This is a genomic window from Pseudomonas muyukensis, assembly GCF_019139535.1.
GTDB classification, from domain to species: domain Bacteria; phylum Pseudomonadota; class Gammaproteobacteria; order Pseudomonadales; family Pseudomonadaceae; genus Aquipseudomonas; species Aquipseudomonas muyukensis.
Window position 1 is genome coordinate 55,939 of the sequence record NZ_CP077073.1, and the last position, 53,314, is coordinate 109,252.

Here is a 53,314-nt window from a genome sequence, read left to right on the forward strand (position 1 = left end):
TTCGAGGACGATCTCGGTCATCGATGGCGCCAGGCTGATCACCCGCGGGCCCGCCTCGGCCAGCGCCGCGAAGCCCAGCAGGATGGCGCCGAGAAACGCCCGCATCAGCCGAGCTGGCGCGGCAGGCGATAGAGGTACAGCAGCACCAGGGTGGACAGTGCCAGGAGTATCTGTGGCACTGCCTCCAGCCCGACCAGCACCGACAGCGCGGCGACCCAGGCCGGGAAGCAGGCGAACAGCATGGCCAGGCGCCGCACCCGTGCCAGCTCGATCCAGGCCGCAGGCTCCTCGGCGCTACCCAGGGCCTTGTCGGTGGCGATCAGCGCCCGCTTGTAGGCACTGAAGCGCGGCAAGCTGAGGAACATGCTGGCGGCGCCGGCGATGAACAGCGGCATGGCCAGCACCGGAATCAACGCGGCACTGGCGCCGAAGGCCCAGGCCATCACCGGCAGCGGCACCAGGCCCACCGCCAGGTATTGCCACCAGGCCAGGGCCAGCCGGCGTTTCACCTCGCCGCGGGTCACGCCTGGGGGACCTCGCCCTGGTGCTTGTTGCCCATCATGTGGCCGAGCTTGTCGGCCTTGGTGGCCAGGTACAGGCGGTTGTGCGGGTTATGCCCGGTGTGCAGCGGCACGCGTTCGGCGACCTGGATGTGCATGTCGGTCAGCGCCTTGACCTTGCGCGGGTTGTTGGTCATCAGCCGCAGCGAGGTGACCCCCAGGTGTTCGAGCATCGGCAGGCACATGGCGTAGTCGCGCTGGTCGGCGGCGAAGCCCAGGCGCTCGTTGGCCTCGACGGTATCGGCACCGCCGTCCTGCAGTTCATAGGCGCGGATCTTGTTCAACAAGCCGATGCCGCGGCCTTCCTGGCGCAGGTACAGCAGCACGCCGCGGCCTTCGCGGGCGATGGCCTGCAGCGCGGCCTCCAGTTGCGAGCCGCAGTCGCAGCGCTGGCTGAACAGGGCGTCACCGGTCAGGCACTCGGAATGCAGGCGCCCCAGCACCGGTTCGCCGTCGGCGATATCACCCAGGCTGAGCACCACGTGCTCGCGGCCAGTGGCTTCGTCGAGGAAGCCATGCATGGTGAAGGTCGCAAAGGGGGTAGGGAGTTTGGAGGCGGCAACAAAGACGACGGGCACGTTGTGCTCCTGGAAGTAGGAATATTCAGATCGGCCGATTGTATCAGCAGCCCGGCACAGGTGCGCAGGCTGAATATCGCGGCTTAAGATCGAAAAGTTCGATGCTTATGGAGCTGCGACCAAACTCTGTGGGAGCGGCCTTGTGTCGCGATGGGCCGCAAAGCGGCCCCGAAACTCAGAGAGAAGTCAGCCATGGCTGGGGCCGCTACGCGGCCCATCGCGACACAAGGCCGCTCCTAAAAGGCCAGCGACAAGCCTCAATGCGGCTGGCTATCCACCGTGAACGGATAGGGCTGCTTCCAACGCTCGAAGATCGGCTTCAGCTCACCGCTGCGCACCAGTTGCGTCATGCGCCGGTCGAACAGGTCGCGCAGGGCCTGGCCCTGCTCGCTGCGGGTGAACGCCAGGTACAACGGCAGCTCGGCGACGTGGGTCCGGCGCAAGCGCTTGGGGTCGGGCGCCTGGCCCAGGACATAGTCGACCTCGGCGAGCGCGTCGATATAGAAATCGACCCGGTCATGCTCGAGCATCGCCAGGATTCCCTCGCGGCGCTGGATCTCGCGAAAGTTATGGATATTGGGCAGGTAGCTGGCGTAGTCGTAGCCGCGCACCCAGGCCAGGCGGTATTGGCCGAGGGTCTCGAGCGTGGGCAGCGGCTTGTCGACCAAGCCCAGGGCATAGATATGGTCCTGGTCGAAGTGCCATTGCGGATACAGGTTGTCGGCGTTCTCCTGCATGTAAGAACCAACCCAGGCATCCGCCTCGCCACGCTTCACCAGCCCGACTGCGCGGCTGTAGGGCGCGCTCTGCGCCACGACCTTGACCCCGGCCGGCTCGAACACCTTGCGCAACACATCCCAGGCCAGCCCGGTGCCGTCGGCGTTGGTGTAGTCGATCCAGGCCTCGCTGACCAGGCGCACCTGCGTCGGCGCCTCCTGGGCCATCACGCCCGGGCCTGCAAGCAACAGCACCCCTGCCAGTAGTACAGCCCTCAGGCCCATGGCAACGCTCCCTGTGTCAGGCCACCGCCCACACCAGCACCTGCATGCCCAGCCAGGCGAACACGCCGGCCAGGATATCGTCGAGCATGATGCCGAAGCCACCATGCACATGGCGGTCGACCCAGCGGATCGGCCAGGGCTTGAGGATGTCGAAGAAGCGGAACATCAGGAACCCCGCCAACAGCCACTGCCAACCCTCCGGCACCAGCCACAGGGTGATCCACATGCCGACGATCTCGTCCCAGACGATGCCCTCATGATCGTGCACGCGCAGGTCGTTCGCCACCTTGCCGCACAGCCAGACGCCGAACAGCATGCTGATGCCCAGCAGCAGCCAATAGCCCCAGTCGGGCAGCATCTGCCACAGCGGGATGAACGGCAGCGCCACCAGCGAGCCCCAGGTGCCCGGGGCCTTGGGCAAGGTGCCGGAGCCGAAGCCGAAGGCGATGAAGTGCCACGGGTTGCGCCAGACCGAAGGCGGAACGAACTCCGCAGGCACCTGGTTGGGGTGGTCGGTCACGGTGTCTCCCTAAAATGTTGATAGCCCCGTTGGCGGGGAGTGATGTCCTGGCCCTGGCTGTCGCGCAAGGTTACGCCCTGGCCTTCGAGGACGCGGCCGATGACGTGCACGGTCATGGCGCTGCGCACCAGGTCCGGTATCGCGGCCAAGGTGTCGGCGGCGATGGTGAAGGCCAGCACGTAGTCGTCACCGCCACTGAGCGCCGCCTGCCGCGCGCCCTCCAGGCCGAGGAAGGCCTGTAGTTCAGATGACACTGGCACCTGCTCCAGGTTCACCTCGAGGGCGACGCCGGAAGCCTTGGCGATATGCCCGCAGTCGGCCAGCAGGCCGTCGGAGATGTCCAGCGCCGCACTGGCGCGACCACGCAGGCTCTGACCCAGGTTCAACTGGGGCAGCGGCGACCAGTAGTGCGCCAGCAGTGGCCCGGCGACCGGCTCCGGCGCCGCGCGCTCACCCAGCACCAGCGGCAGCGCCCCGGCGGCATTGCCCAGGCAGCCGCCGACGCACAGCAGCTCGCCCGGTTGCGCCCCGCTGCGGCGCAGGGCCTGGCCAACAGGCACCCGGCCGAACACTGTCACGGTGATGCTCAAAGGACCGCGCGTGGTGTCGCCACCGATCAGCGTCATGCGGCATCGGTGGGCCATGCGGCCAAGGCCGTCGGCAAAGGCGGCGAGCCAGTGCGGGCCAACCTCGGGCAGGGTCAGCGCCAAGGTGAAGCCGATAGCGCTAGCGCCCATCGCCGCCAGGTCGCTGGCCGCCACGGCCAGCGAGCGCTGGCCCAGCAGCAGCGGGTCACAGACGGCGGGAAAATGCACACCGGCCACGAGGGTGTCGGTGGAAATCGCCAGCTGCTCGCCGGCGGCAAGGTCCAGCAGCGCGCAGTCGTCACCGATGCCCAGGGCCACGCCCTCGCCGCCCTGCGCACAGGGCGCGGCGGCGAAGTAATGACGGATCAGCTCGAACTCACCCATGGCTGGTCAGCGCTGGGATCAGCGCTTGTTCGCCTTGACTTCCGCTTCACGCAGGCGCGGCGCCAGCTTGTCCAGCACGCCGTTGACGAACTTGTGCCCGTCGGTGGCGCCGAAGACCTTCGCCAGTTCCACACCTTCGTTGATGACGACGCGGTACGGCACGTCGGCGCGCATCATGAATTCCCAGGCCGACAGGCGCAGCACGGACAGCTCGACCGGGTCGAGTTCTTCCAGCGGGGTGTCCAGGCAGGGCTTGAGCGCTTCGTCGATCTCGACCTTCTTCGCCGGGACCCCGTGCAGGATCTCGCGGAAGTAGGCACCGTCCACGTCGGAGAAATCGTTATCGACCCGGAACTGCGCTTCCACTTCGTTCAGCGAGTGCTTGGCCATGTGCCACTGATACAGCGCCTGCGTGGCGAGCTTGCGGGCTTCGCGACGCTTGGCGCTCTTCGACGGCTTGCCGGCATCCGCAGGTTTTGGATCGCGCGGGTTGAAACGATCGCTTTCGTCGCTAATCACTTGGCCTCCAACTGCGCCAGCAGGCTGACCATTTCCAGGGCGGACAGGGCAGCTTCACCGCCTTTGTTGCCAGCCTTGGTGCCGGAACGCTCGATGGCTTGCTCGATGGAGTCGACGGTCAGCACGCCGAAGGCCACCGGTACACCGAACTCCATGGACACCTGGGCCAGGCCCTTGGTGCATTCGCCCGCGACGTATTCGAAGTGCGGGGTACCGCCACGGATCACGGCGCCCAGGGCGATGATCGCGTTGTACTCGCCTTGCTGGGCGACCTTCTGTGCCACCAGCGGGATTTCGAACGCGCCCGGGGCACGGATGATGGTGATGTCGCTTTCGCTGACACCGTGGCGTACCAGGGTATCAACGGCGCCGCTTACCAGGCTTTCGACGACGAAGCTGTTGAAGCGGCCAACCACCAAAGCATAGCGACCTTTGGGGGCGATGAAGGTACCTTCGATGGTCTTCAGGGTCATTCCGATGTTCTCATCTTCAAGAGCGAGGCCGCGCTGCGGCGGCCTCGGGAGGGTTTGGACTCGAGCGGGAGGGCGATCAGGCCGCCTCAAGTCACTCGGAGGGCACGTATTCTACAACTTCCAGATCGAATCCGGATATCGCATTGAACTTCATTGGCGAACTCATCAGGCGCATCTTGCGCACACCGAGGTCGCGCAGGATCTGCGAACCGGCGCCGACCGTGCTGTAGGTGGTCGGTGCCTTGGTCGGCGCATCGCCCGCGCTTTCGCGGATGTGCGCCAGCAGCACGTCGCCGTCCAGCGGGTGGCCCAGCAGCAGCACCACGCCGCTGCCGGCCTCGGCCACGGCGCTCATCGCCGCACGCAGGCTCCAGCGGCCCGGCTGCTTGACCATCAGCAGGTCGCGCAGCGGATCCATGTTGTGCACACGCACCAGGGTCGGCTCCTCGGCGCAGATCTTGCCCAGGGTCAGGGCCATGTGCACGTCGCCTTCCACCGCGTCGCGGTAGGTGACCAGGTTGAACTGGCCCAGCTCGCTGTCCAGCGGTTGCTCGGAGACGCGCTGCACGGTGCGCTCGTGGATCATGCGGTAGTGAATAAGGTCGGCGATGGTGCCGATCTTCAGGTTGTGCTCGGCGGCGAACACTTCCAGCTCGGCACGGCGCGACATGGTGCCGTCGTCGTTCATCACCTCGCAGATCACCCCGCTCGGCTCGAAGCCGGCCATGCGCGCCAGGTCGCAGGCCGCCTCGGTGTGGCCAGCGCGGGCCAGGGTGCCGCCGGGCTGGGCCATCAGCGGGAAGATATGGCCAGGGCTGACGATATCGTCGGCCTTGGCGTCCTTGGCCGCGGCGGCCTGCACGGTGCGTGCGCGGTCAGCGGCGGAGATGCCGGTGGTGACGCCTTCGGCAGCTTCGATCGACACGGTGAACTTGGTGCCGAAGCCCGAGCCGTTGCGCGGGGCCATCAGCGGCAGCTTGAGGGTTTCGCAGCGCTCGCGGGTCATCGGCATGCAGATCAGGCCACGGCCATGCTTGGCCATGAAGTTGATGTGCTCGGCCTGGCAACACTCGGCGGCCATGATGATGTCGCCTTCATTCTCACGGTCCTCGTCGTCCATGAGGATGACCATTTTGCCCTGGCGGATATCTTCGACCAGTTCTTCGATGCTGTTGAGCGCCACGCGGCACCCCCTTCTCAATCAGGATTTCAAGAAGCCGTTGGCGGCCAGGAAGCTTTCGGTGATGCCACTGCCCTTGCTCGGTTCGGCGGCCTTGTCGCCCAGCAGCAGGCGCTCCAGGTAACGGGCCAGCAGGTCGACCTCAAGGTTTACCCGACGCCCGGGGCGGTAGTCGGCCATGATGGTTTCGGACAGGGTGTGCGGGACGATGGTCAGCTCGAACTCGGCGCCGTCGACCTCGTTGACCGTCAGGCTGGTGCCGTCGACGGTGATCGAACCCTTGTGGGCGATGTACTTGGCCAGCTCTTTCGGCGCACGCACCCGGAACTGGATGGCGCGGGCGTTATCGGCACGCGAGACGATCTCGCCGACACCGTCGACGTGGCCGCTGACCAGGTGGCCGCCCAGGCGGGTAGTCGGGGTCAGGGCCTTTTCCAGGTTGACCCGGCTGCCGCTCTTGAGGTCGACCATCGCGGTGCGCTTGAGGGTCTCGACGCTGACATCGGCCCAGAAGCCATTGCCAGGCAGCTCGACGGCGGTCAGGCACACGCCGTTGACGGCGATGCTGTCGCCGAGCTTGACGTCGCCCAGGTCGAGCTTGCCGGTTTCGACGTAGACGCGCACGTCACCGCCCTTGGGGGTGAGGCTGCGGATGGTGCCGATGGATTCGATGATGCCGGTGAACATGGTGTTCTCCTCAAGTACGGGCTGCGCCGCGGTCTGTACGGCGCAAGCCAGGCATTATACGCCGCTGGCCGGCAGGGGGATGGCAGTGACCCGCCAGTCATCGCCGACCGCGCGCATTTCGGTGATTTTCAGCCGCGGCGCCTCGCTCATCTTCGCCAGCGGCCAGTCCAGCAGCGGGCGTGCCGCGGAGCCGAGGAAGGTGCCGGCGACGAACAGCTGGTACTCGTCGACCAGGCCCAGGCGGGCGAACGCGCCCACCAGGCCGGCACCGGCCTCCAGCAGGATTTCGTTGACGCCGCGTGCGGCCAGGGCGTGCAGCAAGGCCGACAGGTCGACGCGGCCGTCGTTCCCCGGCAGGTTGAGCAGCTCGTGACCGGCGGCGGCATAGCGCGGATCATCGCCCGCGGCGCTGACCACCAACGCCGGGCCGGCCTGGAAAAACGCCGCATCCAGCGGCAGGCGCAGACGCCCGTCGACCAGCACGCGCAGTGGCGGGCGCGCCACGGCCAGGGCGGTGAGCTCATCATCCAGGCCCAGTTCCGCGCCACGCACGGTCATCCGCGCGTTGTCGCACAGCACGCTCTCGGCGCTGGTCAGCACCACGCTGGAACGGGCACGCAAGCGCTGCACCGCGGCCCGCGCCGCCGGGCCGGTGATCCACTGGCTCTCGCCGCTGGCCATGGCGGTGCGCCCATCCAGGCTCATGGCCAGCTTGGCCCGCACGAACGGCAAACCATGCTCCATGCGCTTGAGAAAACCGGGGTTGAGCGCGCGGGCCTCGGCCTCGAGCACGCCGCTGGCCACCGCGATGCCGGCCTCGCGCAGGCGCTGCAGGCCATTACCGGCCACTTGCGGGTTAGGGTCCTGCATGGCGGCCACCACCCGGTCCACGCCGGCCTTGACCAGCGCCTCGGCGCACGGCGGCGTGCGGCCATGGTGGCTGCACGGCTCGAGGGTCACGTAGGCGCAGGCGCCACGGGCGCGCTCGCCGGCCTGGCGCAACGCATGCACCTCGGCGTGCGGTTCGCCGGCGCGTACATGCCAGCCCTCGCCAACCACCTCGCCGTCGCGCACGATCACACAGCCTACGCGCGGGTTGGGGTGGGTGCTGTAGAGGCCCTTGCGGGCCAGTTCCACGGCCCGGGCCATGTAGTGGGCGTCGAGAATGGCTTGGCTGGACATGCTTACTCTTTGGCTGGCTCGCGGGCCAGGCGGTCGATTTCTTCGCGGAATTCGTCGAGGTCCTGGAAGCGCCGGTAGACCGAGGCGAAACGAATATAGGCGACTTCGTCGAGCTTGCGCAGCTCGGCCATCACCATCTCGCCGACCACCAGCGACTTGACCTCGCGCTCGCCGGTGGCGCGCAGGCGGCTCTTGATATGCGCCAACGCCGCTTCCAGGCGCTCGACGCTGACCGGGCGCTTTTCCAGCGCGCGCTGCATGCCGGCACGCAGCTTGTCTTCGTCGAAGGGCTGGCGGGTGCCGTCCTGCTTGATCAGGCGGGGCAGGACCAGTTCGGCGGTTTCGAATGTGGTGAAGCGCTCGCCGCAGGCGACGCACTCACGGCGGCGACGCACCTGTTCGCCCTCGGCGACCAGGCGCGAGTCGATGACCTTGGTGTCGTTGGCACCGCAAAAGGGACAGTGCATGGTGGCAGGCAACAAAAAAAGGGAGGGCCATGGTAGCGCATTGCACTGGCAAGACAAGCCAAAGGGGTTACCATCCATGCAAATCTGCCCGTGAAGGATCATCCCATGCACTATCGAGCGCTCGTCGTGCTGTGCTGCGCCGCCCTGCTCGCCGCCTGCGGCAGCGACCGGCCCAAGCCCGAACAGGCCCCGGCGCCGCCACCGGCCAAGGTGGCGAAGAAAGCCCAGCCGCTGGGGCCACTACCGGCCTACCAGCGCGAGCTCAGCGGCACCCTGATGGATATTCCCGCCGGCGCCGACGTGGAACTGGCCCTGCTGGTCATCGATGAGCGCGGCCGCCCGCAGCGCCTGCTGGCCAGCAGCAACCTGACCGGCACCGGCCAGGCCCTGCCCTACCAATTGCGCTTCAACCCCGAGGCCTTCCCGGCCGGTGCCCGTGTCGAGCTGCGCGGCCGCGCCAGCCGCTCCGGCCAGTTGATCCTGCACCTGCAACCGGTACGCATTGCCCAGGCACAGACCCAGGCCACCGGCCCACTGCGCTTCGAACAGGCCCCATAAATGACGCCACACGCCCTGCAGCAGGCCCTCAGCGGCCTGATCGGCGAAGCGCGGCTGGTGGTCAGCGACCTGCCCGGCTGCGCGCTGAAGCTCTGGCTGATCGACGACCAGAACATGGACCGCGCCTTCAGCAGCGAGGAAACCCGGCGCATCCTTGAAGAGCCGCCCTACTGGAGCTTCTGCTGGGCCAGCGGCCTGGCCATGGCCCGCTACCTGGCCGAACGGCCGGCGTGGGTGCGCGGCAAGCGGGTGCTGGATTTCGGCGCTGGCTCCGGCATCGCCGGGATCGCCGCTGCCCAGGCAGGTGCGCTGGAGGTGGTGGCCTGCGACCTCGACCCGCTGGCCCTGGACGCCTGTCGGGCCAATGCCGCGCTCAACGGCGTCGAGCTGAGCTACAGCAGCGATTTTTTCGCCGAGGCCGACCGCTTCGACCTGGTCCTGGTCGCCGACGTCCTGTACGACCGCGCCAACCTGCCGCTGCTGGACCAGTTCCTCAGCCGCGCGCGCCAGGCGCTGGTCGCCGACTCGCGGGTCCGCGACTTCAACCATCCGCTGTACCGCCCGCTCGGGGTGCTCGAGGCGCTGACCTTGCCGGACCTGGCCGAGCCGCACGAATTCCGCCGGGTCAGCCTGTACCACGCCAGCCGCGAGCCTTTATAGTGGTGGCATTCACGGATTTGCGAGAGTCACGATGAGCCAAGCTCCTGATAACACAAGCCTACCGTTTATCTTCGATGCCACCGACGCCACCTTCCAGCAACTGGTCATCGAGAACTCCTTCCACAAGCCGGTGCTGGTGGACTTCTGGGCCGAGTGGTGCGCGCCGTGCAAGGCGCTGATGCCGCTGCTGGCGAAGATTACCGAGGGCTACCAGGGCGAATTGCTGCTGGCCAAGGTCAACTGCGATGTCGAGCAGCAGGTCGTCGCCCAGTTCGGCATCCGCAGCCTGCCGACCGTGGTGCTGTTCAAGGATGGCCAGCCGGTCGACGGTTTTGCCGGCGCGCAACCCGAGTCGGCCATTCGCGCCATGCTCGAACCCCATGTACAGATGCCCGCAGCCCCTGTCGCCGCGCCGTTGGAGCAGGCCAAGGCACTGTTCGCCGAAAGCCGTTTCAGCGAGGCCGAGGCGCTGCTGCAGGTGCTGCTGGGTGAAGACAACAGCAATGCCGAGGCGCTGATCCTCTACGCCCGCTGCCTGGCCGAACGTGGCGAACTGGGCGAGGCCCAGGTGGTGCTGGACGCGGTCAAGACCGATGAGCACAAGGCCGCCCTGGCCGGCGCCAAGGCCCAGCTGACCTTCCTGCGCCAGGCTACCACGCTGCCGGAGGCTGCCGAGCTGAAGAGCCGCCTGGCGCAGAACCCGCAGGACGACGAAGCGGCCTACCAGCTGTGCATCCAGCAGTTGGCGCGCCAGCAGTACGAAGCGGCGCTGGATGGGCTGCTGAAGCTGTTCCAGCGCAATCGCGGCTATGAGAATGGGCTGGCGCAAAAAGCCTTGCTGCAGGTGTTCGAACTGCTGGGCAACGAGCATCCGCTGGTCGGCGTGTACCGTCGCAAGCTCTCAGCAGCGATGTTCTGAGATAGACCGCTGTTCGCCAGCAAGGCTGGCTACAGGCATCACGCCGCCCGCATGATGGGTGCATGCACTGTAGGAGCCAGCCTTGCTGGCCAATGGCAGCAACACGGCGGTCACCCCACCCAGTGATACACCGGCGCATCCGCGCCACTTTCCACCTTCACCTCACTGCTGTGGCGCAAGCGCACCAGCAATCGCTTGCCTGCCGCGACACTGCCAGCCAGCCCTTCCAGGCGCTCCAGCAACTCCGGCCCGCCCATCTGCCCCGCCTGGCGCAGCACCTCGCGCGCGGCCAGCCACTGCCCGTCATCCTGGCGCGGCGCTAGACCTGCGCTGGCCTGAACGGCCTCGACCACGGCAGGCGCTTCCAGGCGACGTCCCAGCTGCGCCCACTCTTCAGGCGCCAGCTCGATGGTCAAGTCCACCGGCCAGTCACCGATCTGTCCACGAATTCTCACGCTGCCTTCCTCGATCCTGAGCTTGAATGCAGCCATGCTCCCACGAACATGAAACCTGTGCCAGGCAGGCTGGCGAGACAAATAAAAGTTGTTATAACATTACCAAATCATTCCAAGCCGCCCCTGGAGCCGTCCATGCGTCGTCTGTTGCTCGCCTTGCCCTTCGCCCTGTTGCCCCTGGCCGTGGCCCATGCCCACGACGACCATGATCACGACCATGCCCATGGCACCCTCGGCGCCCATGAGCACGGCGTGGCCAAACTCAACGCGGTGCTCGACGGCAACACCCTGGAGCTGGCGCTGGACAGCCCCGCGATGAACCTGGTCGGCTTCGAGCACACCCCCAGCAGCGACGCCGACAAGGCCAAGGTCGCCGCCGCCCGCCAGCAACTGGAACAACCGCTGAAACTGTTCGGCCTGGCCCCAGCCGCCGCCTGCAAGGACGACGCCCAGGAGCTGCAAAGCCCGCTGTTCGAAGCCTCCGAGCAACACGGCCACAGCCACGCCGACATCAACGCGCATTACCAGTTGGCCTGCGCGGCCCCGGCCAAACTCTCCCAAATTGACCTTGGCCCCTTGTTCAAGGCCTTCCCGCAAACCCAGAAGATCATCGTGCAGTTGATCGGCCCGAACGGCCAGAAAGGCGTGGAGGCGACGCCCGCCAAGGCCGTGGTCGCGTTCTGAATGGGCCAGCCGCTGATCGAACTGCGTGATCTGCTGTTCGCCTGGCCCGGCCAGGCGCCGCTGCTGGATATCCCGGCGTTGCGCCTGGAGGCTGGCGAGGCGCTGTTCCTCAAGGGCCCCAGCGGCAGCGGCAAGACCACCTTGCTGGGCCTGCTCGGCGGGGTCAACCGCCCAGGCCAGGGCAGCATCGAGCTGCTCGGCCAGGACTTGGCGAGCCTGGGCCAGGGTGCCCGCGATCGTTTCCGCGTCGATCACACCGGCTACATCTTCCAGCAGTTCAACCTGCTGCCGTTTCTCTCGGTGCGCGAGAACGTCGAACTGCCCTGCCGCTTCTCGAAAAGCCGGGCGGCGCGGGCCTGCCAACGCCATGGCAGCATCGACCAGGCCGCCGCCCAATTGCTCGCCCACCTTGGCCTGGACGACCCGGCATTGCTCGCGCGCCGCGCCGACAACCTGTCGATCGGCCAACAGCAGCGGGTGGCCGCTGCTCGTGCGCTGATCGGCCAGCCGGAGCTGGTAATCGCCGACGAACCCACCTCGGCGCTCGACGCCGACAACCGCGAGGCCTTTATCCGTCTGCTGTTCGACGAGTGCCGCGCGGCCGGTGCCAGCCTGCTGTTCGTCAGCCACGACCAAAGCCTGGCGCCGCTGTTCGACCGTCACCTGTCGCTGGCCGAACTCAACCGCGCCGCCACGCCCCGGGAGGCCTGATGTACCTGCTCCGCCTTGCCCTGGCCAGCCTGGCCAACCGCCGCTTCAGCGCCTTGCTGACCGCCTTCGCCATAGCCCTCTCGGTGTGCCTGCTGCTGGCGGTGGAACGGGTACGCACCGAAGCCCGCGCCAGCTTCGCCAGCACCATCAGCGGCACCGACCTGATCGTCGGCGCGCGCTCAGGGTCGGTGAACCTGCTGCTGTACTCGGTGTTTCGCATCGGCAACGCCACCAACAACATCCGCTGGGACAGCTACCAGCATTACGCCCAGGATCCCCGGGTGAAGTGGGCGATCCCCATCTCGCTGGGCGACTCGCACCGGGGCTACCGGGTGCTGGGCACCACCGGCGACTATTTCAGCCATTACCAGTACGGCCGCCGCCAGCACCTGGCGCTGGACCAGGGCCGGCCCTTCGCCGACGACCCCTTCGAGGTGGTCCTCGGCGCCGAAGTCGCCGAGGCGCTGCACTACAAGCTGGGCGACACCTTGGTTTTGGCCCACGGCGTCGCCGCCATCAGCCTGGTCAAGCACGACGACAAGCCCTTCACCGTGGTCGGCGTGCTCAAGCGCACCGGCACGCCAGTGGACCGCACCTTGCACATCAGCCTGGGCGGCATGGAGGCGATCCATATCGACTGGCACAACGGCGTGCCAGCCCGCGGCGCCGGGCGCATCAGCGCCGAACAGGCGCGCAGCATGGACTTGCAGCCCAGCGCCATCACCGCCTTCATGCTCGGGCTCAACAGCAAGATCGCCACCTTCAGCCTGCAGCGCGAGATCAACGAGTTCCGCGGCGAGCCGCTGCTGGCGATTCTCCCCGGCGTGGCCCTGCAGGAGCTGTGGAGCCTGATGGGCACCGCCGAGCAGGCGCTGTTCGTGGTGTCGCTGTTCGTCGTGCTGACCGGCTTGATCGGCATGCTCACGGCCATCCTCACCAGCCTCAACGAACGCCGTCGGGAAATGGCCATCCTGCGCTCCGTGGGCGCGCGGCCCTGGCATATCGCCGGGCTGCTGGTGCTGGAGGCCCTGGCCCTGGCCCTGGCCGGGATCGCCGCCGGGCTAGGCTTGCTCTACGCGGGGATCGCCCTGGCGCAAGGCTACGTGCAGGCCAACTACGGGCTGTACCTGCCACTGGCCTGGCCCAGCACCCACGAGTGGACGCTGCTGGCGATCATCCTCGGCGCGGCGCTGCTGATGGGCAGCGTGCCAGCCTGGCGCGCCTATCGGCAGTCGCTGGCCGATGGCCTGTCGATTCACCTTTGAGAATGCCCATGACCCTGCAAGCCCGCGCCTACCCAGCCTGGATACTGCTCGCGCTACTGTGGCTGCCCGTTGCCTGCTGGGCGGCGGAACCTCGCGAACTGGACTGGCCCGCGCTGATCCCCGAGGGCGCCCCGATCATCCCGCCGCAACTGACGCCGCTGCACGACCTGTCGCAGATCAGCGACGCGCTGTCAGCCGAAGCCGCCCCCGCCGCCCGCCAGCAGGCGCCCGACGCCCCAGTGGTGAAGGCCCTGGACGGCCAGGCGGTGAAAATCCCCGGCTACATCGTGCCCCTGGAGGTCAGCGAAGAGGGCCGCACCACCGAATTCCTGCTGGTGCCCTACTACGGCGCCTGCATCCACGTGCCGCCACCACCGTCGAACCAGATCGTGCACATCTTCAGCGAAATGGGCGTGCGCATCGAGGACCTGTACCAGCCCTACTGGATCGAAGGCACGCTGAGTGTCAAGGCAAGCAGCAGCGAGCTGGCCGATGCCGGTTACCAGATGGAAGCCGAGAAAATCTATGCCTATGAGCTGAAGTGAGCACTGTTGCCAGCCAATGACGTGGCTTCGTTGAGCTGGGTCAAACTTTCTGTTTAGTCAGCTTCGTACCATTGGACTACTCGATTACTCACGTCCTCTGGGAGCTTCCATGAACAAGTCCTTGCTCGGTGCCTCGCTCGTCGCGTTGGCGCTTGCAGCCCCTGTTGCCCACGCCCACCAGGCGGGGGATTTCATTCTCCGCGCCGGCGCCATCACCACCGCGCCAAACGAAAACAGCGGCGACATCAAGCTCGATGGCGTCAAGGCCTCGGGCACCAAGGCAACCCTGGACAGCGACACCCAGCTGGGCCTGGCCTTCGCCTACATGCTCACCGACCATATCGGCCTCGAGCTGCTGGCCGCCACACCGTTCAAGCACACCGTTGGCGTGAAGGGCCTTGGCCCAGGCCTGGATGGCAAGCTGGCCGACATCAAGCAACTGCCGCCGACCTTGTCGTTGCAGTACTACCCGATGGAGCCGTCCTCGAAGTTCCAGCCTTACGCTGGCGTGGGTATCAACTACACCCTGTTCTTCGATGAAGAACTGAGCAGCACCCGCAAGCAGCAGGGCTTCAGCAACATGAAGCTGCAGGACTCGATCGGCTTCGCCGGCCAGCTGGGCATGGACTACATGATCACCGACAAGCTGCTGGTCAACGCCGCGGTCTGGTACGTCGACATCGATACCAAGGCCAGCATCAACGGCCCGAGCGCCCTGGGCGTCGGCAAGACCAAGGTCGACGTCGACGTCGACCCCTGGGTCTACATGGTCGGTATCGGCTACAAGTTCTGATTCACCGCCTTGCCGCAGGCGCCAGCCTGGCTGGCGCCTGCGCAGGGCTGCTGGAACCACCAGCAGCACCCGGCCACCGCGCTGACCCCCGCCCCCAACCCGCACACCGCCCACCATCCCCACTGGCCATACACCCAGGTCGCCGCCACGGCGCCCAGGCCACTGCCCAGCGAATAGCAGCACATGTAGGCGCCTATCAACCGGCTGGCAATCTCGCTGCGCCCGGCCAATAAAAGGCTCTGGCTGGTCACATGTACCGCCTGCACCGCCAGGTCGAGCAGCACCACCCCGATCACCAGCGCCAGCAGCGACTGTTCGAGGAAGGCCGTGGGCAGCCACGACAAGGTCAACAGCCCCAGCGCCAAGCCTGTGGTCCGGCGCCCCTGCCCCAGGTCGGCCAGGCGCCCGGCGCGTGATGCCGCCAGGGCGCCGGCGATTCCAGCAAGGCCGAACAGACCGACCTGGGTGTGATCCAGCGCCAGCGGTGCTGCGCTCAAGGGCAGTACCATGGCGCTCCAGAGCACGCTGAAGGCGGCGAACACCAGCAACGCCAACAGCCCGCGCTGGCGCAACAGGCGGTCATGCCGGTACAGGCCCAGTACCGAACACAGTATCGCCCAGTACCCCGGTCGCACACCTTGTGCCCGAGCTGCGGGCAAGCGCCAGGCCAGCAACGCAGCCATCAGCAGCGTAAGCCCGGCGGCGCCGAAATAGACACCGCGCCAGCCCAACCGGTCAGCCACCAGCCCCGACACCAGCCGGGCCAGCAGGATGCCCAGCACCACGCCACTGGTGACCGTGCCCAGCGCCTGGCCCTGTTGCGTGGGGCTGGCCAAGGTCGCGGCATGCGCCACCAGCACCTGCACTACCACCGCCAACAGCCCGACCAGGGCCACGGCCCCCAGCAACATCGCCCAACGCGTGGCCAGCGCCACTGCCAGCAAGGCCCCGGCCGCGACCAGCAACTGGGCAATGATCAACCGCCGACGGTCGAGCAGATCGCCCAACGGCACGATCAGCAGCAGGCCCAGGGCGTAACCGGCCTGGGTCATGCCCACCACCAGGCCGGCATGGGCGGGGTTGATGCCGAAGCTGGCCGCCATCGACTCCAGCAGCGGCTGGGCCAGGTACACAGTGGCAACGGCCAAGGCGCAGGCCGCCGCCAGCAACAGGGTCATGCCGCGACTGAGCGATTGAGGCGCAGAGCAGGTGCAGGTCATCAGCAATACCTCGGCAATCTGGTTTCAAATTAAAACCACATGATGGATTTCTAGCAAATCCGGTTTTAATCTGCAACCAGATATGACGGAGGCCCACGATGCTCGATGACAACAATCAACAATGCCCGGTGGCCCGCGCCCTGGAGGTGCTGGGCGACCGCTGGGCGCTGATGATCCTGCGTGACGCTTTCGACGGGTTGCGGCGCTTCAGCGAGCTGCAGAAAAACCTGGGGCTGGCCAAGAACATCCTGGCCGGACGACTGAAGCTGCTGGTGGAGGCCGGCTTGCTGGTCCAGCAGCCCGCCTCGGATGGCAGCGCCTACAAGGAATACGTGCTGACGGACAAGGGCCGCTCGGTGTTTCCGGTCGTGGTCGGTCTACGCCAATGGGGGGAGCGGTTTCTGTTCGAGGCCGCAGAGCCTCGCTCGCAGCTGCTGGATGATCGCGCACAGCCCCTGGAAACCCTGCAGGTACGGGCCAAGGATGGACGGGTGCTGGGGCCGGAGGACTGCCGGCGGCGTGTGGTCCGGCATGCGTGATACCCGGCCCTACGCGCCGCCTGTAGCAGCGGCGACTCAGGCCTTGCCCAGCAGCCGTGCCAGGCCTTCGACGAAGGGCGTCGGCGCGGGGAACGCGAAGCGCGCCAGCAACCGCCCATTGTCCGCCCGCGAGTGACGGATATCGCCCGAGCGCGCCGGACCATGGCTGATCGCCGGCAGGCTGCCGAGCACTTGCTCCAGTGCCTTGAGCAGTTGGTTGAGCGAAGTGGCCTGGTTCAGGCCGATATTCACCGCGCCCTCTTCCACCGTCGGCAGCGCCAGCGCCTGGACCATCACCTGCACCAGGTCACCGACGTACAGGAAGTCACGGGTCTGCTCGCCGTCGCCGAACACCATGATCGGCTTGCCGCTGGTGGCGCGCTCGCAGAAGATGCTGATCACCCCGGAGTACGGCGAGGACGGGTCCTGGCGTGGCCCGAAGATATTGAAGAAGCGGAACACCACCGGCTCCAGGCCATGCTGGCGACGGTAGAAGTCCAGGTACTGCTCGCTGGCCAGTTTGTCCACCGCATAGGGGGTCAAGGGCGCCTTGGGCGTGTCCTCGGCGATCGACTGGCCCTCGCCGTTGTTGCCGTACACCGCCGCGCTGGAGGCGAACAGTACCCGCCGTACGCCGTTCAGGCGCATGGCTTCGCAGACGTTGAGGGTGCCGATGAAGTTGCTCTGGTGGGTCTTGACCGGGTCTTCCACCGAGGCCTGCACCGAGGCCACCGCGGCCAGGTGCACCACCGCCTGGCAGCCAGCGGCGGCGCGCGCCACCAGGGCCGCGTCGGCGACATCGCCCTCGAGCAGCTCCAGGCGCGGATGGCCCAGTTGCAGGTTGTCGCGCTTGCCGGTCGACAGGTCGTCGAGCACGCGCACCGCGTAGCCTTTTTCCAGCAACGCATCGCACAGGTGGGAGCCAATGAAGCCGGCACCGCCGGTGATCAGGATGGGGGCGTCAGCCATGTCGGTAGAAACGGTCCAGTAGGGGCGGCAAGCCGGCGCGCCAGGCACGCGGCTTGATACCGAATGTATGAAGGATCTTCTTGCAGGCCAGCACCGCGTGTTGCGGCTCTTCGCTGGCATCCGGACGCGCGGCGTGGGCCTGGGCGGTCGGCGCCTGCACGGCCAGCTTGCGCCACTGCCCGGCCTCGGCAAGGATCGCCTGGCCCAGCGCCAGCGGCGTGGTGGCCTCGTTGCCGGCGTAATGATAGGTGCCCCACAGCGGCGCCTGGCAATCGAGCTGCTTGAGCACCGAGAGGATCACCCGCGCGGCGTCGTCCACCGGCGTCGGGTTGCCGCGCCGGTCATCGGCCAGCAGCAGTTCCTGGGGTTGCTCGGCGCGGGTCAGGAAGCGCCCAAGGGCGCCATCGAGGCTCTCATCCAGCAGCCAGCCAAAGCGCAGCAGCACATGTTGCGGGCAGGTGGCGCGCACACTCTGCTCGATGCGCCATAGTGCCTGGCCACGCAGGCCGAGCGGCACCGGCTCGTCCTTCTCGCTGTAGGCGGTGGCCCGCGAACCGTCGAACACCCGGTAGCTGGAAGGCTGCACCAGGATCATCTCGTGGTGCTGGCACAGCTCGGCAAGCCGCTCCACCGCCCGCTCTTGCTGGGCCAGGCGCGGCTCGCTGACCGCCTCGGCCTGGAACCAGTCGAAGTAATAAGCCAGGTTGATGACAGCATCCGGGCGTTGTTCGTCGAGCAGCAGGGTCAGGCTGGCCGGGTCCCAGCCGTGTTCCGGCGGACGCGGCGCCAGGAAGGCGATGTCTTCCTCGGCCCCGAGGCGAATCAGCGCTTGCCCGAGGGCATTGCCACCACCCAACAGCATCAGGCGCATACGCATAGAGTCAACAGGTCCGCTCTGGTCGAAGGAGGAAGCGGCCATTTTGCTGTTTCCTACAGGGGAAGTCCAACGCAGGCCCGGCCATGCGCCCGTTGCGCGTCGATTTGTCCGCCCCGCCACGCTGTTCCGCCTTGGCCGTCAGCTACTTATACTGCGCCATGCATGTTCAAGGAGACGCACATGGACACCGAGTCGACCCTCCCGCAGCGCAGCCAATGGCAATTCGATGAACCCGCCCCCGGCACCGAGCGATTCGTCGAGGAACGTTTCGACGGCTACCGCCAGCAGGCACGCCTGCTGCTGCCAGCGCATGAGCAGGCGCCAGCCGCCTTCGTCATCGGCGGTGCGCGTTCGGACTTCACCCGGCTCAACCCGCTGCTGTACCGCTTGCAGCAACAGGGCATCGGCTCGCTGACCGGCAACCTGTCCGGCCACAGCCTGGCCAGCGAGCCTGGGGCCCGAGAGGCCTCGCTGGCCAGCAACCTCGATGAAGCCCTGCGCTTTCACCAGCACCTCGACAGCCGCAGCGATACCCTGATCGGCCACAGCCTGGGCGCAGCCATCGCCCTGAAGCTGGCGGCGCAACGCCCAAGCGTGCGCAAGCTGGTGCTGATCTGCCCGGCGGTCTATCCCGATGCGGCCCATACCGCGCCCTTCGGCCCGGCGTTCACGGCGGCCATCCGCAAGCCATTCGCCTTTCTCGAATGCGACAGCTATGAGTTCCTGCGCCAGTTCCAGGGCCGGGTACTGCTGGTGATCGGTGAATACGACGGGCTCAACTCCAAGGTGCATGGCCAGGGCGCGGGTACCTCGGCAGGCACCCGGCGGCTGGCTGGGGTGGAGCGATACAGTCCCATCCCGGAAGAAGTCACCCACACACTGTTGCGCTCGGTACCGGCCCCCGACGTCGAATGCCTGATGCTGACCGACTGCGACCACGGCATCGCCGCGCACCTGCGCGAGCGGCCAGAGGTGGCGGATCAGGTGGCGGCAGCGGTGGCGGCATTCATGCTCGAACGCTGATTGTTGGCAGTCCGGCAACTGGCGTGGGAGCGGGCATGCCCCGCAATACCAGCCTAGCCGTGTCCTGCTCCGCGGCGCCTGTTTCGCCAGCAAGGCTGGCGCCTACGGGCCCAAGACCACCCCCAAACCCCGTAGGAGCCGGCTTGCCGGCGAACACCGGCGCAGCCGGTGCCATCTACCGCGTCGCCTGGTTCGCCAGCAACGCTGGCGCCTACAGGAAGGTGTGCGCAGGGTTTATTCGATTTCGAACAGGCCGTTGCTGACCATCCCCGCGCTCAGGCGATCGCGGATATCGTCATCGATCCGTGGATCATCCGGCCGGTACAGTTTTATCTGGCGGAAGGCATTGATGCGATTGATCTCTTCCCCCAGGTACTCCCACACCACCCGGGTGCAGGCCGGATTGCGCCGGTCGCCGCTGGATACGCCGGTCTTGAGCCCGTTCAGGCGGCTGATGCGGCTCTTGAAGCTGGGGATGAGTATGGTCTGGCTCATCTCGTTCAGGGTCAGCGACTCGTAGTCGATGAGGAACATCCGGTCCTGCAACTGGAACGCCGCGCCCAGGTAGCGGCAACGCACCTCGGCCTGCTGGTCGTTGCCAATGCCGCGCTCCTGGCGTTCCTGGCGCTCGAACAGGAAACTGCCGCGCTCTTCCCACACATGCACCAGCGACACCAGGATCGACCCTGGCACCGACATGCAATTGGAATACTCGAAGTAGTAACCGCAGTAGCGCGACAGGTTGCCGGCTTCTTTATGCAGTGGCTTGAACAGTTCACTGATCGGGTCGTCCTGCTGGCCGACGCGCTGCTCGGGGTTGCGCGCGCCGATCAAGCGGGCGAACTGTTCGGGCGGCAGCCCCAGTTCGTAATCCTCGACGCCGAAGAAGTCGCCGATGCGCTTGAGGTTGTACGCCGTCGGCCGGCTCTGGCCGCTCAGGTACTTGTTGAATTGTGCCCGGTTGATCGACAGTTGCCGGCAAACCTCGGAGATAGAGCGGTAGTGGCTGCACGCCAATTTGAGGTTGATAGCGAATTGATCGCCCATGATGCACGGGTCCAGATGATGCGAGTGATGCCAGTCTAGCATCAACTCGCACCAAAATGGAGCAACCCGCGAAATTGTAACCACAGTTGTCATGGCCAACCATGCGCCCCCAATGAATAGCGGTGCGCCTGCCGTCCGCTGGTCTTTCCACGCGAAGAATAAGAATCGAGGTCATTTTTCAATGCTCGAAGCACTCAACGATTTCCTTTCGGGGAAACTCCTCATCGTGCTGATCGTCGGACTCGGCGGTTACTTCACCATCCGCTCTCGGTTCGTCCAGTTCCGCCACTTCGGCCACATGTTCGGGGTGTTCAAGGAATCCCTTCGCGGCCAGGCAGGCCAACTGAGCTCGTTCCAGGCCCTGATGCTGAGCCTGGCCGGCCGTGTCGGCGCCGGTAACATCGCCGGTGTCGGTATCGCCGTGACCCTCGGCGGCCCTGGCGCGGTGTTCTGGATGTGGGTCACCGCCCTGGTGGGCATGGCCAGCAGCTTCTTCGAATGCACCCTGGCCCAGGTCTACAAGCGCGCCGACGGCGACGGCCTGTACCGCGGCGGCCCGGCGTACTACATCGAACACGGCCTGAAGCTGAAAAGCATGGCGATCGTGTTCTCGATCCTGCTGCTGGTCACCTACGGCTTCGCCTTCATCGGCCTGCAGTCGTACACCGTAACCCACTCGCTGCAGAACGCCTTTGCCTTCGAGCCCAAGCACACCGGCATCGTCCTCGCCGTGCTGCTGGCCGTGACCTTCATCGGCGGCATCAAGCGCATCGCCGCGGTGTCCGACTTGCTGGTGCCGGTCAAGACCCTGGCCTACATCGGCGTGACCCTGTACGTGATCGGCACTCAGATCGAACACGTGCCGGCGATGCTGGAAACCATCTTCAAGAGCGCCTTCGGCCTCGACCCGGCGTTCGGTGGCCTGCTCGGCAGCGCCATCGTCATGGGCGTGAAGCGGGGTGTGTTCGCCAACGAAGCCGGCCTGGGCAGCGCGCCGAACGTCGCCGCCGTGGCCGCCGTGAAGCACCCCGGCGCCCAGGGCGTGGTCCAGGCGTTCAGCGTGTTCCTGGATACCTTCGTGATCTGCACCTGCACCGCGCTGCTGATCCTGCTGTCGGGCTTCTACACCCCGGGCTTCGAAGGTGATGGCATCGTCCTGACGCAAAACTCGCTGGCCGCGGTGGTCGGTGACTGGGGCCGGGTGTTCGTCAGCGTCGCGCTGTCGCTGTTCGTCTTCACCTGCATCCTCTACAACTACTACCTGGGCGAGAACAGCCTGCAGTTCCTCAGCCGCAACCGTGCCGTGCTGATGACCTTCCGCGGCCTGGTACTGGCGCTGGTGATCTGGGGTTCGATGCAGGACCTGTCGACGGTGTTCGCCTTCGCCGACATCACCATGACCTGCCTGGCGTTCGTCAACCTGATCGCCCTGGCCCTGCTGTTCAAGGTCGGCCTGCGGGTGATGCGTGACTACGACGACCAGCGCAAGGCGGGCATCAAGCAACCGGTGTTCGATTCCAGCAAGTTCACCGACCTGGACCTGGACCGCGCCGCCTGGCCGGCCAACCCGCAGGCTGCAACAGCTGCTGACAAAGCCGCCGCCCCGGCGCCAGCGCAGCACTGATACCCTGCCCTGCCACAGCCGCCCCGTTCGCGGGCGGCTGCCTCTTCCTTCGCTACATCGCTACGGAATGCTTCCATGCGTGCAGTCAAGAATCTTCTCGTCCTTTACACCGGTGGCACCATCGGCATGCTGCAGACCGCCGAAGGCCTGGCGCCGGCCGGTGGTTTCGAAGCGCGCATGCGCGAACATTTTGCCGTCTGCGGCGATGCGCCAAAGCTGCAGTGGTCGCTGCGTGAGCTGAACCCGCTGATCGACAGCGCCAACATGCAGCAGGCCAACTGGCTGGCGATGCGCGAGGCCATCGTCGAGGCGGTCGAGCGCGATGGCCATGACGGGGTGCTGGTGCTGCATGGCACCGATACCTTGGCCTACAGCGCCGCGGCCTTGTCGTTCCTGCTGCTGGGCCTGCCGGTGCCGGTGCTGCTGACCGGTTCCATGCTGCCGGCCGGCGCACCTGGCAGCGACGCCTGGGCCAACCTGGTCGGCGCCCTGAACCTGTTCGAAAGCGGGTTGGAGAATGGCGTACAGCTGTTCTTCCACGGCCAGTTGCTGCATGGCTGCCGTGCGTCCAAGCTGCGCAGCGAGGCATTCGACGCCTTCAAGGCGCTACCGCGCCAGCGCGACGGCGAACGGGCAGCAGAGCTGCCGGCACGCCTGGATTACCGCCAGCCGCGCCAGCCGGTGAGCCTGGCCGTGCTGCCGGTGTTCCCGGGGCTTGCCGCGGGGCTGGTGCGTGGGCTGCTCGACAGTGGCATCCAGGGCCTGCTGCTGGAGTGCTACGGCAGCGGTACCGGCCCGTCCGACGACCAGGCGCTGCTCGACGTGCTGCACGATGCCCGCCAGGCTGGCGTGATGATCGCGGCGACCAGCCAGTGCCCGGAGGGGGCGGTGGTGTTCGACACCTACGCTGCTGGCAGCCGCCTGCGCGACACCGGGTTGGTCAGCGGTGGCGGCATGACCCGCGAGGCGGCGCTGGGCAAGATGTTCGCGTTGCTGGGTGCGGGGCTGGATGCTGATTCGGCTGAGCACTGGTTTGCCTTGGACCTTTGCGGGGAGCGGGCTTGAGCCTCCCCGATCGAGCCTGGATCTACACTTACGCGTGACGGTTTCTAGCCATCGGGAAGTTCCCCCTAGCTCGCGAACGACAGGCGCCCGTGGAGGCGCCGCCCGTAGTTTTGCGGCGTCAGGAGGCGGGAGTGAGGGCCATTGAACGTGTGAGGGCCACCAGGCGCACGCCGTAGACCCTGCAGCGCCTAGCAAATCGAGCGCCGCCCGCGCGGCGCTCGATCTGCCTGGCGCCGCAAGGCTTACGCCAGACACCTGTAAACAAGCTCAAAAAGAAAATGGCGGAAGGCAGCGGGAGTCGAACCTGCCCGGGAACGGCTGCCGTCCCCAACCGGGTTTGAAGCCCGGCCGCGCCACCGGGCGCGATTGCCTTCCTTAGAAATCGTCAGGGCCTGGCCGGAAACTCCGCCAAGCCACTGTCAGCGCGGATATACCGCTGGTCGGCCACCCTGCGGGTCAAACCAACGCGGTCGAAGTACTCGAGAATCTGCACGCTACGCTTGCGACCGATGCCCAACATATCGCGAAACGCCGCCACCTGCACTATCGGCGATGTCGTCGCCTGCTGCAACAACAGCTCTGCCATGCGCCTGAGCGTCGCCTCCGGGTAGAACAGATCACGCACCACCTGGTGCAATACCCCCAACCTCGCCAGCTTGCGCAGCAACAAACGCACCTCGGCCTCCTGGGCCTGTTCCTCGGTGGCCAAGGTCCGCACCCAGGGTGGATCGAACTCACCCGCCAGCAGGCGCGGCTCCAGGCGCGCCCACAGCGCCGTATCGGCAGCACTGAGCTGGACCTTGTGCGCAGGCAGGTGCAGCCAAGGCCCGCTGCTGCTGATCACCCCCTCGCCCAGCAACTCATCCACCAGGCTGACGAAAGCCGGGCGCTCCAACGGCAAGGCGGTATACCGACGCAGCCGATCACGGTCCGGGCCAAGCTGGTCAGGCTCCTGCTCATGAAACTGCGCCAAACGCGCCAGCACCTGCAGCTTGAGCGCCTGCCATTGGCCACGGTCGAACAGCAACTGGCCCTGACGGGTGGCGACCACCAACACCTGGCCTGGCAACCGCCAGGTATCGCGCAAGCGATTGAACTGGCGCTCCAACCGCTGCGGGTCGAGCCCGCCTGGGGCGGCCTCGAGCAAAGCCGGCAGGGCCTGTTCGAGATCGTCGGCCTCGCGCAGTACCTGCAACTGGCGCAGACGCGCCTCGCTGCGCCGCTGCCGGCTCGGCGCGAACGGGTCGAGCACCCGGCCACCGCCCAAGGTGCGCTGGGCCCGCTGGTCGCGCAGCACCAGGCGATCGCCATGCACGGCCTGCAACGGCGCATTGAGCAACAACTGGGCGAACATGCGTTGGCCCGCACGCAGGCTTTCGCCTTCGAGCAACGCGACCCGGGCGGTGACGTCCTGGGTGCCCAGATGCACGTGCACGGCGCTGAAATGCTCGAATGTACGGGTCTCGCCCGGCAACAGCGTCAGCTCGATATCAACCCGCACGCTCGGGGCATGCAGCCATGCCGGCAGCAGCCAGTCACCCCGATGGACCTGCTCGACCGCCAGGCGCTCCCCGGTGATGTTCAACGCCACCCGTTGCCCGGCCTCGGCCACCAGCGCCGCCTGGTTCTGCGCGTGCAGGCCGCGCACCCGCACCGGTTTGCCGGCCTTGCCCAGCAGCAAGGTATCGCCGGCACTGACCTGCCCGGCCAGCGCCGTGCCGGTGACCACCAGACCTGCGCCGGACACCGCGAACGCGCGGTCCACGGCCAGGCGAAAACCACCGCGCACACTGCGCTGGCGTATCTTCGCCGCCGCGGCCAGCAAGGCCTCGCGCAGGGCCCCGACGCCCTCGCCGCTGACACTCGACAGCACGAACTGCGCCGCCCCCGCATAGGGCCCTGGCGCCAGCAGTTCAGCGACCTGGGCCTGCACCTCGGCCAGCCGCGCCGGCTCCACCCGATCGCACTTGCTGATCGCCACCAGCGCCTGGGGAATGCCCAGCAACTCGATGATCGACAAGTGCTCGCGCGTCTGCGGCATCACCCCATCGTCGGCGGCCACCACCAGCAACACCAGGTCGATGCCATGGGCGCCGGCGAGCATGTTGTGGATAAACCGCTCGTGCCCAGGCACGTCGATAAAACCGGTCAGCCCGGCGCCTTCGGCCAAGGCCGCGTAGCGGTAGCCAAGGTCGATGGTCATGCCCCGGGCGCGTTCCTCCTGGCGGGTATCACCGGCCTGCCCGGTCAGGGCCTGGAGCAGCGTGGTCTTGCCATGGTCGATATGCCCGGCAGTGCCAACGATCACTGCACCGGCCCCAACTGCAACGCCGGCAGTTGCGCCAGCCACTGGGGTTCGTCGTCCAGTTGGCGCAAGTCGAGCCACAGGGCGTCGTCATCGATGCGCCCCAGCACCGGCACTGGCAGCTCGCGCAGGGCGCGCTCCAGCACATGCAGGCTGCGGCCACGCAGTTTCTTCGAGACCTGCGGGCGCAGGCACAGCGCCGCGCTGGGCAGGCGTGCCACCGGCTGGCTGCCGCTGCCGATCATGCCCAGGGCCGTTTCGACCGTGACTACCCACTGCGCGCCCAGGCATGTTGCCAAGGCCGGCGCCAGGCGCTCGGCCTGGGCGGCGATCTCGGCTTGCGGCCGGGTCAGCAGACGCAGGCTGGGCAGGCGCTCGGCCAGGCGATCGGGGTTGCGGTAGAGCTGCAAGACCGCCTCCAGCGCCGCCAGGGTGATCTTGTCCACGCGCAAGGCGCGCTTGAGCGGGTTCTTCTTGATCTTCGCGATCAGCTCCCGACGCCCGACGATGATCCCCGCCTGGGGGCCGCCGAGCAGCTTGTCGCCGCTGAAGGTGACGATATCGGCGCCGTCGGCCAGGGCCTGGCGTACCGTCGGCTCGGCCGGCAGGCCCCAGCGGGTGAGGTCGAGCAGGCTGCCGCTGCCCAGGTCCTCGAGCAGCGGCAGTTCATGTTGGTGGGCAATGCGCGCCAGCTCGGCGGTGGCCACCTGGGTGGTGAAGCCCTGGATGCTGTAGTTGCTGCAATGCACGCGCATCAACAGGCCGGTGCGCGGGTTGATCGCGGCTTCGTAGTCGCGCGCGTGGGTGCGATTGGTGGTGCCGATCTCGTGCAGCTTCACCCCGGCGCGGGCCATGATGTCGGGAATGCGAAAGGCGCCGCCGATCTCGATCAGCTCGCCGCGGGAAATCACCCCTTCCTTGCGCGCGCCCAGGCTGTTGAGCGCCAGCAGCACGGCAGCGGCGTTGTTGTTGACCACGGTGACGGCTTCGGCGCCGGTCAGGTCGCGGATCAAGCCCTCGATCAGGTCGTCACGGTCGCCACGCTTGCCGGTGGCCAGGTCGAACTCCAGGTTGAGCGGGTAACGGGCGGCGGTCTGCATGGCCTCGACCGCTTCCTCGGGCAGCAGCGCGCGGCCGAGGTTGGTGTGCAGCACCGTGCCGGTGAGGTTGAAGACCCGGCGCACCTGGCTGCGTTGCTGCTGGGCCAGGCGCTCGCCGGTGCGGCCCAGGAGCACCTCGGCAGCCAGCTCCACGGCACTGAGCTGGCCCAGGCGGGCCGCCTCGCGCAGGTCGTCGAGCAGTTGGCGCAGGGTGGCCAGCGTGGCGTCGCGGCCATGGCGTTCGAGCAAGGGCTGGCAGGCGGGGTGGCGCAGCAGGGTGTCGATGGAGGGCAGGCGCGGGGTGTCGCTGGCGAGGCTGGAAGACATGCGGTACTACCTATGACTGATCCGTTGTCTGTTTCAGGCCCTTTCGCCGGCAAGGCCGGCTCCTACAAGGCTATGCGTCGCCGGTTGTAGGAGCCGGACTTGCCGGCGAACGGGGGCAACTCGGTATTGCAGTGTAGTCCGTTAACCCCCTCCAGGCGCCAGCAGCAGGTTCGGCGCCAGGCGATGCCAGCCCTCCTCATCCAGGCGCATGTCCAGCACCAGGCTGGCCAGGTCGTCGGCCAGCGGTTCGGCGGCGGCGTCGTTTTCCAGGTAGTTCTGCTTGAGGTAGGCCTGGCAACCCGGGCAGCATTCGGCGCGCAGTGGCGCCTTGCCCAGCGCATGGCGATCATCCTCGAGGCTGCTGTAGCGCAAATCCTTGCTCGACTCGCAGTACACGCACTTGACCCGCACCACATGCCATTCGCAACTGCACAGCGAGCAGGCCAGGTAGCGCAGGCCGTTGTGCTTGCCACGGTTGCGCACCACCCCGGCCATGGCCGGCGAGCCGCAGGCCGGGCACTGGGCCAGGCTGCCGGCGGGCTTGAGTTCAGGTTGTGGCAGCGCCAGCAGCCAGCTGGACCAAGCGGCCTGCAACGCAGCGCCGATGAACGGTACCAGCGCCGCTGGCAAGGCATCGTACTGGCCACCGAGCAAGGCAATAGCCCAACCCTTGCGCTGGCTGTCGTCGCTGTCGCGCAGGGTTCGCAGCGCTTCGGCCAACGGGCCTTCGGGCTCGTTATGGAACTGCCCGAGCAAGGCCTGCAACCAGGCCAGCCAAGGCCCTTCGCGCACCAGGCTGTCCGCCGCCAGCGGTGGCAAGCCATGACTTATGCACAGGCGCTGGCGTTCACCTGCCACCGGCAAGCCGCCGGGCGGGTTATCCACAAGCTGTTGCTGGACACGACACAACCGCGCCACCAGCCTGAGGTAGGCGCCCAGGGCATGGCCCTCGGCCAACTGCTGCAGACGCGCGGCACGCAAGGCAAACAGATTGGCGGGGGGCAGGTGCAGGAACGGCGGCATCACCGCCGAGGCTTCGATCTGCCCAGGTTCGAGAATGGTGCTCAAACGGTCATCCTTCTTTTCTGCCGTGGTTATGCGGCGTCTTGTCCCCGGTCACGTCCCGGTACCACAGTTCATGGTGCTTGCGCGCCCAGCCGCGGCTGACCCAGCCATGCAGCATGGCGCCGATCGAGCCCTTGATCCAGATCCCGGCGTAGATGTGCACGATGATACTCAGTATGAGCACGAACGCCGCCAAGGCATGCAACAACGCCGACAGGCGAATGACGTCGATGCCGAACCAGTGGCTGAAGTACGCGCGCCAGATCACCACGCCGCTGACCAGCAGCACCAGCATGCAGGCCAACAAGGTCCAGAACAGCAGCTTCTGCCCGGCGTTGTACTTGCCGATGGGCGGCACGCCGTCCTCCTTGTTCAACATCACCCGGTCGATGCGCCGTAGCCACAGGCGGTCGTTGGCGGTGATGAAGTTGGCGCGCCAGAAACGCAGCACCAGGCCCAGGAAGAACACGAACATCGCCACGCCGATGAACGGGTGGAGGATGCGTGTCCAGGGCCCGCCGCCGAACAGCTGGCTGAGCCAGAACAGCGCCGGGTGGAACAGCGCCAGCCCCGACAACCCGGCCAGCACGAACAGGATCGCCACCACCCAGTGGTTGCTGCGCTCGTTGGCGTTGTAGCGCAGGATCGGTTTGTTGTCGCTCATGGCCGCTGCTCCCCTTCGCCGCCCGGGCGCTTCGGATCATAGACATGCACCGCCGGGTCCACCTGGTGGACGCTGGCATCGCCCGTCGGCGGATGCTCATCCTCCTCGACCCGCTGCGGCCCCACCCGCACATAGTGGAAGAACCCAGCCACCACCGCCGCGCCCATGGCCAGCAGCGCCAGCGGCTTGCTGAAGCCCTTCCACAGCCCCACCAGCGGGCTGATCACCGGTTGGTCCGGCAGGCCGGCGTACAACCTGGGGGTATCGGCGTGGTGCAGCACGTACATCACATGGGTGCCGCCGACGCCATCCGGGTCGTACAACCCGGCGTTGGCATAACCGCGCGACTTGAGGTCGACGATGCGCTCGTCGGCATGCACCTTCATCTCATCCTTGCTGCCGAAGACGATGGCCCCGGTCGGGCAGGTCTTCACGCAGGCCGGCTCCAGGCCCACGCTCACGCGGTCGGAACACAGGGTGCACTTGTATGCCTTGTGGTCCTTCTGCGAGATGCGCGGGATGTTGAACGGGCAGCCGGTGATGCAGTAGCCGCAACCGATGCAATGGTCCTGGTTGAAATCGACGATACCGTTGGCGTGCTTGATGATCGCCCCCGGGCTCGGGCAGGCCTTCAGGCAACCGGGCTCGGCGCAGTGCATGCAGCCGTCCTTGCGGATCAGCCACTCCAGGTTGCCGTCGTCGCGCTCGTGCTCGGTGAAGCGCATCAGGGTCCAGGTCTCGGCCGTGAGGTCCTGGGGGTTGTCGTAGGTGCCGTGGTTGTGGCCGACCTCGTCACGCAGTTCGTTCCACTCCGAACACGCCACCTGGCAGGCCTTGCAGCCGATGCACTTGGTGGTGTCGATCAGCTTGGCGACTTCCTGCTGCTGGCGTACCGAGGGCGGCACGGTGGTGGTGGCCGAGCGGGCAATGATGTCTTGGCTGGCCATCAGAGTTTCTCCACTTTGACGAGGAACGACTTGGACTCCGGCGTCTGGGTGTTGCCATCACCCAGGAACGGCACCAGGGTGTTGGTCAGGTAGCCGTGCCGCGTGGTGCCGGTGAAGCCCCAGTGCAGCGGGATGCCGATCTGGTGCACGGTCTGGTTGTTGACCTGCAGCGGACGGATCCGCTTGGTCACCACCGCCACCGCGTCGATATGCCCGCGCTTGCTCGACACCCGCACCCGGTCACCGGCCTTGATGCCCTTCTCGTTGGCCAGTACCTCGCCGATCTCGACGAACTGCTCGGGCTGGGCAATGGCGTTGAGCCGGCAATGCTTGCTCCAGAAGTGGAAGTGCTCGGTCAACCGGTAGGTGGTCGCCGCATACGGGAACTCGTCGTGCGTGCCGAGGGTGTCCCACACCGAATCGAAGATCCGTCCGGCCGGGTTGCTGGTGGCCTTCTTGTTCTGCGGGTGCAAGGGGTTGATGCCGATCGGCGTCTCGAACGGCTCGTAGTGCTCGGGGAACGGCCCCTCGGCCATCTTGTCGATGGCGAAGAAGCGTGCCACGCCCTCGGGGTTCATGATGAACGGGTTCATCCCGGCCTCGGGCGGCGAGTCGACCTTGAAGTCGGGCACGTCGGTGCCGGTCCAGGACTTGCCGTTCCACCACACCAGGCGCTTCTTCTCTGGGTCCCACGGCTTGCCCTGCGGGTCGCTGGAGGCACGGTTGTAGAGAATGCGCCGGTTGGCCGGCCAGGCCCAGGCCCAGTTCTGCACCTGGTGCATGCCGTACGGGTCGCTGTTGTCGCGCCGGGCCATCTGGTTGCCCTGCTCGGTCCAGCAGCCGGCGAAGATCCAGCAGCCGGAGGCGGTGCTGCCGTCGTCCTTCATCTGGCCGAAGCCGGACAACTGCTGCCCGGCCTTGAGCGTGGCGCCGCTCGGGTCGGAGAGGTCGCTGACCGCCCAGCCGTTCATCTCCTTGGCCAGTTCCTCGGGCGAAGGCTCCTCAGGCACCTTGTACGGCCAGCTGATGTTGAGCATCGGCTCGGGATACGCGCCGCCCTCGGCCTGGTAACGCTTGCGCAGGCGCAGGAACAGCTCGCTCATGATGTGCACGTCGGTGCGGGTCTGGCCCGGGCCGTCGGCGCCCTTCCAGTGCCACTGCAGCCAGCGGCTGCTGTTGACCAGCGAGCCATCTTCCTCGGCGAAGCAGGTGGTGGGCAGGCGGATCACTTCGGTCTGGATATTGGCCGTGTCGACATCGTTGAACGGGCCGGCATTGCGCCAGAACTCGGAGGTCTCGGTGGCCAGCGGGTCCATGATCACCAGCCACTTGAGCTTGGCCAGCGCGGCGGTGACGCGGTTCTTGTCCGGCAACGCGGCGATCGGGTTGAAGCCCTGGCACATGTAGCCGTTGACCTTGCCCTGGCCCATCATCTCGAACATGCGCAGCACGTCGTAGGCCGGCACATCGAGCTTGGGCAGCCAGTCGTAGCCCCAGTTGTTGGCCGCGGTGGCGTTGGCGCCATACCAGGCCTTCATCAGGCTGACGTGGAATTTGCCATAGTTCTGCCAGTACGACAGTTGCCCCGGGCGCAGCGGCTTGGAGGCGCGCTTGTCGATATAGGTGGCGTAGTCCTGCTCGGCGTCGCCGGCCAGGGTCAGGTAGCCCGGCAGCGAGTTCGACAGCAGGCCCAAGTCGGTAAGGCCCTGGATGTTGGAGTGCCCGCGCAAGGCGTTGACGCCACCGCCAGGCATGCCGACGTTGCCCAGCAGCAACTGCACCATCGCCGCGCTGCGGATGATCTGCGCGCCGATGGAGTGCTGGGTCCAGCCCAGGGCGTAGAGGATCGTCATGGTCTTGCCCGGTACCGAGCAGGTGGCGATCTCTTCCCAGACCTTCATCATCTGATCCTGCGGCATGCCGCAGGTCATGCTCGCCAGTTCAGGCGTGTAGCGGCTGTAATGCTGCTTCATCAACTGATAGACGCAACGCGGGTGCTGCAGGGTCGGGTCGACCTTGGCAAAGCCATCCTCGCCCAGCTCATAGCCCCAGCCGGACTTGTCGGCATACACGCGCTTGGCCGCGTCGTAGCCGCTGAACAGCCCGTCCTCGAAGCCATAGCCCTCTTTGACGATGAACGACACGTCGGTGTAGTTGCGCACGTACTCGTGCTGGATCTTGTCGTTGCTCAGCAGGTAGTTGATCAACCCGCCCATGAAGGCGATGTCGCTGCCGGTGCGAATCGGCGCGTAGTAATCGGCCACCGAGGCGGTACGGGTGAACCGCGGGTCGACCACGATCAGCCGCGCCTTGTTGTGCGCCTTGGCTTCGGTCACCCACTTGAAGCCGCACGGGTGCGCTTCAGCGGCGTTGCCGCCCATCACCAGGACCAGGTTTGCGTTGGCGATATCGGACCAGTGATTGGTCATCGCGCCACGGCCATACGTCGGGGCAAGACTTGCCACCGTCGGGCCGTGTCAGACACGCGCCTGGTTGTCGAACCCCAGCATGCCCAGCGAACGGATCACCTTGTGCGTCAGGTAGCCCGCTTCGCTGGAAGCGGCGGACGCGGCGAGAAAGCCTGTGGTCAGCCAGCGGTTGACCGTCTGGCCCTGGGCGTTCTTCTCGATGAAGTTGGCGTCGCGGTCCTGTTTCATCAGCTCGGCGATGCGATCGAGGGCTTCGTCCCACTCGATGCGGGTCCACTCGTTGCTGCCCGGCTTGCGCACCTCGGGGTACATCAGGCGGTTGGGGCTGTGGATAAAGTCCAGCAGGCCAGCGCCTTTCGGGCACAGGGTGCCGCGGTTCACCGGGTGGTCGGCGTCGCCCTCGATATGGATGATGTTCTGCTTGACGTTCTTGCCCGCGTCGCCCTGGCTGTACATGATCAGGCCGCAGCCGACCGAGCAGTAGGGGCAGGTGTTACGGGTTTCTTTTGTATGCGCCAGCTTGAAGTGGCGCACCTGCTCGGCGAACGCGGGGGTCGGGGCCATGCCCAACGCCGCAAGGCTCGAGCCTCCAAGGCCGACGGCGGCGACCTTGAAGAATTGCCGACGGTTGAGGTCCATCGTGCACTCCTGATCAGGTTCTCGGGCGCACGGGACTTGGCCGGCGCCTCAGGGACTTCACGGTGGCGGTATGCGGATACCGCCAATCGTTAAGATTAGCCAAGAATCATGGAAGTGCGATGACATGGGTCAAGAGGTTGCTTGCTGGCGATGAGCCCCGGCAGGTGGTGGATGGCACTTGCTATAGCGATGATCGCTGGCGAGCCGGCTCCTGGGGCGTCGCGTCAAGCCCAGCTGAGCAGGCATAAAAAAACCCAGGACGAGAGCCCTGGGTTTCTGGCTTGGCGTACGCCAAGCGCTTCGATCAGAACGGAATATCGTCGTCGAAGCTGTCGAAGTCAGCGGCTGGCTGCGGAGCCGGCTGCTGTGGCGCAGGACGCTGCGGTGCCTGCTGCGGGCGTGGCGCCTGCTGACGCGGAGCCTGGTTGTACTGTTGCTGCTGGCCGCCACCTTGGTTGTAGTTGCCGCCACCCTGGTTGTACGGGTCACCGCCCTGCTGCTGGCCCTGCGGACGACCGCCGAGCAGCTGCATGGTGCCGTTGATGTCGACGATGATCTCGGTGGTGTAGCGCTTGATGCCGTCTTTTTCCCACTCGCGGGTCTGCAGCTTGCCTTCGATGTAGCACTGCGAACCTTTGCGCAGGTACTCGCCGGCGATCTCGGCGACCTTGCCGAACAGCGACACACGGTGCCACTCGGTACGCTCGACCTTCTGGCCCGACTGCTTGTCGGTCCACTGCTCGCTGGTGGCCAGGCTCAGGTTGGTCACGGCGTTACCGTTGGGCAGGTAGCGGACTTCGGGATCCTGACCGCAGGTGCCGACCAGAATGACTTTGTTAACCCCACGGGCCATAACGTTCTCCTAGGCTTCGCACGCCGAAGCGGCTGGGTTCACCAGACGCTCGAGGGTCGCGCGGTCCAAAATTTTCGTATCCAGTTTGATATAGATGGCGGCTTCTTCTGCCACCACCACGGCGTCGGTCACACCCGGCACGGCCAACAGACGCTCGGTCAGCCCGGCTTCCCGGACCGCTTCTGGCGCCAAAGGCATGCGCAGGCTGGTCACGTAGGGTGGCTCGTTCATGCGCAACGCAGTGAGCAACCACAGGACGCACAACACCGCACACCCCAGGAACACCATGCTCAAGCCACCGTGCTGGAACAACCAGCCACCGAGGATGCCTCCCAGCGCGGCGCCGAGGAACTGGCTGGTGGAATACACCCCCATTGCCGTTCCCTTGCCACCGGCAGGCGATACCTTGCTGACCAGCGAAGGCAAGGATGCCTCCAGCAGGTTGAATGCGGTAAAGAATACCACGGTGCCGATCACCAGTCCCTGCAAGTTGTCAGCCCACTGCCAGAAGAACACCTCCACCAGCAGCAGAACACTGACCGCGCCAAGCAACACGCGTTTCATCTTGCGCTTCTTCTCCCCGTAAATGATGAAGGGGATCATTGCAAAAAATGAAACCAACAGCGCGGTCAGGTACACCCACCAGTGCTGCTCCTTGGGCAGCCCGCCGCGCTCGACGAAGGCCAGGGGCAGCGCGACGAAGCTGGCCATCAGGATGGCGTGCAGCACGAAAATGCTGATGTCCAGGCGCAGAAGGTCCGGATTGCGCAGGGTCGGGCCAAGGGCTTGACGGGCAACACCAGACTCACGATGGGTCAGCACACTGTGCGAATTGGGCACGACGAAGGCGATCAGGCCAATGCCGACCAGGGCAAGTCCTGCAGTGGCGAGGAACAATCCTGACAAACCAAAGGCGCGGGTCAGCAGTGGCCCGACCACCATAGCCACGGCGAACGACAGGCCGATGCTCATGCCGATCATGGCCATGGCCTTGGTCCGGTGCTGCTCGCGGGTGAGGTCCGAGAGCAAGGCCATCACCGCCGCGGAGATCGCCCCGGCGCCCTGCAGGATGCGCCCGGCGATCACGCCCCAGATCGAGTCGGCCTGGGCCGCCAGCACACTGCCCAGGGCGAAGATCACCAGCCCCAGGTAGATCACCGGACGGCGGCCGATGCGGTCGGAAATCACCCCGAACGGGATCTGCAACACCGCCTGGGTCAGGCCATAGGCACCGATGGCCAGGCCGATCAGCGCGGGGGTGGCGCCGGCCAGGTCCATGCCGTAGGTGGCCAGCACCGGCAGCACCATGAACATGCCCAGCATACGAAAGGCAAAGACCAGGGCCAGGCCGCTCGCGGCGCGGGTTTCGCTGCCGCTCATGCGCTCGTTGTGGGTGTCGTGCATGGATTAACCTCGTGTGAACCGGCGGCGATTCTATCAGTCCGACGCCTTGACGGCATATACGCGACGCTTTGCCGCGTAATGGCAGCGCGCCGTATACTCCTTTGTTTATGCCCGCCGAGCGAGGCCGTAGTGGACAAGATCCTGATCCGTGGGGCGCGTACCCACAACCTGAAGAACATCGACCTGACCCTGCCCCGGGACAAACTGATCGTGATCACCGGCTTGTCCGGGTCCGGCAAGTCCTCGCTGGCCTTCGACACGCTGTACGCCGAGGGCCAGCGCCGCTACGTCGAGTCGCTGTCGGCCTATGCCCGGCAGTTCCTGTCGATGATGGAAAAGCCCGACGTCGACACCATCGAAGGCCTGTCGCCGGCGATCTCCATCGAACAGAAGTCGACCTCGCACAACCCGCGCTCGACCGTGGGCACCATCACCGAGATCTACGACTACCTGCGCCTGCTCTATGCCCGGGTCGGCACGCCGCGCTGCCCGGACCACGACATCCCGCTGGAGGCGCAAACGATCAGCCAGATGGTCGACCTGGTGCTGGAAAAACCCGAAGGCAGCAAGCTGATGCTGCTGGCGCCGGTGATTCGCGAGCGCAAGGGCGAACACCTGGCGGTGTTCGACGAGCTGCGCGCCCAGGGCTTCGTGCGGGCTCGGGTCAACGGCAAGCTCTACGAGCTCGACGAGCTGCCCAAACTGGATAAACAGAAAAAACACAGCATCGACGTGGTGGTGGATCGCTTCAAGGTCCGCGCCGACTTGCAGCAGCGCCTGGCCGAGTCGTTCGAGACCGCGTTGAAGCTGGCCGACGGCATCGCCCTGGTAGCACCGATGGACGACGAGCCTGGCGAGGAGATGATCTTCTCCGCACGCTTCGCCTGCCCGGTCTGCGGCCACGCGATCAGCGAGCTGGAGCCGAAGCTGTTCTCCTTCAACAACCCGGCCGGCGCCTGCCCAACGTGCGATGGCCTGGGCGTAAAACAGTTCTTCGACACCAAGCGCCTGGTCAACGCCGAACTGACCCTGGCCGAGGGCGCGATCCGCGGCTGGGACCGGCGCAACGTCTATTACTTCCAGATGCTCGGCTCATTGGCCGCGCACTATGGCTTCAGCCTCGAGGAACCGTTCGGCCAGCTCTCGGCCGATCACCAGAAAGTCATCCTGCACGGCAGCGGCAAGCAGAGCGTCGACTTCAAGTACCTCAACGACCGCGGCGATATCGTCAAGCGCTCGCACCCGTTCGAAGGCATCGTGCCGAACCTGGAGCGCCGCTACCGTGAGACCGAGTCGGCCACCGTGCGCGAAGAGCTGGCCAAGTTCCTCGGCACCCAGCCCTGCCCTGACTGCCGCGGCACCCGTCTGCGCCGTGAAGCACGCCACGTTTGGGTGGGTGAGAAGACCCTGCCGGCGGTGACCAACCTGCCGATCGGCGAAGCCAGCAACTACTTCGGCGAGCTGACCCTGACCGGCCGCCGTGGCGAGATCGCGGCGAAGATCCTCAAGGAGATCTGTGAGCGCCTGCAGTTCCTGGTCAACGTCGGCCTCGACTACCTGACCCTGGACCGCAGCGCCGACACCCTGTCTGGCGGCGAGGCCCAGCGCATTCGCCTGGCCAGCCAGATCGGTGCCGGCCTGGTGGGGGTGATGTACATCCTCGACGAGCCGTCCATCGGCCTTCATCAACGGGACAACGACCGCCTGCTGGCCACCCTCAACCACCTGCGCGACCTGGGTAACACGGTGATCGTGGTGGAACACGACGAAGACGCCATTCGCCTGGCCGACTACGTGGTCGACATCGGCCCGGGCGCCGGGGTGCATGGCGGCCAGATCGTCGCCGAGGGCTCGCCGCAGGAGGTCATGGACCACCCCGACTCACTGACCGGCAAGTACCTGTCCGGGCGCAAGAAGATCGTCGTGCCGGCCAAGCGCACCCCGCGCAACAAGAAGCTGCAGCTCAAGCTCAAGGGCGCGCGCGGCAACAACCTGCAGAACGTCGACCTGGAGATCCCGATCGGCCTGCTGACCTGCGTGACCGGGGTTTCCGGCTCGGGCAAGTCGACCCTGATCAACAACACCCTGTTCCCACTGGCTGCCACCGCCCTGAATGGCGCAAGCAGCCTGGAGGCCGCGCCGCACAGCAGCATGGATGGCCTGCAGCACCTGGACAAGGTAGTGGATATCGACCAGAGCCCGATCGGCCGCACCCCACGCTCGAACCCGGCGACCTACACCGGCATCTTCACACCGATCCGCGAGCTGTTCTCCGGCGTGCCGGAATCGCGTTCACGCGGCTACGGCCCGGGGCGGTTCTCGTTCAACGTCAAGGGCGGCCGTTGTGAAGCCTGCCAGGGCGATGGCTTGATCAAGGTAGAAATGCACTTCCTGCCAGACATCTACGTGCCGTGCGACGTGTGCAAGAGCAAGCGCTACAACCGTGAAACCCTGGAGATCAAGTACAAGGGCAAGAACATCCACGAGGTGCTGGAAATGACCATCGAGGATGCCCGCGACTTCTTCGATGCGGTGCCGGCGCTGGCGCGCAAGCTGCAAACCCTGATGGACGTCGGTTTGTCGTACATCAAGCTGGGGCAGTCGGCGACTACCTTGTCGGGGGGCGAGGCGCAGCGCGTGAAGCTGTCCCGCGAGCTGTCCAAGCGCGATACCGGCAAGACCCTGTACATCCTCGACGAGCCGACCACCGGCCTGCACTTCGCCGATATCCAGCAGTTGCTGGACGTGTTGCACCGCCTGCGCGACCACGGCAACACCGTGGTGGTGATCGAACATAACCTGGATGTGGTGAAGACCGCCGACTGGCTGGTGGACCTGGGGCCGGAGGGTGGCTCCAAGGGTGGGCAGATCATTGCCTGCGGCACGCCGGAAGAGCTGGCCGAGAAGAAGCAGTCGTATACCGGGCATTACCTCAAGCCGCTGCTGGAGCGGGATCGGGCTTGAAGGCCATGGGGGCGCTTTGCGCCCCTATCGCGACACAAGGCCGCTCCTACAGGCGAACGCATGAGGGTGCGCGATCGCCTGTAGGAGCGGCCTTGTGTCGCGATGGGCTGCAAGGCAGCCCCGCTGTTTACATCTGCGACTGCAGGTAGTTTTCCAGGCCGATGGCCTTGATCAGGCCCTGCTGCTTTTCCAGCCAGTAGGTGTGATCTTCTTCGGTATCGGCCAACTGCGCGCGCAGGATGTCGCGGCTGATGTAGTCCTTGTGCAGTTCGCACAGCTCGATGCCCTTGCACAGCGCGGCGCGCACCTTGTACTCGAGCTTGAGGTCGGCCTCGATCATCTCAGGGACCGTGGTGCCGACTTCGAGATCGTCGGCACGCATGTCGGGGGTGCCTTCGAGCATGAGGATACGGCGCATCAGGGCATCGGCGTGCTGCGTCTCTTCTTCCATCTCGTGGTTGATACGTTCGTAGAGCTTGGTCAGGCCCCAGTCTTCGTACATGCGCGAGTGGATGAAATACTGATCGCGTGCTGCCAGTTCGCCCTTCAGCAACGTGACGAGGTAGTTGATTACGTCCGGGTGACCTTGCATCGCCCTGCTTCTCCCTGTGAATGCGTCAATGACCACTAGTGTGAACCAGCTTTTGCCCGCGGTCACTGAAAAACGCGCAATCGGATGCAAAAAATCGGTTAAACAGTAGTGATATTCATTGAAAAACCGCCCAAATGAGGGCGGTTCTTCTTATCACTTCGACTTAGGCGAGATTCACGCCCAGGGCCTTGGCGATGCCTTCCCCGTACGCCGGATCAGCCTTGAAGAAGTGCTGCAACTGGCGCTGCACCACATCCTCGCTGACCCCAACCAGGGTGCCGGCGATGTTGCTGATCAGCAGCGCCTTCTGCTCGGCGCTCATCAGGCGGAACAGCGCGCCTGCGTGGCTGTAGTAGTCGCTGTCTTCACGGTGATCGTAGCGATCCGCCACCCCACTGAGTGCCAGCGCTGGCTCGGCATGGCGTGGCGACTGCTTCGGCGCGTCGGCATAGCTGTTGGGCTCGTAGTTCGGCGCGCTGCCGTAGCTGCCCATCGCCATCGAACCGTCACGCTGGTAGCTGTTGACCGGGCTGCGCGCGGCGTTGACCGGCAAGTGCTGGTGGTTGGTGCCCACCCGGTAGCGGTGCGCATCGGCGTAGGCGAACACCCGGCCTTGCAGCATGCGGTCCGGCGACAGGCCAACACCCGGGACCATGTTGCTCGGGCCGAAGGTGGCCTGCTCGACCTCGGCGAAGTAGTTGAGCGGGTTGCGGTTGAGCTCCAGCACTCCCACTTCGATCAGTGGGTACTCCTTCTGCGACCAGGTCTTGGTCACGTCGAAGGGGTTTTCTGCCCGAGCAGCTGCTTCGGCTTCGCTCATCACCTGGATGCACACGGTCCAGCGCGGGAAGTCGCCACGCTCGATGGCTTCGAACAGGTCACGCTGGGCGTAGTCCGGGTCAGTGCCAGCCAGGCGCGCGGCATCGGCCGGTGCCAGGTTCTTGATGCCCTGCTGGGTCTTGAAGTGCCACTTGACCCAGGTGCGCTCACCCTTGGCGTTGATCAGGCTGTAGGTGTGGCTGCCGAAACCGTGCATGTGGCGATAGCCGTCCGGGATGCCGCGGTCGGAGAACAGGATGGTGACCTGGTGCAGCGCTTCGGGTGAGTGCGACCAGAAGTCCCACATCATCTGGGCGTTCTTCAGGTTGCTCTGCGGGTGGCGCTTCTGGGTGTGAATGAAGTCGGGAAACTTCAGCGGGTCGCGGATGAAGAACACCGGGGTATTGTTGCCGACGATGTCCCAGTTGCCTTCCTCGGTGTAGAACTTCACCGCGAAGCCACGTGGATCGCGCTCGGTATCGGCGGAGCCGCGCTCACCACCGACCGTGGAGAAACGCAGGAAGGTTTCGGTGCGCTTGCCAATGGCATCGAACAGCTTGGCGCTGGTGTAGCCGCTGATATCACGGGTGACGGTGAAGGTACCGTAGGCGCCCGAGCCCTTGGCGTGGACACGACGCTCAGGGATGTTCTCGCGGTTGAAGTGAGCCAGCTTCTCGATCAGGTGGAAGTCGTCGAGCAGCAGCGGGCCGCGCGGGCCAGCGGAACGGGAATTCTGGTTGTCAGCAACGGGGGCACCGCTGGCGGTGGTGAGAATCTTGCTCATGGGCTCTCCTTATCGGGTCTTGAACGGCCGGCTAATCGGCTTGGAGAGAGTATTGACGAGCAGTGTTACAAGAACAAATTCATTAAGTGACTTATATCAATAGAAAATAACAATTCATCAGCCAACAAAAAACCGGGCCTAGGCCCGGTTTCTTGTAGCAGACAGAACGTCTTACTCGGCAGCTTCTACAGCACCGCCGACCGGACGATCAACCAGCTCGACGTACGCCATAGGCGCGTTGTCGCCAGCGCGGAAACCGCACTTCAGGATGCGCAGGTAGCCGCCCTGACGGGTGGCGTAACGCTTGCCCAGGTCGTTGAACAGTTTGCCAACGGCGGACTTCGAACGGGTACGGTCGAAGGCCAGACGACGGTTGGCTACGCTGTCTTCCTTGGCCAGGGTGATCAGCGGCTCGGCAACGCGGCGCAGTTCCTTGGCTTTCGGCAGGGTGGTTTTGATCAGCTCGTGCTCGATCAGCGACACTGCCATGTTCTGGAACATAGCCTTGCGGTGAGAGCTGGTACGGCTCAGGTGACGTCCACTTTTACGATGACGCATGATTCATTCCTTACCAAACACTACGTTCGGTGATTACGACGATCAGGCAGTCGCCTTGTCGTCTTTCTTAAGACTTGCAGGCGGCCAGTTGTCGAGGCGCATGCCGAGAGACAGACCACGAGAGGCCAGGACGTCCTTGATTTCAGTCAGGGACTTCTTGCCCAGGTTAGGAGTCTTCAACAGCTCTACTTCGGTACGCTGAATCAGGTCGCCGATGTAGTAGATGTTCTCCGCCTTGAGGCAGTTGGCCGAACGTACAGTCAGTTCCAGGTCGTCAACCGGGCGCAGCAGGATCGGATCGATCTCGTCTTCCTGCTCGACCACGACCGGCTCGCTGTCACCTTTGAGGTCGACGAACGCGGCCAGCTGCTGTTGCAGGATGGTCGCGGCGCGGCGGATAGCCTCTTCAGGATCCAGGGTGCCGTTGGTTTCCAGATCGATGACCAGCTTGTCCAGGTTGGTACGCTGTTCAACACGGGCGTTCTCGACCACGTAGGCGATACGACGCACCGGGCTGAACGAAGCGTCCAGCTGGAGACGGCCAATGCTGCGGCTTTCGTCTTCGTCAGTCTGACGGGAGTCGGCCGGCTCGTAACCGCGACCACGAGCTACGGTGAGCTTCATGTTCAGGGCGCCGTTGGACGCCAGGTTCGCGATTACGTGATCGGGGTTGACGATCTCGACATCGTGATCCAGCTGAATATCGGCAGCGGTAACCACCCCCGAACCCTTTTTCGACAAGGTCAGCGTAACTTCGTCACGACCGTGCAGCTTGATAGCCAGGCCTTTCAGGTTCAACAGGATTTCAATGACGTCTTCCTGTACACCTTCGATCGCGGAGTACTCATGGAGTACGCCATCGATCTCGGCCTCGACTACTGCACAGCCAGGCATGGAGGACAACAGGATGCGGCGCAGCGCGTTGCCCAGGGTATGGCCGAAGCCACGCTCGAGAGGCTCGAGCGTGATCTTGGCGCGGGTTGGACTGACAACCTGCACGTCGATGTGACGGGGTGTCAGAAACTCATTTACCGAAATCTGCATGGATGCACCTATTTTCTAGCCCTTACTTGGAGTAGAGCTCGACAATCAGGTTTTCGTTGATGTCGGCGGACAGGTCGCTGCGAGCAGGAACGTTCTTGAAAACGCCCGACTTTTTGGCAGCATCCACATCAACCCACTCAACGCGGCCACGCTGGGCGCACAGTTCAAGGGCTTGAACAATGCGCAGCTGGTTCAGCGATTTCTCGCGAACTGCGACCACGTCACCCGGACGAACTTGGTAGGATGGAATGTTTACGGTCTTGCCGTTCACGCTGATCGCTTTGTGCGAAACCAGCTGGCGGGACTCGGAACGGGTGGAACCGAAGCCCATACGGTAAACGACGTTGTCCAGACGGCACTCGAGCATCTGCAGCAGGTTCTCACCGGTGGCGCCTTTCTTCGAGGCAGCCGCTTGGTAGTAACCGCGGAATTGACGCTCCAGCACGCCGTAGATACGACGGACTTTTTGTTTCTCGCGCAGCTGGGTACCGTAGTCGGACTGACGGCCACGGCGCTGGCCGTGGATACCTGGGGCTGCTTCGATGTTGCACTTCGATTCCAGAGCGCGAACGCCGCTCTTCAGGAACAGGTCAGTGCCTTCACGGCGAGACAGTTTGCATTTTGGACCAATGTAACGTGCCATTTATCTGTCTCCTGATTACACGCGACGCTTCTTCGGCGGACGGCACCCGTTATGCGGGATTGGCGTCACGTCGGTGATGCTGGCGATCTTGTAGCCGCAGCTGTTCAGTGCACGAACGGCGGACTCACGACCTGGACCTGGACCCTTGACGTTGACGTCGAGGTTCTTCAGACCGTATTCCAGCGCAGCTTGACCAGCACGCTCAGCAGCGATCTGAGCTGCGAACGGGGTGGATTTGCGCGAACCACGGAAACCCGAACCACCGGAAGTAGCCCAGGACAGTGCGTTGCCCTGACGGTCGGTGATGGTCACGATGGTGTTGTTGAAAGACGCATGGATGTGGGCGATGCCATCAACCACTGTCTTTTTGACTTTTTTACGAGGACGAGCAGCAGGTTTTGCCATGTCTATATTCCTGGGCGATTACTTGCGGATCGGCTTACGCGGGCCCTTACGGGTGCGTGCGTTGGTCTTGGTGCGCTGACCGCGAACCGGCAGACCCTTACGATGACGCAGGCCGCGGTAGCAACCCAGGTCCATCAAGCGCTTGATCTTCATGTTGATGTCACGACGCAGGTCACCTTCGGTGGTGAACTTCGCGACTTCGCCACGCAGGGTTTCGATTTGCTCGTCGCTCAGATCCTTGATCTTTGCGGCTGGGTTGACACCAGCGTCTGCACAGATTTTCTGTGCAGTAGTGCGACCGACACCATAGATGTAGGTCAGCGAGATAACAGTATGCTTGTTATCTGGAATGTTGACGCCTGCAATACGGGCCATTCAGTGGGACTCCAATTGACAGCTACCTACGCCCCGGAAGCCAAGAAATAGGGCGCGAGATAATATCGCTGTAGAAACGAATAATCAACCCAGCAGCACACTAGCTGCTGGGTTTGAAGCGCGGATCACACTCAGCCTTGGCGCTGCTTGTGACGCGGTTCCGCGCTGCAGATCACGCGCACGATACCTTCGCGACGAATGATCTTGCAGTTGCGGCACAGCTTTTTCACCGATGCACGAACTTTCATTACCGACTCCTCGAACCTTAAGGGGCTAGATCAGCGCAGCAGACCGCTGCCGCCGTAGCCTTTCAGGTTGGCTTTCTTCATCAGGGATTCGTACTGGTGCGAAACGAGGTGCGATTGTACTTGGGACATGAAGTCCATCACAACCACTACCACAATCAGCAACGAGGTCCCGCCAAGGTAGAACGGCACGTTTGCTGCCACCACCAGGAACTGGGGCAGAAGGCAGACGGCCATCATGTAAAGAGCACCGAACATGGTCAAACGGGTCAGAACGCCATCAATGTAGCGTGCCGACTGCTCACCAGGACGGATACCCGGAATAAAGGCACCGGACTTCTTCAGGTTTTCCGCTACGTCTTTCGGGTTGAACATCAGCGCTGTGTAGAAGAAGCAGAAGAAAATGATCCCTGCACTAAACAGCAGAATGTTCAACGGCTGACCAGGAGCGATCGACTGCGAGATGTCCTGCAGCCAGCCCATACCTTCGGACTGACCGAACCAGGCACCCAGCGAAGCCGGGAACAGCAAGATGCTGCTCGCGAAAATGGCCGGGATGACCCCCGCCATGTTCACTTTCAGCGGCAGGTGGCTGGTCTGCGCAGCGAAGACCTTGCGGCCCTGCTGACGCTTGGCGTAGTGAACGGCGATACGACGCTGACCACGCTCAATGAACACCACGAAGCCGATAATCGCTACTGCCAGCAAACCGATAGCGACCAGGGCGAAGATGTTGATATCGCCTGTACGCGCAGACTCGAAAGACTGCCCGATTGCTCTCGGAAGACCGGCAACGATACCTGCGAAGATCAACATCGAGATACCGTTGCCCACACCGCGCTCAGTGATCTGCTCGCCGAGCCACATCATGAACATCGCGCCCGCCACGAAGGTGGAGACGGCGACGACATGGAAGCCGAGGCCTGCAGAAAACGCCACGCCCTGGTTGGCCAGGCCAATGGACATGCCAATGGCTTGAACCAGCGCCAGGATAACGGTGCCGTAGCGGGTGTACTGGCTGATCTTGCGACGGCCAGCTTCACCTTCCTTCTTCAACTGCTCCAGCTGCGGGCTGACAGCGGTCATGAGCTGCATGATGATCGATGCCGAGATGTACGGCATGATCCCCAGTGCAAAGATGCTCATGCGCTCCAGCGCGCCACCGGAAAACATGTTGAACAAGCTAAGAATGGTCCCCTCATTCTGCCGGAACAGATCCGCGAGACGGTCCGGGTTAATGCCTGGCACTGGGATGTGCGCGCCAATCCGATAGACGATGATCGCCATGAACAGAAAGCGCAGACGAGCCCAGAGTTCCGACATCCCGCCCTTACCGAGCGAAGAGAGAGCACCTTGCTTAGCCATTTATTCCTCGAACTTGCCGCCAGCTGCTTCGATAGCCGCACGTGCACCTTTGGTGACGGCGATACCCTTGAGGGTGACTGCGCGAGTGACTTCGCCCGACAGCATGATTTTCACACGCTGTACGTGCTGGCCGATCACGTTGGCGTCCTTCAGGGACTGAACGGTGATCAGATCGCCTTCCACCTTGGCCAGCTCGGACAGACGCACTTCGGCGCGGTCCATGGCTTTCAGGGAAACGAAGCCGAACTTCGGCAGGCGACGGTGCAGCGGCTGTTGACCGCCTTCGAAGCCTGGAGCGATGGAGCCACCGGAGCGGGAGGTCTGACCTTTGTGACCACGGCCACCGGTCTTGCCCAGACCGCTACCGATACCACGGCCCGGACGGTGCTTCTCGCGACGGGAACCCGGCGCTGGACTCAGATCATTGAGTTTCATCGATTAACCCTCGACCTTCAGCATGTAGTAAGCCTTGTTGATCATCCCGCGGTTCTCGGGAGTATCCTGGACTTCTACAGTGTGACCGATGCGACGCAGACCCAGGCCTTTAACACACAGTTTGTGGTTAGGCAGGCGGCCGGCGGTGCTCTTGATCAGCGTTACTTTTACGGTTGCCATGATCAGATGATCTCCTCAACAGTCTTGCCGCGCTTGGCAGCAATGGACTCAGGGGATTGCATGGCTTTCAGACCCTTGAAGGTGGCGTGAACCACGTTCACCGGGTTGGTCGAGCCGTAGCACTTGGCCAGAACGTTCTGGACGCCAGCGACTTCCAGGACGGCACGCATGGCGCCACCGGCGATGATACCGGTACCTTCCGAGGCAGGCTGCATGTAGACCTTCGAGGCGCCGTGGGCGGCCTTGGTGGCGTACTGCAGGGTGGTGCCCTTCAGGTCGACCTGAATCATGTTGCGACGAGCAGCTTCCATGGCTTTCTGGATCGCGGCAGGTACTTCGCGCGATTTGCCACGGCCGAAACCAACGCGGCCCTTGCCATCACCCACCACGGTCAGCGCGGTGAAGGTGAAGATACGGCCGCCCTTGACGGTCTTGGCTACGCGGTTAACTTGAACCAGCTTCTCGATGTAGCCTTCGTCGCGCTTTTGATCGTTATTTGCCATAACTTAGAACTCCAGCCCGCCTTCACGAGCAGCATCAGCCAGCGCCTTGACGCGGCCGTGGTACTTGAAGCCGGAACGGTCAAAGGCAACTTGAGATACACCGGCGGCTTTCGCGCGCTCAGCTACCAGCTTGCCAACCTTAGTGGCCGCGTCGATGTTGCCGGTGGCGCCATCACGCAGTTCTTTGTCCAAGGTCGAGGCGCTTGCCAGAACCTTGCTGCCGTCGGCCGAAATGACCTGGGCATAGATGTGCTGCGAGGAGCGGAACACGCACAGACGCACGGCTTCGAGCTCGTGCATTTTCAGGCGTGCTTTGCGAGCGCGACGCAGTCGAGTAACTTTTTTGTCGGTCATTTGCTAGGCCCTACTTCTTCTTGGCTTCTTTACGACGGACTACTTCGTCCGCGTAACGCACACCCTTGCCCTTGTAAGGCTCTGGCGGACGGAAACCGCGGACTTCAGCGGCCACCTGACCCACCAGCTGCTTGTCGATACCCTTGATCAGGATGTCGGTCTGGCTTGGGGTTTCAGCGGTGATACCGGCTGGCAGTTCGTAATCCACTGGGTGCGAGAAGCCCAGAGCCAGGTTCAGGACGGTGCCTTTAGCCTGAGCTTTGTAACCAACACCGACCAGCTGGAGCTTGCGCTCGAAGCCTTGGCTTACGCCGTGGACCATGTTGTTCACCAGGGCGCGGGTAGTACCGGCCATGGCGCGAGCTTGCTGGTCACCGTTGCGAGCGACGAAACGCAGCTCACCAGCTTCTTCGGTAACTTCAACAGACGAGTGAACGTTCAGTTCGAGAGTGCCCTTGGCACCCTTCACCGAAAGCTGTTGGCCGGCGAATTTGACTTCGACGCCTGCTGGCAGCTTAACGGGGTTCTTAGCGACGCGAGACATGCCTATCTCCCCTTAGAACACTGTGCACAGAACTTCGCCGCCGACACCGGCAGCGCGCGCAGCGCGGTCAGTCATCACACCTTTGTTGGTGGAGACGATAGACACGCCCAGGCCGCCACGTACTTTCGGCAGCTCGGTAACGGCCTTGTACTGGCGCAGGCCAGGACGGCTGGTACGCTTCAGCTCTTCGATGACCGGACGGCCTTCGAAGTACTTCAGCTCGATCGACAGGGAAGGCTTGGCTTCGCCAGTGACTTCGTAGCCGGCGATGTAACCTTCGTCTTTCAGTACTTTGGCAACCGCGACCTTCAGGGTGGAGGAAGGCATGCTTACGACAGACTTTTCAGCCATCTGGGCATTACGGATGCGAGTTAGCATGTCCGCTAACGGGTCCTGCATACTCATGGGCTAGATGCTCCTGATACAAGAATTATTAGCCTTGCGGCTATCACAACCACCCGAGCAGGCAGGGCAAAAAACCCAGGCTCAGGTGAGCCGGTCATTCTAGACACAAGGCAGAAACGAAACAAGCCCCATATAGGGGCTTGTTTCTTTGCGAGGTCACCGGCGGTCGGAAGATCACTCCCCTCCCGCCGGTGGTCACGCCAACCGGATTACCAGCTGGCCTTGACCAGACCTGGCACGTCACCACGCATGGCGGCTTCGCGCAGCTTGTTACGGCCGAGGCCGAACTTGCGGTACACGCCGTGCGGACGGCCGGTGATGCGGCAACGGTTACGCATGCGCGAGGCGCTGGCGTCACGTGGTTGCTTCTGCAGGGCGACAACGGCAGCGAAACGCTCTTCAGGAGAGGCGTTCTGGTTGACGATGGTCGCTTTCAGCTCGGCACGCTTTTTGGCGTACTTGGCTACCGTGAGCTGACGCTTCAGCTCGCGGTTTTTCATGCTCTTCTTGGCCATTTTCCTACTCCAATCAGTTGCGGAACGGGAACTTGAAAGCACGCAGCAGAGCGCGGCCTTCGTCGTCCGAACGAGCAGTGGTGGTCAGGGTGATGTCCAAACCGCGCAGAGCATCGATCTTGTCGTAGTCGATTTCCGGGAAGATGATCTGCTCTTTCACGCCCATGCTGTAGTTGCCGCGGCCATCGAAGGACTTGGCATTCAGGCCGCGGAAGTCGCGAACCCGTGGCAGGGAGATCGCCAGCAGGCGGTCCAGGAACTCGTACATTTTTTCGCGACGCAGGGTCACCTTGACACCGATCGGCCAGCCTTCACGGACTTTGAAGCCCGCGATGGATTTACGAGCGAAAGTCACGACCGGCTTTTGACCGGTGATCTTTTCCAGGTCGGCAACAGCGTGCTCGATGACTTTCTTGTCGCCGATCGCTTCGCCCAGACCCATGTTCAGGGTGATTTTGGTAACGCGCGGAACTTCCATCACGTTCGACAGCTTAAGTTCTTCCTTAAGCTTAGGAGCGATTTCGTTCCGGTAAATCTCTTTCAGTCGTGCCATGGTCTTCTACCTAGCAGTGTTCAAGCATCAACCGCTTTTTGGGTCGACTTGAAGACACGAATTTTTTTACCGTCTTCTACTTTGAAACCAACGCGGTCAGCCTTGTTGGTTTCGCCGTTGAAGATGGCGACGTTGGAAGCGTGCAGTGGCGCTTCTTTCTCGACGATACCGCCCTGGACGCCCGCCATCGGGTTAGGCTTGGTGTGGCGCTTGACCAGGTTGACACCACCGATGACCAGACGGTCGTCAGCGAGAACCTTCAGCACCTTACCGCGCTTACCTTTGTCTTTGCCGGCGATCACGATGATCTCGTCGTCACGACGAATCTTTTGCATGTCGGATCTCCTTAGAGCACTTCTGGGGCGAGCGAGACGATCTTCATGAACTTCTCGGTACGAAGTTCACGGGTCACTGGCCCGAAGATGCGAGTACCGATCGGCTCTTGCTTGGTGTTCAGCAGAACAGCAGCGTTGCCGTCGAAACGAATGATGGAACCGTCAGCGCGACGTACACCGTGACGGGTACGGACGACAACAGCGGTCATCACCTGGCCTTTCTTGACCTTACCGCGCGGAATCGCTTCCTTGACGGTTACTTTGATGATGTCACCGATGCCAGCGTAACGGCGGTGCGAACCGCCGAGTACCTTGATGCACATGACGCGACGAGCGCCGCTGTTATCGGCCACATCGAGCATGGATTGAGTCTGAATCATAAAATTTCTCCGACCCCTAGCCCTTAGACTTCAACAGCGCGTTCGAGGACTTCAACCAGTGCCCAGGACTTGGTCTTGGCCAGCGGACGAGTTTCGGTGATCGAAACTTTGTCGCCGATTTTGCACTGGTTGGTTTCGTCGTGCGCGTGCAGCTTAGTCGAACGCTTAACGTATTTACCGTAGATCGGGTGCTTGACGCGACGCTCGATCAGAACGGTGATGGTCTTGTCCATTTTGTCGCTGACGACACGGCCAGTCAGCGTACGGACGGTTTTTTCAGCTTCAGCCATGATCACTTACCTGCCTGCTGGTTGAGCACAGTTTTCACGCGAGCGATGTCACGCTTAACTTGCGAGAGCAGGTGCGACTGCCCCAACTGGCCAGTTGCTTTCTGCATGCGCAGATTGAACTGGTCGCGCAGCAAGCCGAGCAGTTGCTCATTCAGTTGCTGTGCGGATTTTTCACGAAGTTCATTCGCTTTCATCACATCACCGTCCGCTTAACAAAGGAGGTGGCGAGAGGCAGCTTTGCAGCGGCCAGGGCGAAAGCTTCGCGCGCCAGCTCTTCAGAAACACCCTCGATCTCGTACAGGACTTTGCCTGGCTGAATCTGGGCAACCCAGTATTCCACGGAACCTTTACCTTTACCCATACGAACCTCGAGAGGCTTCTTGGTAACCGGCTTGTCCGGGAAGACACGGATCCAGATCTTGCCGCCACGTTTAACGTGACGGGTCAGGGCACGACGTGCCGACTCGATCTGGCGAGCGGTGAGACGACCGCGGGCGACAGCTTTCAGAGCGAACTCGCCGAAGCTGACCTTGCTACCGCGCAGTGCCAGACCACGGTTGTGGCCGGTCATCTGCTTGCGGAATTTTGTACGCTTTGGTTGCAACATTTGGCGTACCCCTTACTTAGCAGCTTTTTTACGAGGCGCTGGTGCTTGAGGCTTCAGCTCTTCCTGGCGACCACCAATTACTTCGCCTTTGAAGATCCAAACCTTCACACCGATCACACCGTAGGTGGTGTGAGCTTCGTAGGTGTTGTAGTCGATATCGGCACGCAGGGTGTGCAGAGGCACACGACCTTCGCGATACCACTCGGTACGTGCGATCTCGGCACCGCCGAGACGACCGCTCACCTGGATCTTGATGCCCTTGGCACCAATACGCATGGCGTTCTGTACAGCGCGCTTCATGGCGCGACGGAACATAACGCGGCGCTCCAGCTGCTGGGCAACGCTCTGAGCAACCAGCATAGCGTCGAGTTCCGGCTTGCGGATCTCTTCGATGTTGATGTGCACAGGCACACCCATCTGCTTGGTCAGGTCCTGACGCAGCTTCTCAACATCTTCACCTTTCTTGCCGATAACGATACCGGGACGAGCGGTGTGGATGGTGATGCGTGCAGTTTGAGCCGGACGATGAATATCGATACGGCTAACGGACGCGCTTTTTAGTTTGTCCTGGAGGTACTCGCGAGTTTGCAGATCCTTCAGCAGGTAATCTGCGTAAGTCGCGCCGTCTGCGTACCAGACGGAGGTGTGCTCCTTGACGATTCCCAGGCGAATGCCAGTGGGATGTACTTTCTGACCCATCTGATCGACTCCGTTACTTGTCCGCAACCTTGACAGTGATATGGCAAGACCGCTTGACGATGCGATCAGCACGGCCCTTGGCACGTGGCATGATGCGCTTCAGCGAACGCCCTTCGTTGACGAAGACGGTGGAGACCTTCAGGTCATCAACGTCTGCGCCTTCGTTGTGTTCGGCGTTGGCAACGGCCGACTCGAGGACTTTCTTCATGATTTCAGCGGCTTTTTTGCTGCTGAAGGCCAACAGGTTGAGCGCTTCGCCCACCTTCTTCCCGCGGATCTGGTCGGCGACCAAGCGGGCTTTCTGGGCGGAGATGCGAGCGCCCGACAACTTAGCGGCTACTTCCATTTCCTTACCCCTTAACGCTTGGCTTTCTTGTCAGCCACGTGCCCACGATAAGTGCGGGTACCGGCGAACTCGCCCAGTTTGTGGCCGACCATGTCTTCGTTCACCAGAACTGGGACATGTTGACGACCGTTGTGTACCGCGATGGTCAGACCGACCATCTGTGGCAGGATCATCGAACGGCGCGACCAGGTTTTAACTGGCTTGCGATCGTTCTTCTCCACCGCCACTTCGACCTTCTTCAGCAGGTGAAGATCGATAAAAGGACCTTTTTTCAGAGAACGTGGCACTGTCGTATCCCTCTAGTTACTTGCGACGACGGACGATCATGTTGTCGGTACGCTTATTACCACGGGTTTTAGCACCCTTGGTTGGGAAGCCCCATGGCGATACCGGATGACGACCACCGGAGGTACGACCTTCACCACCACCATGTGGGTGGTCAACCGGGTTCATGGCAACACCACGAACGGTTGGGCGAACGCCGCGCCAGCGTTTGGCACCTGCTTTACCCAGCGAACGCAGGCTGTGCTCGGAGTTCGAGACTTCGCCCAGGGTCGCACGGCACTCAGCCAGGACTTTACGCATTTCACCAGAGCGCAGACGCAGGGTCACATAGACACCGTCGCGGGCGATCAGCTGAGCCGAAGCACCAGCGGAACGAGCGATCTGAGCACCTTTGCCCGGCTTCAGTTCGATGCCGTGAATGGTGCTACCTACTGGAATGTTGCGCAGCTGCAGGGAGTTACCGGCCTTGATTGGGGCCAGGGCACCTGCGATCAGCTGGTCGCCAGCGCTCACGCCTTTAGGGGCGATGATGTAGCGACGCTCACCGTCTGCGTAGCACAGCAGGGCGATGTGAGCAGTACGGTTCGGGTCGTATTCGATACGCTCGACAGTGGCAGGGATGCCATCTTTGTCGTTGCGACGGAAGTCAACCAGACGGTAATGCTGCTTATGACCACCACCAACGTGACGAGTGGTGATGCGGCCATTGTTGTTACGACCACCAGACTTCGATTTTTTCTCGAGCAGCGGTGCGTGAGGAGCGCCTTTGTGCAGCTCCTTGTTGACCACCTTGACCACAAAACGGCGGCCAGGGGAAGTCGGTTTGCATTTAACGATTGCCATGATGCACCCCTTCCTTACTCAGCACTGCTGCTGAAATCGAGATCTTGGCCTGGCTGAAGGGAGACGATCGCCTTCTTCCAGTCATTACGCTTGCCCAGACCACGTGCGGTACGCTTGGTTTTACCCAGAACGTTAACAGTCGACACGTTTTCAACTTTTACGTTGAACAGGCCTTCGACAGCTTTCTTGATTTCCAGCTTGGTTGCATCGGTAGCAACCTTGAATACGAACTGGCCTTTTTTCTCAGCCAGAACGGTAGCCTTCTCGGAAACGTGCGGGCCAAGGAGGACTTTGAATACGCGTTCCTGGTTCATCCCAGCAGCTCCTCGAATTTCTTCACGGCCGAGACAGTGATCAACACTTTCTCGTATGCGATCAGACTGACCGGGTCGGAACCTTGAACGTCACGTACATCGACGTGCGGCAGGTTGCGAGCAGCCAGGTACAGGTTCTGATCAACAGCATCCGAAACGATGAGAACATCGCTCAGACCCATGCCGTTCAGCTTGTTCAGCAGGTCTTTGGTTTTCGGGGCTTCAACAGCGAAGTCCTGAACCACGACCAGACGGTCGCTACGCACCAGCTCAGCGAGGATGGAGCGCAGGGCTGCGCGATACATCTTCTTGTTGAGCTTCTGCGAGTGATCCTGAGGACGAGCTGCGAAGGTTACACCACCGCCACGCCAGATCGGACCACGGGTAGTACCAGCACGAGCGCGGCCAGTACCTTTCTGACGCCATGGGCGCTTACCGCCACCGGCTACGTCAGAACGGGTCTTCTGCTGCTTGGTGCCCTGACGGCCGCCGGCCATGTAGGCCACGACTGCTTGGTGTACCAGCGTCTCGTTGAATTCGCCACCGAAGGTCAGTTCGGAAACTTCGATCGCCTGAGCGTCATTTACATTAAGTTGCATGTCAGTTTCCCCTTAACCGCGAGCCTTGACAGCCGGACGCACGACCACGTCGCCGCCAGTAGCGCCTGGGACGGCACCCTTGATCAGCAGCAGGTTGCGTTCAGCGTCTACGCGTACTACTTCCAGGGACTGAACAGTCACGCGCTCGGCGCCCATGTGACCGGACATCTTCTTGCCCTTGAATACACGACCAGGAGTCTGGCACTGGCCGATGGAGCCAGGGACACGGTGCGATACGGAGTTACCGTGGGTGTTGTCTTGACCACGGAAGTTCCAACGCTTGATGGTACCGGCGAAGCCTTTACCTTTGGACTGACCGGTTACGTCTACCAGCTGGCCTGCAGTGAAGAGTTCAGCTTTGATCAGATCGCCAGCCTGGAAATCGCCTTCTTCAAGACGGAACTCCCAAACACCGCGACCAGCGGCAACGTTAGCCTTGGCAAAGTGGCCTGCCTGAGCGGCGGTCACACGCGAAGCACGACGCTCGCCAACAGTGACTTGCACTGCA

General features: G+C 63.8%; 67 protein-coding genes and 1 tRNA gene (2 of these 68 running past the window's edge). 13 read left to right on the forward strand and 55 right to left on the reverse strand.

Annotation, left to right across the window (positions count from 1 at the left end; all coding sequences use genetic code 11):
* The 12 genes from KSS95_RS00255 to nrdR form a co-directional block, all read right to left on the reverse strand.
* A protein-coding gene (locus KSS95_RS00255; RefSeq protein WP_217850591.1) for a cobalamin-binding protein crosses the window boundary here: on the reverse strand, positions 1-105 show its start. Its footprint begins 705 nt before the window's first position; 105 of the gene's 810 nt are visible here — the first part of the coding sequence; it begins with the start codon at positions 103-105; its stop codon lies beyond the left edge, outside the window.
* Positions 105-524, reverse strand: a complete 420-nt coding sequence (locus tag KSS95_RS00260; protein ID WP_217850593.1) for an MFS transporter — start codon at positions 522-524, stop codon at positions 105-107. The genes KSS95_RS00255 and KSS95_RS00260 overlap by 1 nt, the downstream gene beginning before the upstream one ends.
* Positions 521-1,138 (reverse strand): GTP cyclohydrolase II, encoded by a 618-nt coding sequence (gene ribA, locus KSS95_RS00265; protein WP_217850595.1) that lies wholly within the window; start codon positions 1,136-1,138, stop codon positions 521-523. The genes KSS95_RS00260 and ribA overlap by 4 nt, the downstream gene beginning before the upstream one ends.
* Positions 1,139-1,395: 257 nt before the next feature.
* Positions 1,396-2,139: a substrate-binding periplasmic protein gene (locus tag KSS95_RS00270; RefSeq protein ID WP_217850597.1), complete on the reverse strand. Its 744-nt coding sequence runs from the start codon at positions 2,137-2,139 to the stop codon at positions 1,396-1,398.
* 16 nt (positions 2,140-2,155) lie between these two features.
* Positions 2,156-2,659, reverse strand: a complete 504-nt coding sequence (locus KSS95_RS00275) for a phosphatidylglycerophosphatase A family protein (protein WP_023632630.1) — start codon at positions 2,657-2,659, stop codon at positions 2,156-2,158.
* On the reverse strand, positions 2,656-3,630 hold the full coding sequence (gene thiL, locus KSS95_RS00280) for a thiamine-phosphate kinase (RefSeq protein ID WP_217850599.1): 975 nt from the start codon (positions 3,628-3,630) through the stop codon (positions 2,656-2,658). The genes KSS95_RS00275 and thiL overlap by 4 nt, the downstream gene beginning before the upstream one ends.
* A gap of 18 nt (positions 3,631-3,648) precedes the next feature.
* Entirely contained in the window at positions 3,649-4,149 is a 501-nt protein-coding gene (gene nusB / locus KSS95_RS00285; protein WP_186657359.1) for a transcription antitermination factor NusB, read from the reverse strand.
* On the reverse strand, positions 4,146-4,622 hold the full coding sequence (gene ribH / locus KSS95_RS00290) for a 6,7-dimethyl-8-ribityllumazine synthase (RefSeq protein WP_103448796.1): 477 nt from the start codon (positions 4,620-4,622) through the stop codon (positions 4,146-4,148). Before ribH ends, nusB begins: the two co-directional genes overlap by 4 nt.
* 91 nt (positions 4,623-4,713) lie before the next feature.
* Positions 4,714-5,805, reverse strand: a complete 1,092-nt coding sequence (ribBA, locus tag KSS95_RS00295; protein ID WP_217850601.1) for a bifunctional 3,4-dihydroxy-2-butanone-4-phosphate synthase/GTP cyclohydrolase II — start codon at positions 5,803-5,805, stop codon at positions 4,714-4,716.
* 18 nt (positions 5,806-5,823) lie between these two features.
* Positions 5,824-6,489 carry a riboflavin synthase gene (locus KSS95_RS00300; RefSeq protein ID WP_217850603.1) on the reverse strand — a complete coding sequence of 222 codons (666 nt, stop codon included), beginning with the start codon at positions 6,487-6,489 and terminating at the stop codon, positions 5,824-5,826.
* Positions 6,490-6,543: 54 nt separating this feature from the next.
* The gene (ribD, locus tag KSS95_RS00305; protein ID WP_217850605.1) at positions 6,544-7,671 is read right to left on the reverse strand and encodes a bifunctional diaminohydroxyphosphoribosylaminopyrimidine deaminase/5-amino-6-(5-phosphoribosylamino)uracil reductase RibD; all 1,128 of its coding nucleotides are present in this window, start codon (positions 7,669-7,671) and stop codon (positions 6,544-6,546) included.
* Between the two features lie 2 nt (positions 7,672-7,673).
* Positions 7,674-8,138, reverse strand: a complete 465-nt coding sequence (gene nrdR / locus KSS95_RS00310) for a transcriptional regulator NrdR (RefSeq protein WP_009685710.1) — start codon at positions 8,136-8,138, stop codon at positions 7,674-7,676.
* Between the two features lie 105 nt (positions 8,139-8,243).
* Between nrdR and KSS95_RS00315 the strand changes: the two genes are divergently transcribed.
* Genes KSS95_RS00315 through trxA form a run of 3 tightly spaced genes read left to right on the forward strand, consistent with a single transcriptional unit; the run spans position 8,244 to position 10,275 of the window.
* Positions 8,244-8,696, forward strand: a complete 453-nt coding sequence (locus tag KSS95_RS00315) for a YbaY family lipoprotein (RefSeq protein WP_217850606.1) — start codon at positions 8,244-8,246, stop codon at positions 8,694-8,696.
* Positions 8,697-9,356, forward strand: coding sequence for a class I SAM-dependent methyltransferase (locus KSS95_RS00320; protein ID WP_217850608.1), 660 nt, complete (start codon positions 8,697-8,699; stop codon positions 9,354-9,356).
* Positions 9,357-9,387: 31 nt separating this feature from the next.
* On the forward strand, positions 9,388-10,275 hold the full coding sequence (gene trxA / locus KSS95_RS00325) for a thioredoxin (protein WP_217850610.1): 888 nt from the start codon (positions 9,388-9,390) through the stop codon (positions 10,273-10,275).
* A gap of 110 nt (positions 10,276-10,385) precedes the next feature.
* On the opposite strand, the gene KSS95_RS00330 is transcribed toward trxA, so the two are convergent.
* Positions 10,386-10,730: a hypothetical protein gene (locus KSS95_RS00330; protein WP_217850612.1), complete on the reverse strand. Its 345-nt coding sequence runs from the start codon at positions 10,728-10,730 to the stop codon at positions 10,386-10,388.
* Positions 10,731-10,865: 135 nt separating this feature from the next.
* Here KSS95_RS00330 and KSS95_RS00335 point away from each other — a divergent pair, with 135 nt between their 5' ends.
* The 5 genes from KSS95_RS00335 to KSS95_RS00355 all read left to right on the forward strand — a co-directional run bounded on the left by KSS95_RS00335 (position 10,866) and on the right by KSS95_RS00355 (position 14,728).
* Complete coding sequence (locus KSS95_RS00335; protein ID WP_217850614.1) at positions 10,866-11,414, forward strand: DUF2796 domain-containing protein; 549 nt, start codon at positions 10,866-10,868, stop codon at positions 11,412-11,414.
* Positions 11,415-12,125 (forward strand): ABC transporter ATP-binding protein, encoded by a 711-nt coding sequence (locus KSS95_RS00340; protein WP_217850616.1) that lies wholly within the window; start codon positions 11,415-11,417, stop codon positions 12,123-12,125.
* Positions 12,125-13,390 carry an ABC transporter permease gene (locus KSS95_RS00345; RefSeq protein WP_217850618.1) on the forward strand — a complete coding sequence of 422 codons (1,266 nt, stop codon included), beginning with the start codon at positions 12,125-12,127 and terminating at the stop codon, positions 13,388-13,390. The genes KSS95_RS00340 and KSS95_RS00345 overlap by 1 nt, the downstream gene beginning before the upstream one ends.
* Before the next feature lie 8 nt (positions 13,391-13,398).
* Positions 13,399-13,935: a DUF3299 domain-containing protein gene (locus tag KSS95_RS00350; RefSeq protein WP_217850619.1), complete on the forward strand. Its 537-nt coding sequence runs from the start codon at positions 13,399-13,401 to the stop codon at positions 13,933-13,935.
* Positions 13,936-14,044: 109 nt separating this feature from the next.
* Entirely contained in the window at positions 14,045-14,728 is a 684-nt protein-coding gene (locus KSS95_RS00355) for an OmpW/AlkL family protein (RefSeq protein WP_217850621.1), read from the forward strand.
* On the opposite strand, the gene KSS95_RS00360 is transcribed toward KSS95_RS00355, so the two are convergent.
* Positions 14,716-15,948 (reverse strand): MFS transporter, encoded by a 1,233-nt coding sequence (locus KSS95_RS00360; protein ID WP_217850622.1) that lies wholly within the window; start codon positions 15,946-15,948, stop codon positions 14,716-14,718. The genes KSS95_RS00355 and KSS95_RS00360 overlap by 13 nt on opposite strands.
* Before the next feature lie 98 nt (positions 15,949-16,046).
* Between KSS95_RS00360 and KSS95_RS00365 the strand changes: the two genes are divergently transcribed.
* Positions 16,047-16,487 carry a winged helix-turn-helix transcriptional regulator gene (locus tag KSS95_RS00365; RefSeq protein ID WP_217850624.1) on the forward strand — a complete coding sequence of 147 codons (441 nt, stop codon included), beginning with the start codon at positions 16,047-16,049 and terminating at the stop codon, positions 16,485-16,487.
* A gap of 36 nt (positions 16,488-16,523) precedes the next feature.
* Here KSS95_RS00365 and KSS95_RS00370 read toward each other — a convergent pair whose 3' ends face one another.
* Both KSS95_RS00370 and KSS95_RS00375 read right to left on the reverse strand, forming a co-directional pair.
* Positions 16,524-17,456: an NAD-dependent epimerase/dehydratase family protein gene (locus KSS95_RS00370; RefSeq protein ID WP_217850626.1), complete on the reverse strand. Its 933-nt coding sequence runs from the start codon at positions 17,454-17,456 to the stop codon at positions 16,524-16,526.
* Positions 17,449-18,333, reverse strand: coding sequence for a sugar nucleotide-binding protein (locus KSS95_RS00375; protein WP_134692760.1), 885 nt, complete (start codon positions 18,331-18,333; stop codon positions 17,449-17,451). The genes KSS95_RS00370 and KSS95_RS00375 overlap by 8 nt, the downstream gene beginning before the upstream one ends.
* A gap of 180 nt (positions 18,334-18,513) precedes the next feature.
* Here KSS95_RS00375 and KSS95_RS00380 point away from each other — a divergent pair, with 180 nt between their 5' ends.
* On the forward strand, positions 18,514-19,356 hold the full coding sequence (locus KSS95_RS00380) for an alpha/beta hydrolase (RefSeq protein ID WP_217850628.1): 843 nt from the start codon (positions 18,514-18,516) through the stop codon (positions 19,354-19,356).
* A gap of 234 nt (positions 19,357-19,590) precedes the next feature.
* On the opposite strand, the gene KSS95_RS00385 is transcribed toward KSS95_RS00380, so the two are convergent.
* A complete protein-coding gene (locus KSS95_RS00385) occupies positions 19,591-20,403 on the reverse strand; it encodes a helix-turn-helix domain-containing protein (protein WP_217850630.1) in 813 nt (270 codons plus the stop codon).
* 181 nt (positions 20,404-20,584) lie between these two features.
* Between KSS95_RS00385 and KSS95_RS00390 the strand changes: the two genes are divergently transcribed.
* Positions 20,585-22,027 carry an alanine/glycine:cation symporter family protein gene (locus tag KSS95_RS00390; RefSeq protein WP_217850632.1) on the forward strand — a complete coding sequence of 481 codons (1,443 nt, stop codon included), beginning with the start codon at positions 20,585-20,587 and terminating at the stop codon, positions 22,025-22,027.
* A gap of 75 nt (positions 22,028-22,102) precedes the next feature.
* A complete protein-coding gene (locus KSS95_RS00395; RefSeq protein WP_217850634.1) occupies positions 22,103-23,092 on the forward strand; it encodes an asparaginase in 990 nt (329 codons plus the stop codon).
* A gap of 279 nt (positions 23,093-23,371) precedes the next feature.
* Here KSS95_RS00395 and KSS95_RS00400 read toward each other — a convergent pair.
* The 9 genes from KSS95_RS00400 to KSS95_RS00440 all read right to left on the reverse strand — a co-directional run bounded on the left by KSS95_RS00400 (position 23,372) and on the right by KSS95_RS00440 (position 34,825).
* Positions 23,372-23,467 (reverse strand) — tRNA-Sec (locus KSS95_RS00400).
* Between the two features lie 10 nt (positions 23,468-23,477).
* Positions 23,478-25,400: a selenocysteine-specific translation elongation factor gene (selB, locus tag KSS95_RS00405; protein ID WP_217850636.1), complete on the reverse strand. Its 1,923-nt coding sequence runs from the start codon at positions 25,398-25,400 to the stop codon at positions 23,478-23,480.
* On the reverse strand, positions 25,397-26,824 hold the full coding sequence (gene selA, locus KSS95_RS00410) for an L-seryl-tRNA(Sec) selenium transferase (RefSeq protein ID WP_217850638.1): 1,428 nt from the start codon (positions 26,822-26,824) through the stop codon (positions 25,397-25,399). The genes selB and selA overlap by 4 nt, the downstream gene beginning before the upstream one ends.
* A gap of 141 nt (positions 26,825-26,965) precedes the next feature.
* Positions 26,966-27,892, reverse strand: coding sequence for a formate dehydrogenase accessory protein FdhE (gene fdhE / locus KSS95_RS00415; protein WP_217850639.1), 927 nt, complete (start codon positions 27,890-27,892; stop codon positions 26,966-26,968).
* 4 nt (positions 27,893-27,896) lie between these two features.
* Positions 27,897-28,553 (reverse strand): formate dehydrogenase subunit gamma, encoded by a 657-nt coding sequence (locus tag KSS95_RS00420; protein ID WP_217850641.1) that lies wholly within the window; start codon positions 28,551-28,553, stop codon positions 27,897-27,899.
* Complete coding sequence (fdxH, locus tag KSS95_RS00425) at positions 28,550-29,500, reverse strand: formate dehydrogenase subunit beta (RefSeq protein ID WP_217850643.1); 951 nt, start codon at positions 29,498-29,500, stop codon at positions 28,550-28,552. Before fdxH ends, KSS95_RS00420 begins: the two co-directional genes overlap by 4 nt.
* Positions 29,500-32,568 carry a formate dehydrogenase-N subunit alpha gene (gene fdnG / locus KSS95_RS00430; protein WP_217850645.1) on the reverse strand — a complete coding sequence of 1,023 codons (3,069 nt, stop codon included), beginning with the start codon at positions 32,566-32,568 and terminating at the stop codon, positions 29,500-29,502. The genes fdxH and fdnG overlap by 1 nt, the downstream gene beginning before the upstream one ends.
* Positions 32,569-32,872: 304 nt before the next feature.
* The gene (locus KSS95_RS00435; protein WP_186662108.1) at positions 32,873-33,421 is read right to left on the reverse strand and encodes a single-stranded DNA-binding protein; all 549 of its coding nucleotides are present in this window, start codon (positions 33,419-33,421) and stop codon (positions 32,873-32,875) included.
* A 9-nt stretch (positions 33,422-33,430) separates the two neighbouring features.
* Positions 33,431-34,825 (reverse strand): MFS transporter, encoded by a 1,395-nt coding sequence (locus tag KSS95_RS00440; RefSeq protein ID WP_217850647.1) that lies wholly within the window; start codon positions 34,823-34,825, stop codon positions 33,431-33,433.
* A gap of 129 nt (positions 34,826-34,954) precedes the next feature.
* On the opposite strand from KSS95_RS00440, the gene uvrA reads away from it, so the two are divergent.
* Entirely contained in the window at positions 34,955-37,789 is a 2,835-nt protein-coding gene (uvrA, locus tag KSS95_RS00445; RefSeq protein WP_217850649.1) for an excinuclease ABC subunit UvrA, read from the forward strand.
* 127 nt (positions 37,790-37,916) lie between these two features.
* On the opposite strand, the gene bfr is transcribed toward uvrA, so the two are convergent.
* The 29 genes from bfr to rplC form a co-directional block, all read right to left on the reverse strand.
* A complete protein-coding gene (bfr, locus tag KSS95_RS00450) occupies positions 37,917-38,381 on the reverse strand; it encodes a bacterioferritin (RefSeq protein ID WP_217850656.1) in 465 nt (154 codons plus the stop codon).
* A 163-nt stretch (positions 38,382-38,544) separates the two neighbouring features.
* Positions 38,545-39,984 carry a catalase gene (locus KSS95_RS00455; RefSeq protein ID WP_217850657.1) on the reverse strand — a complete coding sequence of 480 codons (1,440 nt, stop codon included), beginning with the start codon at positions 39,982-39,984 and terminating at the stop codon, positions 38,545-38,547.
* 171 nt (positions 39,985-40,155) lie between these two features.
* Entirely contained in the window at positions 40,156-40,542 is a 387-nt protein-coding gene (gene rplQ, locus KSS95_RS00460; protein WP_003255451.1) for a 50S ribosomal protein L17, read from the reverse strand.
* A gap of 42 nt (positions 40,543-40,584) precedes the next feature.
* The gene (locus KSS95_RS00465) at positions 40,585-41,586 is read right to left on the reverse strand and encodes a DNA-directed RNA polymerase subunit alpha (protein ID WP_003255452.1); all 1,002 of its coding nucleotides are present in this window, start codon (positions 41,584-41,586) and stop codon (positions 40,585-40,587) included.
* Positions 41,587-41,608: 22 nt separating this feature from the next.
* Entirely contained in the window at positions 41,609-42,229 is a 621-nt protein-coding gene (gene rpsD, locus KSS95_RS00470) for a 30S ribosomal protein S4 (protein ID WP_134693401.1), read from the reverse strand.
* A gap of 15 nt (positions 42,230-42,244) precedes the next feature.
* Positions 42,245-42,634: a 30S ribosomal protein S11 gene (gene rpsK, locus KSS95_RS00475; RefSeq protein ID WP_003255454.1), complete on the reverse strand. Its 390-nt coding sequence runs from the start codon at positions 42,632-42,634 to the stop codon at positions 42,245-42,247.
* Between the two features lie 18 nt (positions 42,635-42,652).
* Positions 42,653-43,009, reverse strand: a complete 357-nt coding sequence (gene rpsM, locus KSS95_RS00480) for a 30S ribosomal protein S13 (RefSeq protein WP_003255457.1) — start codon at positions 43,007-43,009, stop codon at positions 42,653-42,655.
* Between the two features lie 131 nt (positions 43,010-43,140).
* Positions 43,141-43,257 carry a 50S ribosomal protein L36 gene (gene rpmJ, locus KSS95_RS00485; RefSeq protein ID WP_011531897.1) on the reverse strand — a complete coding sequence of 39 codons (117 nt, stop codon included), beginning with the start codon at positions 43,255-43,257 and terminating at the stop codon, positions 43,141-43,143.
* 30 nt (positions 43,258-43,287) lie between these two features.
* On the reverse strand, positions 43,288-44,619 hold the full coding sequence (secY, locus tag KSS95_RS00490; protein WP_003255459.1) for a preprotein translocase subunit SecY: 1,332 nt from the start codon (positions 44,617-44,619) through the stop codon (positions 43,288-43,290).
* The gene (gene rplO, locus KSS95_RS00495; RefSeq protein ID WP_011531896.1) at positions 44,620-45,054 is read right to left on the reverse strand and encodes a 50S ribosomal protein L15; all 435 of its coding nucleotides are present in this window, start codon (positions 45,052-45,054) and stop codon (positions 44,620-44,622) included. It abuts the gene before it with no gap.
* Positions 45,055-45,057: 3 nt separating this feature from the next.
* The gene (rpmD, locus tag KSS95_RS00500) at positions 45,058-45,234 is read right to left on the reverse strand and encodes a 50S ribosomal protein L30 (RefSeq protein ID WP_028690238.1); all 177 of its coding nucleotides are present in this window, start codon (positions 45,232-45,234) and stop codon (positions 45,058-45,060) included.
* 2 nt (positions 45,235-45,236) lie between these two features.
* Positions 45,237-45,737, reverse strand: coding sequence for a 30S ribosomal protein S5 (gene rpsE, locus KSS95_RS00505; protein WP_023629184.1), 501 nt, complete (start codon positions 45,735-45,737; stop codon positions 45,237-45,239).
* 3 nt (positions 45,738-45,740) lie between these two features.
* Positions 45,741-46,091: a 50S ribosomal protein L18 gene (rplR, locus tag KSS95_RS00510; RefSeq protein WP_011531893.1), complete on the reverse strand. Its 351-nt coding sequence runs from the start codon at positions 46,089-46,091 to the stop codon at positions 45,741-45,743.
* Between the two features lie 10 nt (positions 46,092-46,101).
* Entirely contained in the window at positions 46,102-46,635 is a 534-nt protein-coding gene (gene rplF / locus KSS95_RS00515; RefSeq protein WP_038707244.1) for a 50S ribosomal protein L6, read from the reverse strand.
* 12 nt (positions 46,636-46,647) lie between these two features.
* Entirely contained in the window at positions 46,648-47,040 is a 393-nt protein-coding gene (rpsH, locus tag KSS95_RS00520) for a 30S ribosomal protein S8 (RefSeq protein ID WP_134693400.1), read from the reverse strand.
* Positions 47,041-47,249: 209 nt separating this feature from the next.
* The gene (gene rpsN, locus KSS95_RS00525) at positions 47,250-47,555 is read right to left on the reverse strand and encodes a 30S ribosomal protein S14 (RefSeq protein ID WP_134693399.1); all 306 of its coding nucleotides are present in this window, start codon (positions 47,553-47,555) and stop codon (positions 47,250-47,252) included.
* Between the two features lie 13 nt (positions 47,556-47,568).
* Entirely contained in the window at positions 47,569-48,108 is a 540-nt protein-coding gene (gene rplE / locus KSS95_RS00530; protein ID WP_012316517.1) for a 50S ribosomal protein L5, read from the reverse strand.
* Between the two features lie 20 nt (positions 48,109-48,128).
* Positions 48,129-48,443, reverse strand: coding sequence for a 50S ribosomal protein L24 (gene rplX / locus KSS95_RS00535; protein ID WP_003255476.1), 315 nt, complete (start codon positions 48,441-48,443; stop codon positions 48,129-48,131).
* An 11-nt stretch (positions 48,444-48,454) separates the two neighbouring features.
* Complete coding sequence (rplN, locus tag KSS95_RS00540; protein ID WP_008089810.1) at positions 48,455-48,823, reverse strand: 50S ribosomal protein L14; 369 nt, start codon at positions 48,821-48,823, stop codon at positions 48,455-48,457.
* 23 nt (positions 48,824-48,846) lie between these two features.
* Positions 48,847-49,113: a 30S ribosomal protein S17 gene (rpsQ, locus tag KSS95_RS00545; protein ID WP_023534981.1), complete on the reverse strand. Its 267-nt coding sequence runs from the start codon at positions 49,111-49,113 to the stop codon at positions 48,847-48,849.
* 2 nt (positions 49,114-49,115) lie between these two features.
* The gene (rpmC, locus tag KSS95_RS00550) at positions 49,116-49,307 is read right to left on the reverse strand and encodes a 50S ribosomal protein L29 (protein WP_002555481.1); all 192 of its coding nucleotides are present in this window, start codon (positions 49,305-49,307) and stop codon (positions 49,116-49,118) included.
* Positions 49,307-49,720, reverse strand: a complete 414-nt coding sequence (gene rplP, locus KSS95_RS00555; protein WP_009397508.1) for a 50S ribosomal protein L16 — start codon at positions 49,718-49,720, stop codon at positions 49,307-49,309. Before rplP ends, rpmC begins: the two co-directional genes overlap by 1 nt.
* A 12-nt stretch (positions 49,721-49,732) precedes the next feature.
* On the reverse strand, positions 49,733-50,419 hold the full coding sequence (rpsC, locus tag KSS95_RS00560; RefSeq protein ID WP_011531889.1) for a 30S ribosomal protein S3: 687 nt from the start codon (positions 50,417-50,419) through the stop codon (positions 49,733-49,735).
* A 13-nt stretch (positions 50,420-50,432) separates the two neighbouring features.
* Complete coding sequence (gene rplV, locus KSS95_RS00565; protein ID WP_003103908.1) at positions 50,433-50,765, reverse strand: 50S ribosomal protein L22; 333 nt, start codon at positions 50,763-50,765, stop codon at positions 50,433-50,435.
* An 11-nt stretch (positions 50,766-50,776) separates the two neighbouring features.
* On the reverse strand, positions 50,777-51,052 hold the full coding sequence (gene rpsS, locus KSS95_RS00570) for a 30S ribosomal protein S19 (protein WP_003255482.1): 276 nt from the start codon (positions 51,050-51,052) through the stop codon (positions 50,777-50,779).
* 16 nt (positions 51,053-51,068) lie between these two features.
* Complete coding sequence (gene rplB, locus KSS95_RS00575; RefSeq protein WP_016393391.1) at positions 51,069-51,893, reverse strand: 50S ribosomal protein L2; 825 nt, start codon at positions 51,891-51,893, stop codon at positions 51,069-51,071.
* A gap of 14 nt (positions 51,894-51,907) precedes the next feature.
* Positions 51,908-52,207 carry a 50S ribosomal protein L23 gene (rplW, locus tag KSS95_RS00580; protein ID WP_003255484.1) on the reverse strand — a complete coding sequence of 100 codons (300 nt, stop codon included), beginning with the start codon at positions 52,205-52,207 and terminating at the stop codon, positions 51,908-51,910.
* A complete protein-coding gene (gene rplD / locus KSS95_RS00585; protein WP_003255485.1) occupies positions 52,204-52,806 on the reverse strand; it encodes a 50S ribosomal protein L4 in 603 nt (200 codons plus the stop codon). The genes rplW and rplD overlap by 4 nt, the downstream gene beginning before the upstream one ends.
* Positions 52,807-52,818: 12 nt before the next feature.
* Positions 52,819-53,314, reverse strand: partial view of a 50S ribosomal protein L3 gene (gene rplC, locus KSS95_RS00590; protein ID WP_011531887.1) — the 3' portion only. The gene runs 140 nt beyond the window's last position; only the last 496 of its 636 coding nucleotides appear in the window; its start codon lies beyond the right edge, outside the window; its stop codon occupies positions 52,819-52,821.

What these genes read in the sequence shown, in the direction of transcription:
- KSS95_RS00365 (WP_217850624.1), top strand. Translation starts at nt 16,047, where the DNA reads ATGCTCGATGACAACAATCAACAATGCCCGGTGGCCCGCGCCCTGGAG.
- rpsC (WP_011531889.1), bottom strand. Translation starts at nt 50,419, where the DNA reads ATGGGTCAGAAAGTACATCCCACTGGCATTCGCCTGGGAATCGTCAAG.
- ribD (WP_217850605.1), bottom strand. Translation starts at nt 7,671, where the DNA reads ATGTCCAGCCAAGCCATTCTCGACGCCCACTACATGGCCCGGGCCGTG.
- rpsH (WP_134693400.1), bottom strand. Translation starts at nt 47,040, where the DNA reads ATGAGTATGCAGGACCCGTTAGCGGACATGCTAACTCGCATCCGTAAT.
- trxA (WP_217850610.1), top strand. Translation starts at nt 9,388, where the DNA reads ATGAGCCAAGCTCCTGATAACACAAGCCTACCGTTTATCTTCGATGCC.
- KSS95_RS00355 (WP_217850621.1), top strand. Translation starts at nt 14,045, where the DNA reads ATGAACAAGTCCTTGCTCGGTGCCTCGCTCGTCGCGTTGGCGCTTGCA.
- rplP (WP_009397508.1), bottom strand. Translation starts at nt 49,720, where the DNA reads ATGTTGCAACCAAAGCGTACAAAATTCCGCAAGCAGATGACCGGCCAC.
- rplW (WP_003255484.1), bottom strand. Translation starts at nt 52,207, where the DNA reads ATGAACCAGGAACGCGTATTCAAAGTCCTCCTTGGCCCGCACGTTTCC.
- rpsD (WP_134693401.1), bottom strand. Translation starts at nt 42,229, where the DNA reads ATGGCACGTTACATTGGTCCAAAATGCAAACTGTCTCGCCGTGAAGGC.
- ribH (WP_103448796.1), bottom strand. Translation starts at nt 4,622, where the DNA reads ATGACCCTGAAGACCATCGAAGGTACCTTCATCGCCCCCAAAGGTCGC.
- rpsK (WP_003255454.1), bottom strand. Translation starts at nt 42,634, where the DNA reads ATGGCAAAACCTGCTGCTCGTCCTCGTAAAAAAGTCAAAAAGACAGTG.
- KSS95_RS00390 (WP_217850632.1), top strand. Translation starts at nt 20,585, where the DNA reads ATGCTCGAAGCACTCAACGATTTCCTTTCGGGGAAACTCCTCATCGTG.
- KSS95_RS00385 (WP_217850630.1), bottom strand. Translation starts at nt 20,403, where the DNA reads ATGGGCGATCAATTCGCTATCAACCTCAAATTGGCGTGCAGCCACTAC.
- rplO (WP_011531896.1), bottom strand. Translation starts at nt 45,054, where the DNA reads ATGAAACTCAATGATCTGAGTCCAGCGCCGGGTTCCCGTCGCGAGAAG.
- rpsE (WP_023629184.1), bottom strand. Translation starts at nt 45,737, where the DNA reads ATGGCAAATAACGATCAAAAGCGCGACGAAGGCTACATCGAGAAGCTG.
- KSS95_RS00380 (WP_217850628.1), top strand. Translation starts at nt 18,514, where the DNA reads ATGGACACCGAGTCGACCCTCCCGCAGCGCAGCCAATGGCAATTCGAT.
- rplR (WP_011531893.1), bottom strand. Translation starts at nt 46,091, where the DNA reads ATGACCGACAAAAAAGTTACTCGACTGCGTCGCGCTCGCAAAGCACGC.
- rpmC (WP_002555481.1), bottom strand. Translation starts at nt 49,307, where the DNA reads ATGAAAGCGAATGAACTTCGTGAAAAATCCGCACAGCAACTGAATGAG.
- fdxH (WP_217850643.1), bottom strand. Translation starts at nt 29,500, where the DNA reads ATGGCCAGCCAAGACATCATTGCCCGCTCGGCCACCACCACCGTGCCG.
- KSS95_RS00420 (WP_217850641.1), bottom strand. Translation starts at nt 28,553, where the DNA reads ATGAGCGACAACAAACCGATCCTGCGCTACAACGCCAACGAGCGCAGC.
- rplE (WP_012316517.1), bottom strand. Translation starts at nt 48,108, where the DNA reads ATGGCACGACTGAAAGAGATTTACCGGAACGAAATCGCTCCTAAGCTT.
- bfr (WP_217850656.1), bottom strand. Translation starts at nt 38,381, where the DNA reads ATGCAAGGTCACCCGGACGTAATCAACTACCTCGTCACGTTGCTGAAG.
- rplQ (WP_003255451.1), bottom strand. Translation starts at nt 40,542, where the DNA reads ATGCGTCATCGTAAAAGTGGACGTCACCTGAGCCGTACCAGCTCTCAC.
- rplX (WP_003255476.1), bottom strand. Translation starts at nt 48,443, where the DNA reads ATGCAAAAGATTCGTCGTGACGACGAGATCATCGTGATCGCCGGCAAA.
- KSS95_RS00270 (WP_217850597.1), bottom strand. Translation starts at nt 2,139, where the DNA reads ATGGGCCTGAGGGCTGTACTACTGGCAGGGGTGCTGTTGCTTGCAGGC.
- rpsM (WP_003255457.1), bottom strand. Translation starts at nt 43,009, where the DNA reads ATGGCCCGTATTGCAGGCGTCAACATTCCAGATAACAAGCATACTGTT.
- rpsQ (WP_023534981.1), bottom strand. Translation starts at nt 49,113, where the DNA reads ATGGCTGAAGCTGAAAAAACCGTCCGTACGCTGACTGGCCGTGTCGTC.
- selA (WP_217850638.1), bottom strand. Translation starts at nt 26,824, where the DNA reads ATGTCTTCCAGCCTCGCCAGCGACACCCCGCGCCTGCCCTCCATCGAC.
- rplF (WP_038707244.1), bottom strand. Translation starts at nt 46,635, where the DNA reads ATGTCTCGCGTCGCTAAGAACCCCGTTAAGCTGCCAGCAGGCGTCGAA.
- KSS95_RS00435 (WP_186662108.1), bottom strand. Translation starts at nt 33,421, where the DNA reads ATGGCCCGTGGGGTTAACAAAGTCATTCTGGTCGGCACCTGCGGTCAG.
- rpmD (WP_028690238.1), bottom strand. Translation starts at nt 45,234, where the DNA reads ATGGCAACCGTAAAAGTAACGCTGATCAAGAGCACCGCCGGCCGCCTG.
- KSS95_RS00465 (WP_003255452.1), bottom strand. Translation starts at nt 41,586, where the DNA reads ATGCAGATTTCGGTAAATGAGTTTCTGACACCCCGTCACATCGACGTG.
- nrdR (WP_009685710.1), bottom strand. Translation starts at nt 8,138, where the DNA reads ATGCACTGTCCCTTTTGCGGTGCCAACGACACCAAGGTCATCGACTCG.
- secY (WP_003255459.1), bottom strand. Translation starts at nt 44,619, where the DNA reads ATGGCTAAGCAAGGTGCTCTCTCTTCGCTCGGTAAGGGCGGGATGTCG.
- KSS95_RS00335 (WP_217850614.1), top strand. Translation starts at nt 10,866, where the DNA reads ATGCGTCGTCTGTTGCTCGCCTTGCCCTTCGCCCTGTTGCCCCTGGCC.
- KSS95_RS00300 (WP_217850603.1), bottom strand. Translation starts at nt 6,489, where the DNA reads ATGTTCACCGGCATCATCGAATCCATCGGCACCATCCGCAGCCTCACC.
- KSS95_RS00345 (WP_217850618.1), top strand. Translation starts at nt 12,125, where the DNA reads ATGTACCTGCTCCGCCTTGCCCTGGCCAGCCTGGCCAACCGCCGCTTC.
- KSS95_RS00375 (WP_134692760.1), bottom strand. Translation starts at nt 18,333, where the DNA reads ATGCGTATGCGCCTGATGCTGTTGGGTGGTGGCAATGCCCTCGGGCAA.
- rplD (WP_003255485.1), bottom strand. Translation starts at nt 52,806, where the DNA reads ATGCAACTTAATGTAAATGACGCTCAGGCGATCGAAGTTTCCGAACTG.
- rpmJ (WP_011531897.1), bottom strand. Translation starts at nt 43,257, where the DNA reads ATGAAAGTTCGTGCATCGGTGAAAAAGCTGTGCCGCAACTGCAAGATC.
- rplV (WP_003103908.1), bottom strand. Translation starts at nt 50,765, where the DNA reads ATGGAAGTAGCCGCTAAGTTGTCGGGCGCTCGCATCTCCGCCCAGAAA.
- KSS95_RS00320 (WP_217850608.1), top strand. Translation starts at nt 8,697, where the DNA reads ATGACGCCACACGCCCTGCAGCAGGCCCTCAGCGGCCTGATCGGCGAA.
- KSS95_RS00370 (WP_217850626.1), bottom strand. Translation starts at nt 17,456, where the DNA reads ATGGCTGACGCCCCCATCCTGATCACCGGCGGTGCCGGCTTCATTGGC.
- thiL (WP_217850599.1), bottom strand. Translation starts at nt 3,630, where the DNA reads ATGGGTGAGTTCGAGCTGATCCGTCATTACTTCGCCGCCGCGCCCTGT.
- KSS95_RS00340 (WP_217850616.1), top strand. Translation starts at nt 11,415, where the DNA reads ATGGGCCAGCCGCTGATCGAACTGCGTGATCTGCTGTTCGCCTGGCCC.
- rplB (WP_016393391.1), bottom strand. Translation starts at nt 51,893, where the DNA reads ATGGCAATCGTTAAATGCAAACCGACTTCCCCTGGCCGCCGTTTTGTG.
- rplN (WP_008089810.1), bottom strand. Translation starts at nt 48,823, where the DNA reads ATGATTCAGACTCAATCCATGCTCGATGTGGCCGATAACAGCGGCGCT.
- KSS95_RS00315 (WP_217850606.1), top strand. Translation starts at nt 8,244, where the DNA reads ATGCACTATCGAGCGCTCGTCGTGCTGTGCTGCGCCGCCCTGCTCGCC.
- KSS95_RS00395 (WP_217850634.1), top strand. Translation starts at nt 22,103, where the DNA reads ATGCGTGCAGTCAAGAATCTTCTCGTCCTTTACACCGGTGGCACCATC.
- KSS95_RS00440 (WP_217850647.1), bottom strand. Translation starts at nt 34,825, where the DNA reads ATGCACGACACCCACAACGAGCGCATGAGCGGCAGCGAAACCCGCGCC.
- KSS95_RS00350 (WP_217850619.1), top strand. Translation starts at nt 13,399, where the DNA reads ATGACCCTGCAAGCCCGCGCCTACCCAGCCTGGATACTGCTCGCGCTA.
- KSS95_RS00455 (WP_217850657.1), bottom strand. Translation starts at nt 39,984, where the DNA reads ATGAGCAAGATTCTCACCACCGCCAGCGGTGCCCCCGTTGCTGACAAC.
- rpsN (WP_134693399.1), bottom strand. Translation starts at nt 47,555, where the DNA reads ATGGCCAAGAAGAGCATGAAAAACCGCGAGCTGAAGCGTCAGCTCACG.
- KSS95_RS00360 (WP_217850622.1), bottom strand. Translation starts at nt 15,948, where the DNA reads ATGACCTGCACCTGCTCTGCGCCTCAATCGCTCAGTCGCGGCATGACC.